Source organism: Lentzea roselyniae (genome assembly GCF_039537795.1).
Classification (GTDB): Bacteria; Actinomycetota; Actinomycetes; order Mycobacteriales; family Pseudonocardiaceae; genus Lentzea; species Lentzea atacamensis.
This window is the reverse complement of sequence record NZ_BAABBE010000001.1, coordinates 170535-227363: the sequence shown is the minus strand read 5'-3', so window position 1 is coordinate 227363 and position 56829 is coordinate 170535. Positions and strand designations below refer to the sequence as shown.

Genomic DNA, 56829 nt, shown 5'->3' with positions numbered 1-56829 from the left:
AACAACGGCCCGGTGTACGCGCCGGTGACGGGGTACCTGTCGGTCACCTACGGCACCTCCGGCATGGAGCGCGCGGAGAACGACCTGCTTAACGGCTCTGACGACCGGCTGTTCGCCCGCAGGGTCTCCGCGCTGATCACCGGCCGCGACCCGGTCGGCGGCAACGTCCAGCTCACGCTGGACTCGAAGGTGCAGCAGGTCGCGTACGACCAGCTGACCGCGAAGGGCTTCACCGGCTCCGTCGTCGCGATCAAGCCGGACACCGGCGAGATCCTCGCGATGGTGAGCACGCCGTCCTACGACCCGAACCGGCTCGCGAGCCACGACGGGACGGAGCAGCAGACGGCGTGGAAGGAGCTCACCGCCAAGGGCAACGGCAACCCGCTGATCAACCGCGCGACGCAGGGCCTCTACCCGCCCGGCTCGACGTACAAGGTGGTCGTGGCGGCCGCGGCGCTCGCCGACGGCAAGACCAAGGACTCCCAGTACACCGCGGCGGGCACGATCAACCTGCCCGGCACGTCGAACGCGCCGTTCCCGAACTTCAACGGCCAGCCGTGCGGCGGTGGCCAGACGGCGTCGATGGAGCTCGCGCTCGCCAAGTCGTGCAACACGGCGTTCGGCGAGATGGCGGCGCAGGTCGGCAAGTCCAAGCTGACGACGCAGTCGAACAAGTTCGGCTTCAACGACTCGGACCTCCAGGTGCCGCTGGCGGTCGAGACCTCGACCCTCGGCGCGATCCAGGACGAGGCGGCGCTCTACCAGAGCGGCATCGGCCAGCGCGACGTGCGCGTCACGCCGCTGCAGAACGCGATGGTCGCGGCGACGATCGCCAACGGCGGCAAGAGGATGCAGCCGTACCTGGTGTCGAAGGTGCTGGGGCCGGACCTGAAGCCGATCGACGAGACCGAGCCTGACCAGGTCGACACCGCCATGAGCACGGCGAACGCGAACGTGCTGCGCGACATGATGATCCAGTCGGAGCTCAACACCGGCGGCGAGGGTCGTCTGTCGAACGTCCAGGTGGCGTCGAAGACCGGTACCGCGGAGCACGGTGAGAAGGCGTCGGAGAACAAGCCGCACGCCTGGTACATCGCGTTCGCGCCGGCGCAGAAGCCGGAGATCGCGATCGCGGTGATCGTGGAGGACGGTGGCGACCGCGGTCTGGGTGCCACCGGTGGCAAGGTCGCCGCCCCGATCGGGCGCGCCGTGATGAACGCGTACCTGGCGGGTCGCTGATGCTGACCACGGGCCAGCTCCTCGCCGACCGCTACCGCCTCACCAGGCGGATCGCGGTCGGTGGCATGGGCGAGGTCTGGGAAGGCGCCGACGAGCGGCTCGACCGCAGGGTGGCCGTGAAGGTCCTCAAGGCCGAGCTGTCCGGCGACCCCGAGTTCCTGCACCGCTTCCGCACCGAGGCGCGGATGACCGCGTCGCTCAACCACCCCGGCATCGCGTCGGTGCACGACTACGGCGAGACGGCGTCCATCACGGACGGACCGGAGGACACGGCGTACCTCGTGATGGAGCTCGTCGAGGGTGAACCGCTCGCGACGATCATCTCCCGCGGCCGGCTGACCGCCGAGGTGACGCTGGATCTGCTGGAGCAGACCGGAAACGCGCTGCAGGCGGCCCATGAGCGCGGACTCGTGCACCGGGACGTGAAGCCGGGCAACATCATGGTCACGCCGTCGGGGAAGGTGAAGATCACCGACTTCGGCATCGCGAAGGCCGTGGACGCGGCACCCGTGACGCGGTCCGGCATGGTCATGGGAACTGCGCACTACATCGCACCGGAGCAAGCTCTTGGCGGTGAGGCCGAACCGGCGAGCGACGTTTACTCGTTGGCTGTGTGTGGTTACGAATGCCTTGCAGGACACCGGCCTTTCCTGTCGGACAACGCGGTGACCGTCGCCATGATGCACATCCGCGACATCGCGCCACCGTTGCCACCGGACGTGCCGCCGGGTGCGCGGGCGTTGATCGAGGCGACGCTGGTGAAGGACCCCCGGCAGCGCTACCGGACAGGTGGCGAGTTCGCCGCCGCCGTGAGCGCGGTGCGGGTGGGCCAGCCGCTGCCGACACCGTCCGGGTTCACGATGCCCCAGCTGGTGCCGCAGCAGATGGCACCGCCGCCGCCTCCGCCTCCACAGGTTTCGCAGCCACTCCCGGTTCCGCCGCAAATGGCACACCATCCGACGGGACCAGGTCGTCCGGGCACCCATCCGGGCATGCGACCAGCGCATCAGACCGGGACGTTCGCACCAATGCCGACGCCACCCGGGAGAAACCGGACCGTCGTCTGGGTTATGGTCGCTCTCCTGGTGACCGTGCTGCTGGTGCTCGGCGTGGTCGTCCTGTGGAAGTGGACCTTGAAGCCGAACGCCGGCAGCGGGCAAGGTGGCCTGCAGATCACCTCGAGCTCGGCGAACCCGCCGGCGAACGGACAGGCGCAGCCCGACTCCGCCGACCGGATACCGGGGAACGCGGCGAAGCGGATCGACGTGGACGACTACATCGGTCGTTCCGGCGACGAGGTCAGGACCGAGCTGATCGACCACGGCTTGGAGCCCAGGGTGCAGAGCCCGCAGGGCACAGCGCCGGGCGACCTGAAGAAGTGCCGGGTCACCGCCATCGCGCCGACAGGCGACGTGGCGGCTGGCTCGCAGGTGAAGGTGACGTGCGCGCCATGAGCAAGACCAGAACCGAGTTGGGAACACCGTCGACGAGGAGCGGGACGAAGCACCGATGAGCACTCCGCGACTGCTCTCAAACCGCTACGAACTGGGTGAGACCCTCGGGTACGGCGGCATGTCCGAGGTCCACAAGGGGCGGGACGTCCGCCTCGGCAGAGACGTGGCGATCAAGGTGCTGCGCGCTGACCTCGCCCGTGACACCCAGTTCCAGGAACGCTTCCGGCGTGAAGCGCAGAACTCCGCCGCCCTGAACCACCCGGCGATCGTCGCCGTCTACGACACCGGCGAGACGCAGACCGAGTACGGCCCGCTGCCGTACATCGTGATGGAGTTCGTCGACGGGCGAACGCTGCGCGACATCGTGAAGACGCAGGGCCCGCTGTCGGGCAAGCGCGCGATGGAGGTCATGGCCGACGTCTCGGCCGCGCTCGACTTCAGCCACCGGCACGGCATCGTCCACCGCGACGTGAAGCCGGCCAACGTGATGATCACCAAGTCCGGCGCCGTGAAGGTGATGGACTTCGGCATCGCCCGTGCGATACACGATGGCCAGGCCGCGGTCACCCAGACCGCCGCGGTGATCGGCACGGCCCAGTACCTGTCGCCCGAGCAGGCGCGCGGTGAGTCCGTCGACGCCCGTTCCGACGTCTACGCGGCCGGCTGCGTGCTGTTCGAGCTGCTGACGGGCGAGCCGCCGTTCACCGGCGACTCCCCCGTCGCCGTCGCGTACCAGCACGTGCGGGAGGACCCGAAGCCGCCGTCGTCGCTGAACCCGAAGGTGTCGCCGCAGCTCGACGCGATCGTGCTGAAGGCGATGTCGAAGGGCCCGGCGAACCGCTACCAGTCAGCGGCGGAGATGCGTGCCGACCTGGTGCGCGTGCTCTCGGGTCAGCGTCCGTCCGCGCCGGCCGTGATGACGGCCGAGGACCGCACCGCCGTGATGAACGAGCAGGCGCGCGCTCCTCGCACCCAGGTGATGTCCGGTGGTGGCAGACACCGCCCGGCGGCGTTGAGGTCGGAGCCGGCAGACGACTACGACCCGATCGCCGACGAGGAAGAGGAACGGCGCGCCAGGCGCAAGAAAGCCATCATGATCACGCTGGTGGTGATCCTGTGCATCGCCGTGCTCGGCCTCGCCGCCTGGATCACCAACAACATCATGAAGGCCGGCAGCCAGAACACCGAGCAGTCCTCCGTACCGTCGATCGTCGGCCGGAGCCCCCTGGAGGCCAAGGAGCTCGTCACGAAGGCCGGCCTCGTGCCGCTGCAGCAGGACGTCGCCTGCGAGCCGGGCGCGAACGGTGCACCGGCCCCGTGCACGACCGACCAGATCTCCAAGGTGATCAGGACGGACCCGCCGGACGGCAGCCGGGTGCAGAGGGGTTCGCAGGTCACGATCTTCGTCGGCGCGCCTCCCGGTGAGGCCACCGTGCCGGACCTGAAGGGCAAGTCCCCGCAGGAGGCTCAGGCGATCATCGACAAGGACCCCGGCGGCTTCAAGCTCGCGCAGAGCGCCGAGTCCGTCGAGGTCGACGACGCCAAGCTGCAGGGCAAGGTCGCGACGCAGAATCCCGAGGCCGGCCTGAAGCTGAAGAAGGGCGGCACGATCAACATCCAGCTCGGCAAGGCACCGGACAAGCAGAACGTGCCGAACGTCGTGGGCAGTGATGTGAACGATGCCCGCCAGACGCTCGAGGGCTCCGGCTTCAAGGTGAACATCGAGCAGGTCGACAGCGCGAAGCAAGAGGGTCAGGTCATCTCGCAGAACCCCGTCGGGAACAGCAAGGTGGCCAAGGACACGACCGTCACGCTGCGGGTGTCGAAGGGCAACCAGATCGAGATGCCGGACCTCTCCGGGATGACCGAGAAGGAAGCCACGGAGAAGCTGAGGTCGCTGGGCTGGAACGGAAACCTGAACGTTCAGCAGCAGCAGGTCAACAGTCCGTCCCAGGACAAGACCGTGCTCTCGCAGAACCCGGCCAAGGGCTCAACGATCACCAAGGGCGCGTCGGTGACGATCACCGTCGGCAAGTTCGGGATCGTGACGACCTAGGTTCGTGCATTGCCGGGGCGGCTTCCCTTCGGGGGAGCCGCCCCTTTTCATCACTGGCGAGCTGCTGCGGCGAGCGTGCGCATGCCGTTCTCGAGCTGCGCGACCGTCGCCTCGGGAACCTCGTAGCCGCAGACCTTGAGCCAGTTGGCGAGCATCCGGTGGCCGCCGTCGGTCAGCACCGACTCGGGGTGGAACTGCACACCCTCGACCGGGAGCTCCTTGTGCCGCATGGCCATGACGATGCCGGTCTCGGTCTTGCCGGTGACCTCGAACTCCGCGGGGATCGTCTCCGGCAGCACCGTGAGCGAGTGGTAGCGGGTCGCGATGAACGGCTTCGGCACGCCGTCGAGCACACCCTTGCCCTCGTGGAAGACGATGCTCGTCTTGCCGTGCAGCAGTTCGGGCGCGCGGTCGACCGTGCCGCCCCACACCACACCGATCGCCTGATGACCGAGACACACGCCGAAGACCGGCTTGCCGGTGTCGGCACACCGCTTGATGACGTCGATGCTCGCGCCTGCCCGCTCCGGCGTACCGGGCCCTGGGCTGACGAGCACCCCGTCGACCTTCGCGATCTCGTCGAGGTCCACCTCGTCGTTGCGCCGCACGACGCACTCGGCCCCGAGCTGGGCGAGGTACTGGACGAGGTTGTAGACGAAGCTGTCGTAGTTGTCGACCACGAGCACGCGCATGTACGAAGCCTAGTCGGTCGCGTCGAGTGAGTTAGCTCTCGTCATCGACGAGGTTAGGCTAACCTAAAATAGGTGTCATGAGTCGCCCCTTGCGCGTCGCGGTCGTCGGCGCTGGACCGGCCGGTGTGTACGCGGCCGACATCCTGACCAAGTCCGACGTCGACGTGCAGATCGACCTGTTCGAGAAGCTGCCGGCGCCCTACGGCCTCGTGCGCTACGGCGTCGCACCCGACCACCCCCGCATCAAGGGCATCGTCGGCGCACTGCAGAAGGTGCTCGACAAGCCGTCGGTCCGCTTCTTCGGCAACGTCGAGTACGGCGTCGACCTCAAGCTCGACGACCTGCGCCAGTTCTACGACGCGGTCATCTTCTCCACGGGCGCGTCCGCCGACCGCCCGCTCGACGTGCCGGGTATCGACCTGCCGGGCAGCTACGGCGCCGCGGACTTCGTGTCCTGGTACGACGGCCACCCGGACGTGCCGCGCACCTGGCCTCTGACCGCCACCTCGGTCGCGGTGCTGGGCGTCGGCAACGTCGCGCTGGACGTCGCGCGCATCCTGGCCAAGACCGCGGACGAGCTCCTGGTCACCGAGATCCCCGCCAACGTGTACGAGGGCCTGGCGTCCTCACCGGTCACCGACGTGCACGTGTTCGGCCGCCGCGGCCCGGCCCAGGCGAAGTTCACGCCGCTCGAACTGCGCGAGCTCGACCACTCGCCGAACGTCGAGGTGATCGTCCACGCCGAGGGCATCGAGTTCGACGAGGCCTCGATGCACGCGATCAGGACCAACAAGCAGGTCGAGATGATCGTGAAGACCCTCCAGGAATGGGCGATCCGCGACGTGGGCTCCCGCCCGCGCCGCCTGCACCTGCACTTCCTGGAAGCCCCGGTCGAGGTCCTCGGCACCGACCACGTCACAGGCCTGCGCACCGAAACCCAGGAGTTGACCGGCGACGGCAACGTCCGCGGCACGGGCGTCTTCACCGACTGGGAGGTCCAGGCCGTCTACCGCGCCGTCGGCTACCTCTCCACCCACCTGGCCGACATCCCGTTCGACCACGTCTCGGGCACGATCCCGCACCTCGCCGGCCGAGTGCTGGACCTCGACGAGGTGCCGATGCCCGGCGTGTACGTCACCGGGTGGATCAAGCGCGGCCCGATCGGCCTCATCGGCCACACCAAGGGCGACGCGCTGGAGACCATCACCAGCCTCCTCGAGGACGCCTCGGCACTCCCCCGCCGCAGCGCGCCCTCCCCGGACGCGGTCGTCCAGTTCCTGGAGCAGCGCGGCGTGCCGTTCGTGACCAACGAGGGCTGGCGCAAGCTCGACCTCCACGAGATGGCGCTGGGTGCCGCCGAGGGCCGTGAGCGCGTGAAGGTCGTGTCGCGCGAGGAGATGACCGCGATCTCGAACGGCCAGAATGGCGATTGACGCAGTGCCGTTCCCGGTCGTTCCCCGATGAAGCCGCCATCGCGTGTGGGCGCGATGGCGGTTTCACCTATTTCGGTGGCTCTCGTGCGGACACTTGGTCCGTGGACCCGTCGCTTCGCTCCCGCCTGGAACGCCTGAACGCGGAGTTCGCCGCCCTCGACATCGAGCCGGACCGGGCGGTGTGGCTCGCGTGCGACCTCCTGCTCGACGGCGTCGACACCCCCGCGCTCTGCGAGCTGGCCGGCGAGTCGCCGACGCGGCTCGACAAGTGGGAAGCCCGAGACCTTCTCCGGCAGGTGCTCGAGGAACTCGGCATCCCGCCGCTGTCCTACGAGGAGGCCGACTGGTTCCTCGGCCGCGAGGCAGCACTGCGAATTCTCGATGGCGCACCAAGCGCCGAGTGGGCTGACGAGACCTGGCGCATCACGCTGAAGCTGGCCGGCGACGGCGACGAGGTCTTCGCGGCGCTGGCGAACCACGACACCGACCCCGAGCCGTTTCGCGGCTTCGTGCGCGAATACCTGCGGCTTGCCGACGAACAGTCTGGAGCGGTCACACCGTGAACCCCGAGCTGCGCTCCCGCCTGCTGCACTTGAACGCGGATCGGCTTCTGCCGTCGCAGGCCGCGTGGCTGGCGTGCGACCTGCTGGTCGCCGGTATCGGGACGCCGGCGGTGGTCGAGCTGGCCGGGGAGTCGCCGGCAGGGCTGCTGGCGGACGACGCCGAGCTGCTCGCCGACCGGGTGCTGGCGGAGCTCGGCATTCCACGGCTCAACCGCGAGCAGGTGGAGCTGGTGGAGTGCCGTGAGCTGGCGCTGGACGTCATCAGCGGCGAGCTCGCGCCCGAGCACTGGGCGTGCTGCATCTGGCCGCTCGGGCGGTTCTGGCGAGGGGACGACCTCGACACGTTTCGGGCGGTGGCTGTGCACGACCCTGCCGAGGTGTCGGAGGACGTCCTCGAGTACGCCCGCGAGTTCGTGCGGATCGCGGATGAGCGGCTCAGGGTGTGGCTGCCCTGCCCCCCTGAACCGGTGTGCTCACTCGGTGGTGACGTTGTTGAACGGCAGCTTCGGCTCCGCCCACGGGAACACCACGAACATCAGCAGCGCCACGATGCCCGCGACCAGCACGACGGCCTGGATGATCCGCAGGAACAGCGGGCCCGGCAGGTGTCGCCAGATCCAGCCGTACATCAGCCCTCCGTCATCTCTGGCGGCACGAAGCCGTCGGCCACCGGGTAGCTCTTGGTCTCGATGGCGTGCACGATCAGGCGCTGCTTGTCGGAGAAGCGCGGGTGGCAGGTCGTCAGGGTGAGCAGGCGGGCCTGCTTGTCGGGCGGCACCGTGGCGTTGACCTGGTGCGGGATCGGGGCGATGACCTCGCCCTGGGTCGGCGCCACGATCTCCTGGCCCACGGTCTTGGCGTAGGCGTCGCCGAGGGTCGTGGACAGCGGTGCCACTCCGGCGCAGGCCGGCTGCTTCGACTTCGGGTTCGAGGCCCAGCCCGCCACCTCGTTGCGCATGGGGAGCACCCGGTAGACGAACCACTGGGTCTGGGTCTGCACGACGATGGCGTTGCAGGACTGGAGCAGGTCGAGGTCGTTGAACGGGGCGCCCTTGCCCACGCGGTGACCCGCGATGGAGAAGTTGCCCGGCTCGCCCGGCTGGGCGGTGTCCTTGTAGTGGCCGGGGCCGATCTCCAGGTGCTTGTCCGTGGTGCCCTCGACCACCGAGAACTTCCAGTCGTTGCCGAAGACCGGGATGTACATCTTCGCGAAGGCCTTGCCTTCGATGAGGTTCAGCTTCGTCTGGCGGTTCGGGTCGGACGGGGGCGGCGTGACGACGTTCGAGCCCCATTCGGAGTCGAGCGCGGCGGTGGCCTCCTGCTGCTTCTCCGCGGAGAGCAGGTCGGTCACGTAGACCTCGTAGACGACGAAGAGCAGCACGACCAGGCCCATCGTGATGAGAGCCTCGCCGAAGCCGCGCACGGCCTTGCGCGCGAAGCTGTCCGGCGGCGGGGCCGGCTTGTCGTCCTCCCCGTCGTAGTACTCGTCATCGTCGTAGTACTCGTCGTCGTAATCGTCCTCGACGCGCGGGATCACCTCGGTGGGCGGATCGACCGGGCGGGGACGAGGCGGACGCGGCATTCCCTGCGGAGGAGTTCCTCTCGGCTGCGTCCCCGGGGGTGGACCGGGAGGCAGGCCGACAGGCGGACCGGGAGGCATGCCGCGCGGCGGCGTTCCCGGTGGCGGTCCTTGCGGCATTCCGCGCGGAGGAGTGCCCGGCGGCGGGACCTGCTGGTGACGCGGCGGGCTGCCCGACGGGGGCAGGCTTCCGGAGAAAGCGCTGGTGAACTGGGTTGCGTCGGGCGGGGGCAGCGGGCGCGGTGAAGGTGCGGCCCGCACGTGCTGCAGGTCGTCACGACGGGGTGCAGGACGCCGTGGAGGCGGCTGCTGCGGACCCGAGTTCACCTGAGAACCTCCGCGCGGACTGTGAACTGAAAACAACTGCGTCTGCCAGGTGGTTCGCTGACCACCTTCGCTACGTTAACGTGTTCCCCGAGTAGTGCACGTAAACTTGCGTCACTCAGGGATATCCACGTCAGGCGAGGACAGCATGCCCAAGTCCAAGGTCCGGAAGAAGGCGGTCTACACCGCACCCACTGACCGCCGCACGCCGGTCAAGGTCAAGGCAGCGGGACCGTCTCACCCGGTCTACGTCGTTGTCATGCTCGGCTTCATGCTGCTGGGCCTCGCGTGGCTGGTCGTCAACTACATCGCGGCCGAGAAGATCCCGTTCATGCTCGAGCTGGGCGCGTGGAACTTCGCCATCGGCTTCGCGCTGATGATCATCGGTCTGTTGATGACGATGCGCTGGCGCTAGCCACTCGTAGCCCTCAGCTCATCACTGTTCGTCGAGGTCGGCCCGGACGTCACACGTCCGGGCCGACCTTTGTTATCACCGGGTTCACCTGGTTCATCTGAGCGTCACCGAAGCACACGGCTGTAAGTCATCCCCATTGGGGACAAGTCCTGTGGACAACTTTGCGAGAAAATGCACAAGCGGCCGTTTCCCCTCACGCGGTGCCGTTCAGCGGTCCACATTTCATGCGGGACACTCGACGGTGTGACTCGCACCTGGTCCACTCCCGCCCCGCTCGTCGCCGGCGCGTGGGTGCTCGCTCTCCTGCTCGCCTTCGCCGCGATCATCGCCGACGACAACGCGGGCCGTCTCCTCGTCGGACTGGCAACGCTGCTGGTCACGTACCTCGCGGCGTTCGCGACGATCGCGCGGCCGCGCCTGTCGGCCGACGCGAACGGGCTCGCTGTGCGCGGGTTCGCGAGCACCACGCACCTGCGGTGGCACGAGGTGAAGGTCAAGCTGCAGACCACCCGCCGGCTCGGCAGGGAACAGCAGACATTGGAACTCGACGCCGACGACCGTCTCGTGGTGCTCACGAAACTGGACCTCGGCGCCGATCCGGAAGAAGTCGCGGGCGTCCTGCACGCGCTGCGCCCGTAATCAGGTCAGCGGCACGTCCTGGCGTACTCGATGGCGTATTCGGCCGCCGTGTCGAGCTCGGAGGCGCGCAACACGAACATGCCGCCGAGCAACACCACCGCCGCCACGACAGCCGCGATTTGGTACAGGTTGCGGTTCTGCCGCGGCGCCCTGACCATCGCGAGCGTCAGCAGGCCGCCGATGACGAACCCGCCGAGGTGCCCGAGCAGTGAGGCGTTGGTGAAGAGGTTCGACACCAGGTTGATGCCGACGACCACGACGATCGTCGAAATGTCCCGCCGCTGCCGCTTCCACAGGATGAGCAACGCGCCCATCAGGCCGAACACGGCACCGGACGCACCGGCGAGCTGCTGGCAGACGGTGCCGAAGTAGAACGCCGCCGCGCTGCCGCCGAACAGCGACAGGAAGTACACGGCGCAGAACCTCAGCCTGCCGAGCTCCCTCTCGACGTGCTGGCCGACGACGTAGAGCACCGCCATGTTGAGTGCCAGGTGAATCAGCCCGAAGTGCATGAAGCCCGACGTGAGGATCCGCCACCACTCACCGTTCGCGGTGGGTCCGGGGATCATCGACGTCAACAGGAAGAGCGGCGACCTGTCGTTGTTCATCGGGCTGCCGGACTGGAAGACCGTGACCACGTACGCGAGCACGTTGAACGCGATCAGCACCGGCGTGATGATCACGCGGTCCGTCACCTCGGCACCCACGAGCGTGCGGGCACTGCGCACCGAGCGCTTGCCCTCGTTCACGCAGTCGACGCACTGCATGCCGACCGCGGCGTCGCGCAGACAGTCCGGACAGGCCGGACGGTCGCACCTGGTGCAGCGCAGCCGGGTGGGCCGATCGGAATGACGTGCGCAGACCGGGGTTTCCGGCTCCGCTCCGATCGGCCCTTCCGGTGGCACGAGTGCGTCGCTCACGCGCGTTCGATCGTGATCCGCTCGATCTTGATGTCGTTGACGGGGCGGTCGCCGGCGCCGGTCGTGGTGTTGCCGATCGCGTCGACGACGTCACGCGACTCCTGGTCGGAGACCTCGCCGAAGATCGTGTGCTTGAAGTTCAGCCACGTCGTCGGCGCCACGGTGATGAAGAACTGCGAGCCGTTGGTGTTGGGCCCGGCGTTCGCCATCGCGAGCAGGTAGGGCTTGTTGAACTGCAGTTCCGAGTGGAACTCGTCCGCGAAGCGGTAGCCGGGGCCGCCGCGCCCGGTGCCGGTCGGGTCACCGGTCTGGAGCATGAAGCCGGCGATGACGCGGTGGAACAGGGTCCCGTCGTAGAACGGGCCCGATTTCGTGCCGCTCGCGTTCGCCTCGGTGTAGTCCTTGGTGCCCTCGGCGAGCCCGACGAAGTTCGCCACCGTCTTGGGGGCGTGGTCGGGGAACAGGTTGAGACGGATGTCGCCCTGCGTGGTGTGCAGGGTCGCCGTCACCTTGGTCCCGACGAAGGATTCGTTGCTGTCAGCCACCACCCCATCGTGCCATCCACGGGCGCTGATGTTCAGGAAGGGGCACCATGGGGTATCTGCATGACATCACCGGACGACAACGTGTGGAGCACAGAATGGACGAGGTGGACGTCATGACCCGTGCCGGCGAGAACGTTGGCAAGGCTGTCGGCACCGGTCTGAAGGCCGCGCGTCAGGGTGTCGTTCGCGCTGGTCACGCCGCTGAGGTGAAGCTTGCGGAGCGTGGCATCACGGCTGACCAGGTGCGCGGCGCGCTCGTCGAGCGAGCCGACCAGCTCATGGGCAAGGCGGAGGACTGGGAGAAGCAGACGCGCCGCTCCCGCAAGCGCCTCGCCAAGAAGAGCGCGAAGACGCGCGCCGACCTCATGAGCAAGGCCGAAGAAGTGCGCAAGGAAGTCAAGAAGGCGGCCAAGCACGCCCGCAAGGACGCCAAGGTGCGCGCCAAGGAAATTCGCAAGGCAGCGGCCAAGATCGGCGCCGATGCCCCGAAGCGTCGCCGCTGGCCGTGGGTGATGGGTCTTCTGATCGCCGCTGCGGTAGCCGGCTACATCGCGTTGACGCGCAGGCCGGAAGAGGTCCACCTGCAGGACGACGAGGAGCAGGCCCCGCTGCCGGAGCCCGTCCTCAACGGACAGGTGCCGACCCAGAAGGAACCCGTCAAGTAAGACGCGGAACAGCAGAACGGGTGGTCTTCCGTCTGGAAGACCACCCGTTCGCGTGAGTTCGGTTGGCTAACCGGTCAGACCGCCAACAGCAGCTGGCCGGTCATCGAACCGAGGTTGTTGAACAGGTTGAACGTCGGCACCTCGGTGGCGCCCATCAGGCCGTCCGCGAACGACAGGTCCAGCGGCAGCGCGCGGGCCTGTGCCTCTTCGCCCTCGCTCGGGTCCAGGTAGGTCACGTCGGTGACCGCCTGGCCCAGCAGCTCGACCGGCAGGTCGTAGATCAGCACGTTGCCCGCGAGCGGGACGTCCATGATCCGGCCCGACAGGCCGCTGCCCGCGGGAGCCGTGGAGTGCTCACCACTGGCGACCGCGGCGGTGAACGTCTCGGCGGTGGCGGTGGCGTTGCCCGCAGCCGCGACCGCGACGCTGACGGTCTTGACGATGGCCGGCACGTGGGCGCCGATGCTGTTGCCCGCGACCGAACCGCCCTCGGAGGTCGTGGTGTCGTCGCCGCCCGCCATCGCGACGGTCTTGTCGTGAGCGCACACCAGCGCCTGGCCGCCCAGCGTGCCCGCGAGGGACACGACCTGCACGACCGGCGCGGCGTCGGCGCGGACGATGTTGCCGGCGACCGAACCACCGTCGCCGTGGGTCTCGCGCGCACCACCGGCACCGGAGAAGGTGTCGACGGCCGCGTGCGACTCGGCGATGCCGGGCGCGGCCGCAGCCACACCGAAGACCTCGGCCACACCGGCCCAGGCGACCGGGACGATGTTGCCGGAGAGCGACCCGTCCGTGCCGTCGGTGGTCTGCTCACCACCGGCGACGTGGTTCACGACGCCCTCGTGCTCGGTGTACGCGTGGCCGCCGACGGTGCCGGCGACACCCGCCGGGTTCACCAGGGGCTGGATCACGGCGCCCTCGACGAGGTTGCCGGAGAGCGAGCCGCGGTTGCCGTTGGAGACGGCGTCGCCACCGGCGACGAAGTTCGCGAGCTGGGTGCCCTCGGCCTCGGCGAGACCAAGGCCGGACAGAGCGTTGTCGGCCATCAGGAACGACGCGATGACCGGCGCGTTGACGACGTTGCTCGCGGCGGTGCTGCCCTCGGGCGTGCCGTCCGGCGTGCCGGCGACGGTGTCTCCACCGACCGTGACGTACTTGATCGAGGTCGGGGCCTTGGCGGTCGCCATGCCGCCCACGGTGTAGGCCTGGCCGACGGCGTTCGCGGCCGCGATGACCGGCGCCTGGGCGATGTTGCCGCCCAGCACCGAGCCCGTGCCCTTGGTCTCCAGCGGTCCACCGGCGGTGATGTGCTGCTCGCTGGAGGCGTTCGAGTACGCCTGGCCGCCCACCGAGAACGCGTTCGAGAACGCCTCGGCGAGCAGCGCGACCGGAGCGGACACGATGTTGCCGCCGAGCGTGCTGTCCTCACCGGTGGTCTGGACGGGGCCGCCCGAGATCATCGTGTTGGTCTCGTCGTACTGGGCAGACGCGTTGCCGAGGCCGGCTGCGGAGGTGCTGGACAGACCGTGCGGCAGCGTGACGGGCACCTGCACGACCTGGCCGGAGCCGGCGCTCTCGGCGCCACCGGTCTTGATCGGGCCGGGGCTCGCGGTCGACAGCTTGGTCTTCGAACCGCTCGCGTCCGCGTTGCCGCCGACGGTGACGGCGTCACCGCACAGCTCGCAGGGCAGGGCCAGCGTCGGCTGCGCGACCAGGCCGGACAGCACGCCGCGACGGCCTTCGGTGAGGACATACTCGCCGCCGGTGCGGGAGGGCAGCGGGGTGCCGACCTCGGCGATGCCGGTGTCGTGCGAGTGCGACGTCGCGTTGCCCGCGGCGCTGTAGGCACCGGTGTTCAGGCCGACCGGGTGGCCGTGCGAGAAGTCGACGATGCTGCCGCCGGCGACGCTCTCCGTGCCGTCGGACTTGAGGCCACCGTCGATGCGGCCGATGTCGGTGCTGCAGCCGTCGGTCTCGGCGATGCCGAGGCCTGCGATGGCGTTGTTGTTGAAGCCGACCGGCAGGGACTGGCGGATCGCGGCGATGATGCCGTTCGCCGTGCCCTTGCGTCCGCTGGTCTCCCAGTCGCCGCCGCCGTGAACCGCCATGAGCGCGCTGTTCTGCGTCTTGGCGTTGGCGCCAACGGCGATGGCGTTGCCGGTGATCTGGGTCGGCACGTACCCGGTGATGCCGGCGATGATGCCGGTCAGGGTGCCGTTGTCGCCGTTGGTGGTCACGGCGTTCGGGCGGTGGTACCAGTACTCGGACTCGTTCGTCGTCTCGACGTCGCCGAGCAGGGCGATCGCGTTGCCCGAGATGTCGATCGGAACCATGCCGTCGACGGGGATCGTGGTGCCGCTCAGCGGGTGGCCGGGCGGGAGCACCTTGACGGCCGGGACCAGCTTGCCCAGCGGACCGGTCTTGATCTGCTCGTTGTGGATCGACGGGAGCGCGATCTCACCGAGCGGGGTGCCGATCTTGTTGTTCGCCGCGTGGATCGGAACGTCCACGCCGGGCCCGCTCAGCAGGCCGGCCGGCGCCGAACCGTCGACGGCACCGTGCGGCTGTGGCGGGCAGGTCGCCTCGCAGCCACCGGCGTTCGCGACGCCGGTACCGAGGGCGATCATTCCTCCGGTAACCAGTGCGGCTTGGATACCGCGCTTGGCCCAGATGCGCATTGCAACTCCTGTTCGGGGATTTTTCTGTGCGAGGGTTCGCAAATGCGCGGTTCGACGGCGCTGGGTACAACGCTGACCGAGGGGGCGGCGAAGCCTCAGCGGGCTTCCGCGAACCGCGCGCTCGGATCAGTCGGGGGTGCGGCCGGGCTGCTTCCCGACCCGCACCGACATGACACGGACGACAGACGTCCAGGTCCGGCACGCCAGCAGACCGGGTTCGGTCGTGCGCATGGCGTGGCAAGTGCCGTTGAGCTCACCCCGGCGAGGAACGACAGGCGAAGTGTCGTTCTGCTGCCCGTTGGTGACGTTCGACGACGGCGGCGTCGAAGCCACCTCCGACACGATGACGTCGGAGGTGGCGGAGGGAGGAACCGGTTCGGTGCTGAACCGCGCCACCGGCGTGCTCGACGCCGGTGATCCCGAGTGGTCCTCGACGAGGCCCAGACGGGAAGAAACGGGTGCGACGACGTCGCCCTGCCGAAGAGCGGCCGGCGACACGAGCGGCAGTTCGGTGGCGAACTCGTGGAGCAGCCCGAGGCCGGTGTCCAGCGAGATCGGCACGACAGGAGCCGGCACTAGGCCACGTCCCGCGTCGAGCACACGGCTCTGCAGTTCGTCGGCCTTCGTCGCGTCGGCGACCGAACTGACCACAGCGGAGGTTGTCGTGGCGGTGACGGTCACGCCGTCCTCGATCACGTCTGCCCACGCTGGCGCAGACGTGATCACCGCTGCGGCGATGGCGCCTCCGACGACCAGCAGCGCACGGCGAAGGAGCCGCGGTAGGCGGCTGTCCTTCCCCAGTTGCCAGTCTTCGGCGTGCACCAAACCCTCACTGCAGATCAGTTGTTGACCTACATCATGCACGCCGAACGGCCCAACGCGTTACCGAAAACGCATTGATCACCACAAAGGGTGACCAAATTTTCAGATCTTGAGGTTGGTGATCGCGGTCTCGGCGATGCGACGAGCCTTGATCGACTGCTTCTGGTTGCTCGTCACGACCACCGCGGCGTCACCTTTCGAGACGGCGTAGACGACACCGGTGTCGTTGCTGACGTAGCCTCCTGTCCACCCGGCGGGTGAGGTCGCGGGCTGTGAACCGTCCGGCGCGGCCTCGTTCACGATCGTCTTGGCGATACGCGCGTCACCGACGTACACCCGAACGGTCAACTGGACTTCCGTCGCATTGGCGTAGAAGAAGCACGCTGGATGAGGCGCGTCCGTTGACAGTTTCACTTTCGGTACGCGCTGCCCGTTCGCCTCGGCAACGAAGCTCGTCGCGAGGTACGGGCAGGCGCCGTCCTTCTCGGGCTGCGGCGCGGGCGGCACTGTCGGAGCCGCGCTGGTAGTGGTCGTGACCTGCTGGGTCTGAGTCGTCGGAACCGGCACGTTCTGGGCGACATCAGGGCCGCACGCGGCGAGGACGCCGAGCAGGGGCAGCAACAGTGCTCGTTTCATAGGAGCAACAGTCAACCAGACCGCGAAAGTGCCTTGAGCGGCAGACTAGGTGATTGATCAACTTCTTCATCCCTGCCCGGAAGGACCACTCGCCATGCAGTTTCTTGAGCAACGACGAGACCAGGCTTTGGCCCTGTTCCGGATCGTGATCGGCGTCTTCTTCCTGATCCACGGCGTGCAGAAGCTCCTCAAGGGTGCGTCGCTGCTCTCCTGGCCGTCAGGCCCCGCCAGCCTCATCGAGCTGATCGGCGGTGCCCTGATCGTGATCGGGTTGTGGACACGCTGGGCGGCGCTGATCAGTTCCGGCGCCATGGCCTACGCCTACTTCGTGGTGCACCAGCCGCGCGGCCTGTTGCCGATCCAGAACGGCGGCGAGCTGGCGGCCGTCTACTCCTGGGCGTTCCTGCTCCTCGTGTTCACAGGCGCCGGCGCCTGGAGCATCGACAAGCTCCGCGAGTCGTCCAAAAAATCCTTGGCCAACGCCTGACCAAGCCACACCCAGAAGCCCTGTTCGCAACCCAGCGAACAGGGCTTCACCTTCAACTGCAGCTCCAACCGCCGCAACCGTCTCGCAGAGAACCGCAGCGATGGAGATCGCCGAGAAGAGCATCCGCTGGCTCAAGCCGGGTCAACGGCAGGCAGCGCTAGCGGTAAGCAGCGGTAGCGGTGAGCATCCAAGAAGGATTCAAGAGCGTCTAGCGCGTTCAGCTCAGATGAGGCCTGCCGAAGCCGAAGGCGAGGCGGCCGGGGGTCTGGGGGCTTGCCCCCGGCTGGGGTCTGGGGGCTCGGCCCCCAGAAAACACGGCGGGTGAGGCATTGGTCGGCGCTTTCTGCCGACATACCTCACCCGACGAGCGTAAAGCCTATGGAGACGAGGGGAATCGAACCCCTAACCCCCGCCTTGCAAAGGCGGTGCTCTGCCAATTGAGCTACGTCCCCGAAGATCCGGGGCGGCAAGCCGCCCGCGAGATCAGTCAGTGGGGGCGGTGGCCTCGCGCCAGAGGTCCGCGTCGGCCTTCGCCGAACGGTTGCGCTTCACGAAGAACAGGACCGCACCGGCAACCACGACGAGTGCGATGATCTTCTTAGCCACTGGAAACCCCTCCAAGACTGTTAATGCCCCGACCTACCGCACCAGCCTACAGGCTTTGCGAGACTTGGGCCGGGGCTCTGGGATGCATCCCAGACAGAACGATGATGATTCGAAAGTAAATCGAGTGGGCCTAGGAGGACTTGAACCTCCGACCTCTTCATTATCAGTGAAGCGCTCTAACCGCCTGAGCTATAGGCCCTCGATCATCACCCCTTGGGGCAACGAGGAAGACCTTACAGGATCGTCCTTCGCTGCCCCAAATCAGGGGGTCACTCCCGCTCGGAGAGCGTCAACTCCAAGCCACCGGCCAAGTCCGCGGACACGTTGTAGACGAACGCGCCGACGGTCGCGAGGGCGGTGAAGAGCACGATGTTGACCGCGCCGATGATCGCCGAGACGCCGAACACGCGGCCGGCACTGATCAGCGGCTCGCCCGGCTCGTTGGCCTGGAGCAGGTCGTTCGCGGTGCTGTTGATCTTGTCCCACACGCCCATGCCGTGCAGCACGCCGTAGAGCACACCGACCGCCACCAGCCAGACGAAGAACAGCGCGACGCCGAGCACCAGGGCGAGCTTGAGCACCGACCACGGGTCGACGCGCTTCACCTGGAGGGAGGCGCGGCGCGGGCCGCGACCGGGGCGGCGGGCCGACGGGGTGGCCGCGGCGGGACGGGCTCCCCCGTTGCCGAGGTTCACCGACGTGCGGCTGCTGCCCAGGCCCGTCGGCACGGCCGAGCCCGTGACCACGGGCTTCTGCACCTTGACGGTGTCCGGGTCGGTCGACGGGAACGCCGGCTCGGAGGACGGAACGGGCGGCGCGGCCGGAGCCACGTACGCCTGGGTCGAGTCCTGCTGGGTGGCTTCCGTGTCGTTCGTCACGCGCTGCCAGGGCGGCGGCGCGGAGACGACGACCGGCTCCTCGGCGACAGGCGCGACCGGCTCGGCGGCAGGCGTCGGAGCAGGCGCGGGAGCAGGCGTCTCGACCGAGACGGTCTTCTCCTCGGCAGGCGTCGGAGCAGGCTTCTCAGCGGGCGCGGCGGCCTCTGCCGCCTTCTCCGCCGACACCGGCTTCGTCTTGTCCTGCGCGTTCCCACCCGAGGAACCGGAGGCCGCCGGCGCGGCCGAGTCCGCCTTCTTCGCGTCGGTCTGCGAAGCCGGCTTGGTGATCACCGCGGTCTTGTCCGCGTCCCGACCTTCGCGGTTCTCGGGTGGAGTCACGAGCTGTCCTTAGCCTCTCGCTAGCAAGTTCCGACTACTCAGCCGAGTCGGTGGGGGTGACTGCCTGGTCGGCGGCAGAGTCCTCCGCGGCAGACGTCTCACCGTTAGTGACGTCGCTGGGCTCGTCCGCGTTGCGTGCGACGGCGATCAAAGTGGTGCTTTCGCCGAGGTTCATCAGCCGCACGCCCTTCGTCTGCCGTCCAGCCTTGCGCACCTGCTCGGCTCGGGTCCTGATGACCCCGCCGCTCGAGGTGATGGCGTAGAGCTCGTCGTCGACGTCGACGATGAGCGCGCCCACCAGCCTGCCACGTCGGCGGTCGTGCTGAATGGTCAGCACACCCTTGCCGCCCCGACCTTGGACCGGGTAGTCCTCGATCGGCGTTCGCTTCGAGTACCCACCGTCGGTTGCGACCAAAACGAAGAGTCCTTCTTGGACGACGCCCACCGAGAGCAGCTCGTCGTCGGCGTTGAACCGCATGCCCTGCACGCCTGACGTGGCTCGCCCCATCGGGCGCAGCACGTCGTCGGTCGCGTGGAAGCGGATCGACTGGCCGTCCGCGGACACCATCAGCAGGTCGTCGTCCGCCGAGCAGAGCACGGCTCCGACCAGCTCGTCGTCCTCGCGCAGGTTGATGCCGATAAGACCACCTGATCGGTTGGAATCGAAGTCGGAAAGCTTCGACTTCTTCACCAGACCCTTGCGGGTGGCGAGCACGAGGTACGGCGACACCTCGTAGTTCTTGATCTGGATGACCTGCGCGATCTCCTCGTCCGGCTGGAACGCGAGGAGGTTCGCGACGTGCTGACCGCGTGCATTCCGGTTGGCTTCCGGCAGCTCGTACGCCTTCGTGCGGTACACGCGGCCCTTGTTCGTGAAGAACAGGATCCAGTCGTGCGTCGAACACACGAAGAAGTGCGCGACGATGTCGTCCTGCTTGAGCTGTGCGCCCTGGACGCCCTTGCCGCCGCGCTTCTGCGCCCGGTAGAGGTCGGTCTTGGTGCGCTTGGCGTAGCCGGTGCGCGTGATCGTGACGACCACGTCCTCGACCGCGATCAGGTCCTCCATGGACACGTCGCCGTCGAACGGGATGATCTTCGTGCGGCGGTCGTCGCCGTGCTTCTCCACGATCGCCAGGAGCTCCTCGCGCACGATGGCGCGCTGCCGCTCCGGCTTTTCGAGGATGTCCTTGAGATCCGCGATCTCCAGCTCGATCTCGGCCAGCTGGTCGATGATCTTCTGGCGCTCCAGGGCGGCCAGGCGGCGGAGCTGCATCTCCAGGATCGCGTTGGCCTGGACCTCGTCGACGTCGAGGAGCTCCATCAGGCCCGTGCGCGCGATGTCCGGCGTCTCCGACCGGCGGATCAACGCGATCACGGCGTCGAGCTGGTCGAGCGCCTTCACCAAGCCGCGCAAGATGTGCGCGCGCTCTTCGGCCTTGCGCAGGCGGAACCTGGTGCGCCGCTGGATGACCTCGATCTGGTGCTTCACGTAGTGGCGGATCATCTGGTCGATCCGCAACGTGCGCGGCACGCCGTCGACCAGCGCCAGCATGTTGACGCCGAACGAGTACTGCAGCTGGGTGTGCTTGTAGAGGTTGTTCAGCACGACCTTGGCCACCGCGTCGCGCTTGAGCGTGATCACGATGCGCATGCCGATGCGGCGGTTCGACTCGTCCGCGATGTTCGCGATGCCGGTGAGCTTGGCGTCGCGGACCAGCGCGGCGATGTTCTCGACCAGGTTGTCCGGGTTGACCTGGTACGGCAGTTCGGTGACGACCAGGATCGTGCGGCCCTTGGCGTCCTCGTCCACCTCGACGACGGCGCGCATGCGGACCGAGCCGCGGCCGGTGCGGTACGCGTCCTCGATGCCGGAGGTGCCGAGAATCTGGCCGTACGTCGGGAAGTCCGGCCCCTTGATCCGCGCGATCGTGGCCTCGAGGGTCTCCTCGTCGGAGGCCTCGTGGTTGTCCAGCGCCCACACCACCGCGTCCGCGACCTCGCGCAGGTTGTGCGGCGGGATGTTGGTCGCCATGCCGACCGCGATGCCCGAGCTGCCGTTGATCAGGAGGTTCGGGATGCGCGACGGGAGGACGACCGGTTCCTGGATGCGGCCGTCGTAGTTGTCGCGGAAGTCGACGGTCTCTTCCTCGATGTCGGCCAGCATGTGCATGGCCAGCGGGGAGAGCCGGCACTCCGTGTACCGCATGGCGGCGGCGGGGTCGTTGCCCGGCGAGCCGAAGTTGCCCTGGCCGTCGATCAACGGGTAGCGCAGCGCCCACGGCTGGGCGAGACGCACCAACGCGTCGTAGATCGCCGAGTCACCGTGCGGGTGGTAGTTGCCCATCACGTCGCCGACGACACGAGCGCACTTGTTGTAGCCGCGGTCGGGACGGAAACCGGAGTCGAACATCGAGTACAGCACCCGCACGTGCACGGGCTTCAACCCGTCGCGCACGTCCGGCAGCGCGCGACCCACGATGACGGACATCGCGTAGTTGATGTACGAGTTCTGCATCTCCTGCTGGATCTCGACCGGCTCGATGCGGTCGTGCTCCGGCGGCAGAGTCGTCTCGGTCACTGTTCTCTTTCCTTCTCGCCAGAAACGCCAGGGTGCCTAGAAGCCAAGACCGGACTCAGATGTCCAGGAACTTGATGCTCTTGGCGTTGCGGGTGATGAACGAACGGCGTGCCTCGACGTCCTCGCCCATGAGCACGCTGAACAGCTCGTCGGCGGTGGCTGCGTCGTCCATGGTGACCTGGCGCAGGATCCGGTTGGCCGGGTCCATCGTGGTCTCCCACAGCTCCTCGGCGTTCATCTCGCCGAGACCCTTGTACCGCTGGATGTTGTCTTCCTTGCCGAGCCTCTTGCCGGACGCGAGGCCGTCCTTGATCACGGCGTCGCGCTCGCGGTCGGAGTAGGCGTACTCGGGCTCTGCCCGCTGCCACTTGATCTTGTAGAGCGGCGGCTGCGCGAGGTAGACGTGGTTGTGCTCGATGAGCGGCTGCATGAAGCGGAACAGCAGCGTGAGCAGCAGCGTGCGGATGTGCTGGCCGTCGACGTCGGCGTCGGCCATCAGCACGATCTTGTGGTAGCGCAGCTTCGACAGGTCGAACTCGTCGTGGATGCCGGTGCCGAGCGCCGTGATCAGCGACTGGACCTCGGTGTTCTTCAGAACACGGTCGATGCGGGCCTTCTCGACGTTGATGATCTTGCCGCGGATCGGCAGGATCGCCTGGTACATCGAGTCCCGCCCCTCCTTGGCTGACCCGCCGGCGGAGTCACCCTCGACGATGTAGAGCTCGCAGCGCTCCGGCTCGGTCGAACGGCAGTCCTTGAGCTTGCCGGGCAGGCCGCCGATGTCGAGCGCGCCCTTGCGGCGCACCAGCTCGCGGGCCTTGCGCGCGGCGATGCGGGCCTGCGCCGACGACACCGACTTGGTGACGATGGCCTTGGCCTCGTTGGGGTGACGCTCGAACCAGTCGGCCAGGTGCTCGTTCGTCGACTTCTGCACGAACGACTTCGCCTCGCTGTTGCCCAGCTTGGTCTTCGTCTGGCCCTCGAACTGGGGCTCCTTGAGCTTCACCGAGATGATCGCCGCGAGACCCTCGCGGATGTCGTCACCGGTGAGGTTCGCGTCCTTCTCCTTGAGGAGCTTCTTCTCGCGCGCGTACTCGTTGACGACTCGCGTCAGCGCGGCGCGGAAGCCCTCCTCGTGCGTGCCGCCCTCGTGCGTGTTGATCGTGTTCGCGAAGGTGTAGACCGAGGCCGTGTAGCCGGTGTTCCACTGCATCGCGACCTCGACCTGGAGGTCCTCGCCCTGCGCCTCGAAGCCGATCACCTTCTGGTGCACGGCCTCGCGCGTGTGGTTGATGTGGCGGACGAAGTCCTCCAGACCACCGGGGTAGTGGAAGACGCGCTCCTTCACAGCGGCCTTGTGGCCCTCGGCGTCGGCTTCCTCGTCCTCGTCCGAGACCCGCTCGTCACGCAGGATGATCGTGATCCCCTTGTTGAGGAACGCCATCTCCTGCAGGCGGCGCGCGATCGTCTCGACGTTGTACTCGGTGGTCTCGAAGATCTCGGGGTCGGCCCAGAACGTGACCGAGGTGCCCGTCTCGGTCGTCGGCGCGCCCTTCTCGAGCGGCGTCGGCTTGGCGTTCTCGTAGCGCTGGGTCCAGGTGAAACCCTTGTGCCTGATCTCCAGGTCGACAGCCGTGGACAGCGCGTTGACCACCGAGATGCCGACGCCGTGCAGACCGCCGGACACCGCGTACGAGTCGCTGTCGAACTTGCCGCCCGCGTGCAGCTTGGTCATGACGACCTCGACGGTCGGGATGCCCTCGACCGGGTGGATGTCGGTCGGGATACCACGACCGTCGTCGATCACCCGGACGCCGCCGTTGGCCAGCAGGGTGACGTCGACTGTCGTCGCGTAACCGGCCATCGCTTCGTCGACCGAGTTGTCCACGACCTCCTGGACCAGGTGGTGCAGACCGCGCTCGCCGGTCGAGCCGATGTACATGCCCGGCCTCTTGCGCACTGCCTCGAGGCCTTCGAGGACGGTGATCGAGGACGCGCCGTACTCATTCTTCTTAGCTGACACGGGCCTGGAGTCTCCTCGCTGATGCGGGCAGAACCCGCACGATGATGGGTGACGCTCCCCGTGATTCTACCGGGGCACCCCGACAGAACGGGGCCAAGGACACCTTTGATTCGGTCACAGACGCCCTCAACTCGCCCCAGATGGGTGCGGACGGCTGAAACGGGGGTTCAAATCCGCAGGTGAACGCTCATTGAGCCGCAGAATCGCCGCTGAGGCCTTGACAGGACCTCACCCGTAGGTGTCACGCGGACCGCGCCCAGGAACGTGCCTGGGGCCGTGTCGCCAGTTCGGAGCGTCCGGACCCTTGATCTTGAGCCGTTTGACGACGCCGTGACCGACCCCTGCGGCGATCCGCTTGAGCAGGTCGCGCTGCAGCAGGCGCAGCTGAGTGGCCCACGCCGTCGACGACGCCTGGACCGTCAGTTCCCCGTCACTGAGCGCGATCGGTTTCGCGTGCTCGGCGACGTCCTCTCCCACTAATTTTGCCCATCGGCCGAAGACCTGGCCACCCTGAAGTTGCTCGACCCAGCCCCGGTCGGCGGCGATCCGCGACGCGATCCGCCCGATCGTCTGGGGGTCGCGGTCGTCGGGGCCCGGACCCGACCAGCGGCGCCGGCGGCGGTTGACCGGGCGGCCCTTCGACTTGCTGCCGGGGGTGCGTCCGCGGGCCTTCGCGCTCGCCTTCGCGGCTTCGAGAGCGGCTCGTGCGAGGTCAGAACCCTTCAGTGGCTCACCCTCAGGTGTGAATGAACCTGTGGACAAGTCCGGATTTGTGACGGAGTTATCCACACCATCCACAGACTTGTCCCCAGATGTGTGGGCGGACACACCCGATCGAGCTACATGTTGGGGATCTGAAGCCTGTGAGTCAGACACGTCGTACCTCCCCGCCGTGCACCTCGAACCGGGCACCGCTCAGCTCCTCGGGAACGTCCTCCGCCACCGCCGCGGTGATCAGCACCTGCTCGGCGGCGGCCGCGACCTTCGCCAGCTGCTGCCGCCGGCCGCGGTCGAGCTCCGCGAAGACATCGTCCAGCACGAGGACCGGTTCGATGCCGTCGACACGCATCAACTCGTACCCGCCGAGCCTCAGCGCGAGCGCGAACGACCATGACTCTCCGTGACTGGCGTACCCCTTCGCGGGAAGTTCGCCGAGCGTGAGGTCGAGGTCGTCGCGGTGCGGGCCGACGAGGCACACGCCGCGTTCGATCTCCTGCCGCCGCACCCTGTCGAGCTCGGCGAGCAACAGGTCCTCGATGCTCTCCTTGTCCTCCGGCAGTTCACCGACGCTCGACCGGTACGAGATGAGCGCCGGCCGTGACTCCGGAGCGACCTCCGCGTACGCCGAGGTCACGTGGTCCGCCATGTCGCGGACCAGCTTCATCCGCGCGGCCAGCAGCTCCGCGCCGTGCTTGGCGAGGTGCCCGTCCCACACGTCGAGCGTCGACAGATCCGCCGATCGTGAATGCTTCACCGTCTTCAACAACGCGCTGCGCTGCTTCAGGACACGGTCGTAGTCGCTGCGAACGCCGGCGAACCGCGGCGCGCGCAACACCAGCATCTCGTCGAGGAACCGCCGCCGGTCACCCGGATCGCCTCGCACAAGAGAGAGGTCCTCCGGTGCGAACAACACAGTGCGCAGAATCCCGAGCACGTCACGCGGACGTGGGACCGGACCGCGGTTGATCCGCGCCCGGTTCGACTTGCCCGCGGTGATCTCGAGCTCGACGAGCAGCTCGCGGTCGTCGTTGACCACGGCCGTCCGCACGACGGCGCGCTGAGCACCGTGCCGGATCAGCGGTGCGTCCGTGGCGACGCGGTGCGAGCCCAGCGTCGCCACGTACCCGATCGCCTCGACCAGGTTCGTCTTGCCCTGGCCGTTGCGCCCGACGAGCACCGAGACGCCGGGCTCGAACGCCAGGTCCGCGAGCTCCCACGACCGGAAGTCGCTGACCTGGAGATGTCTGACGTGCACCCGCTAGCCCTGGGTGCTGCCCGAACCGGACGACGGACCTGCGAGGTGCACCGAGTGGCCACCGAACTGGTTGCGCAGCGCGGCAACGGCACGCATCGCCGGCGAGTCCTCCTGGCGGGAGGTGAACCGGGCGAACAGCGCGGCGGAGATCACCGGGAGCGGCACCGCGTTGTTGATGCCCTCCTCGACGGTCCACCGGCCCTCACCGGAGTCCTCGACGTAACCGCGAAGATCGTCGAGCTCCGGGTCCGACTCGAGCGCGCGCACCAACAGGTCGAGAAGCCACGACCGCACAACGGTTCCGCGCTGCCACGCCGAGATCACCGCGGGCACGTTGTCCACGACGTCGGTCTTGTCGAGCAGTTCGAAGCCCTCGGCGTACGCCTGCATCAGGCCGTACTCGATGCCGTTGTGCACCATCTTCGAGTAGTGGCCGGCGCCGACCTTGCCCGCGTGCGCGAAGCCTTCCTCGCGCGGACCCTCCGGACGCAGCGCGTCGAAGATCGGCATCGCCTGCTCGACGTGCTTCGCGTCGCCACCGACCATCAGCGCGTAGCCGTTGTCGAGACCCCACACGCCACCGGACACGCCGCAGTCGAGGTAGCCGATCTCCTTCTCCGCCAACAGGTCCGCGTGGATGCGGTCGTCGGTGAACTTGGAGTTGCCGCCGTCGATCACCAGGTCGCCGGGCTCCAGCAGCTCGGACAGCTCCTTCACCGTGTTACGGGTGATGTCGCCCGCGGGCACCATGACCCACACCACGCGCGGCGCCTCGAGCTTGGAAACCATGTCCGCCAACGACTCCGAGTCGCTGACCTCCGGGTTGCGGTCGTAGCCGATCACCTCGTGACCGGCTCGACGCACCCGCTCGCGCATGTTGAAACCCATCTTGCCGAGGCCGACGAGTCCGAGCTGCACGGTGTTCTCCCCTAAACGTTTTCTCGTTACCCGGTAAGAGTTTTAGCCGGGCAGGCGAACGGGCATCAGGAGGTACAGGTAGCCCGGCGCCACGTTCCCATCCTCGTCCACCGGCTTGAGGAGTGCCGGTCGGCTGGGTGTGGTGAAGGACAAGTGGACACGGGGAGTGCGGACCGCGCCGAGACCGTCGAGGAGGTACCCGGGGTTGAACGCGATCGTCACCGGGTCGCCGGTGTACTCGACCGGCAGCTCTTCCTCGGCCGAACCCTCGTCGTCGCCACCGGCGGACAGGCGCAGGCCGCCGTCCACGAACTCGAGGCGCACCTGCGTGCCGCGCTCGGCGACGAGCGAGACGCGCTTGATCGCCTGCGTCAGCGCGTCGATGTCGATGATCGCCGCAGCCGAGTGCTCGCTCGGCAGCAGCTGGCGGTACTTCGGGAAGTCCGCGTCGAGCAGGCGGGTCGTGGTGCGCTTGCCGGAACCGGACAGACCCAGCAGACCGTCGTTCGCCGCGAGCGACATCTCGACCTTGCCGCCGGACGAGCCGAGCGTCTTGGCCGCGTCGCCGAGCGTGCGGGCCGGGACGAGCACCGCGACCTCGCCGAGGGTGGCGTCCGGCTCCCACGGGAACTCGCGCATCGCGAGCCGGAACCGGTCGGTGGCGACGAGGGTCAGCTTGCCCTCGCCGATCTCGACGCGCACACCGGTCAGCATCGGGAGCGTGTCGTCCTTGCCGGCCGCGACGGCGACCTGGGAGACGGCCTCACCGAAGACCTCGCCGGGAAGCTCACCGATGAGCTGCGGCATCGACGGCAGCGCCGGGTAGTCCTCGACCGGCATCGTCGGGAGGCTGAACCTCGCGCTGCCACAGCTGATCATCATGCGAGCGCCGTCGACCGCGATCTCGACCGGGTGGTTCGGGAGCGCCTTGGTGATGTCGGCGAGCAGCCGGCCGGAGACCAGCGCGCGGCCACCGTCGGCGATCGTCGCCGGAACACCGACCTGGGCCGAGACCTCGTAGTCGAATCCGGAGACCGTCAGCGAGTCGTCCGACTCCGCGTCGAGCAGCACGCCGCCCAGCACGGGGACCGGCGGGCGGGACGGAAGGCTGCGGGCGACCCAGGCGACAGCGTCGGCGAGGCCGTCGCGTTCGACGCGGATCTTCATGAGGCGTCCTTTCCTCGACAGTCGACAAGCCCAACCACGACAACACGCCAGTGGGGGTTAGGGAGCCTCGCCTCGGCTGACCCGAGGTGCGGAGCAACCACGTTAGAGCGTCCTGGCCCTTCCCGTCACTTCGGGGTTCGGGCACCGATCCCCGGGAGCTGTCCCCCGCTGTTTTGCTTTGAAGTTCTTCTTGGAAGAGATCAAACAGCAGTAACAGTAAGGGCTGTGGATTGTGTGGACTGCCGTTAAACGCGCAGGTCGGGACACCATCGTCCATGTGGACTAAGGGGGGATGGCACCCGGGGACAGATCGGCGCACCCGGGGACAGCTGGTTGTGCACACCTCTCGATCCACAGATCGTCCACAGTTGTCCCCGGGTGCGTCCCCGGGTGCGGGCCAGTTGTACCCGGGTGTTCAACAGGCTTCTGTGGCCAGATCGTGGCCTGGGTCTCAAACTTTTCTGGTTGTCCCCACCCCTTCGAGTGCGGTGGGCGAGCAGTAAGCCCCTCCACGTGTCCGGGCAGGCTCGATTCCACCCGGGTTCGAGCGCGCGCGTACGGGCCGTGCGCCGGTTGCGTGCCGTGGGAACCCGTTGTGCATGAACGAAAAAAGGGGCCCTCCGCGGTGGAGGACCCCTCGTCGTACCCGGGTTGGATCAGGGAGCGTGGCGGGCGCGCTGCTTGATCCGGGACGTCAGCTCCTGGACCTGGTCGTAGATCCGCCGGCGCTCCGCCATCTCCTTGCGGATCTTCTTGTCCGCGTGCATCACCGTCGTGTGGTCGCGGCCGCCGAACGTCTGCCCGATCTTCGGCAGCGACAGGTCGGTCAGCTCGCGGCACAGGTACATGGAGATCTGCCGAGCCTGGGCGAGCGCCTTCGTCTTACCCGGGCCGCAGAGGTCGTCGATCGTGACGCCGAAGAACTCGGCGGTGACCGCCATGATCGTCGGCGCGGTGATCTCCGGTGCGTGCGAGTCGGGGATCAGGTCGCGCAGGACGATCTCGGCGAGCTGGACGTCGACCGGCTGGCGGTTGAGCGACGCGAACGCCGTGACGCGGATGAGCGCGCCCTCGAGCTCGCGGATGTTCCGCTCGATGCGGGCGGCGATGAACTCCAGCACCTCGGCCGGGGCCGCGAGCCGGTCCTGCGCCGCCTTCTTGCGGAGGATCGCGATCCGGGTCTCCAGCTCTGGCGGCTGGATGTCCGTGATCAGGCCCCACTCGAACCGCGTGCGCAGGCGGTCCTCCAGCGTCTCCAGCCGCTTGGGCGGCCGGTCGCTCGACACCACGATCTGCTTGTTCGTGTTGTGGAGCGTGTTGAACGTGTGGAAGAACTCCTCCTGCGTACCTTCCTTGCCCTCCAGGAACTGGATGTCGTCGACGAGCAGCACGTCGATGTCCCGGTAGCGGCGCTGGAAGGCGACCTTGCGGTCGTCGCGCAGCGAGTTGATGAAGTCGTTGGTGAACTCCTCGGTCGACACGTACCGCACGCGCATGCCGGGGAACAGGCGCTGGGCGTAGTGCCCGACGGCGTGCAGCAGGTGCGTCTTGCCGAGGCCGCTCTCACCCCAGATGAAGAGCGGGTTGTAGGCGCGGGCGGGCGCTTCGGCCACCGCGACGGCGGCGGCGTGAGCGAACCGGTTGGAGGCGCCGATGACGAACGTGTCGAAGTTGTACTTCTCGTTCAGCCTGGTCTGCGACGGCGACGGGTTGGCCGGCCTGGTGAACGGGGTGCCCACGTTGGCAGGCGCGCCGGCGGCGGTGTTCGCAGAGTTGAAGGTCGGCCAGATCTCGGTGACGGCGGCGAGCGCGTCGCCGGCTTCGTCGACCTCGTCCGAGTCGCCTTCCGCGGCCTGGTCGGTGGTTTCTTCGGTGAGCACCGGAACGGCCGCGTCACCGTTGGGGATGCCCGGCACCGCCTGCACCGGGATGGGCGTGGTGGGCGGGCTCACCGGTTCCGGCGAGTCGACCTTCACCGCGAGCGAGACCGTGCGGCCGAGCCTGCGGGACAGGGCGTCGGTGATCGGGTCGCGCAGTGCGCGTTCGATCGCCTCTTTCGCGAAGTCGCTCGGAGCCGCGAGCAGGGCGGTCCCGTCCAGCAATCCGATGGGACGGGTGACCCTCATCCACGCGCGTTGCTGAGGGGACAGGTGGCTCGTGGCGAGCTCCTGCACCACTTCGGCCCACACGAGACCAAGGTCGACCTGCTGGTTCGACACCTCCGCGCTCCCCTCCCCTCCGCCGGAGCCCAAGACTCCACATGTGGACACGGAGAATAGAGGCATCCACAGAGTTATCCACAACTGTGCACTAAACGGTGCGTTGTGTTACCGGTACGGTGGCGGCTCCCACGCCAGCTCCGGCATGCGCGAGGGAAGAACGGTAACAAGGCCTGCCACGCCTCACAAGACGTGGCATCGGCCACCCCGATTTGGTCGTGGCACCCGGGCGTGCGTACTCTCGTACGAGTCTCCCGCTTGCGACGGGCGCCTTTCGCGCGCCTACGTCCACTGCCGTCGGGGACAACCACCAGGCTTTGTAAGCAGTGAAGCACCGGGAGAACCGACCGTGAGCAAGGGTAAGCGCACCTTCCAGCCCAACAACCGCCGCCGCGCGAAGACGCACGGCTTCCGGCTGCGCATGCGCACCCGCGCCGGCCGCGCCATTCTGGCGGCGCGCCGTAGCAAGGGCCGTGCCCGCCTGTCCGCCTGATCGCGGCTGGTAAGCGCAGCGTCGTCGTGCTACCACCGGCCGCCCGGCTCACCCGCAGCCAGGACTTCGGCCTGGTGGTCCGCCGAGGCCGCCGCGCCGGACGACCCCGGTTGGTCGTCCACGCCTTGACGCCAGACGTGCCCACCTTGGATTCGTCCAAGGTGGGCTTCGTCGTGAGCAAGACAGTTGGCAACTCGGTGGTCCGCCACCGCGTGTCCCGGCGACTGCGCCACGTCGTGCGCGCTCAGCTCGAATCGCTACCGCCGGGAACTCTCGTCGTCGTACGAGCGTTGGCACCGGCAGCCGAGGCGTCGAGCTCGGAGCTCGCCGCCGACTTCTCCTCCGCTCTGCGCAAGGTGCTGCGATGACCACGTTGCCCGCGAAGGTCGCGCTGCTGCCGGTGCACTTCTACCGGCGCTTCATCTCACCGCTGCTGCCGCCCACGTGCCGCTTCTACCCCAGCTGCAGCGCGTACGCGGTGAAAGCCCTGACCGTCCACGGTGCGCTGCGTGGAACCTGGCTGACGATCCGCCGGTTGCTGCGCTGCGGACCCTGGCACCCTGGAGGCCTGGACCCCGTTCCGCCCAAGCGGCAGGTCCCCGACGTATCCACCGAGGAGTAGCTCCGTGCTCAACTTCATCTACTACCCGGTGTCCTTCATCTTGTGGTGTTGGCACTGGGTGTTCGGCAAGGTCTTCGGTGAGTCGAGCGGCTTCGCCTGGGCACTGGCCGTGATCTTCCTGGTCTTCACCCTCCGCGCCATCCTCTTCAAGCCGTTCGTCGGCCAGGTGCGCTCCATGCGGAAGATGCAGGAGTTCGCGCCGGAGATGCAGAAGATCAAGAAGAAGTTCCCGAACGACCGCCAGCGCCAGGCGCAGGAGATGCAGAAGCTGCAGTCCGAGCACGGCGTAAACCCGCTCGGCGGCTGCCTGCCGATGCTGGTGCAGATCCCGGTGTTCATCGGTCTGTTCCACGTGCTGCGCTCGTTCAAGCCCGGCTGGGGCGAGGTCTACTTCTTCGACAAGCAGGGCGTCGACTCGTTCGTCAACGCCAAGCTCTTCGGCACGAACCTCTCGACGTTCATCACGATGCCCGCCGACCAGCTGGCCCAGTACGGCACGGAGCGCCTGAACGTCATCCTGCTGTCGGTGCCACTGATGATCGTGGCGTCCATCGCGACCCACTTCACGGCCCGCCACTCGGTCGCCCGTCAGAACCAGGCCGCGCTGGACAACCCGCAGACGGCCATCATGAACAAGCTGACGCTCTGGATCTTCCCGGTGGGTGTCCTCGTCGGTGGCTTCTTCTTCCCCGTCGCGATCCTGCTGTACTGGCTTTCCAACAACGCCTGGACGCTCGGCCAGCAGCACATCGTCTACAAGCGCATCGACGCCGAGGAAGAAGAGAAGAAGACGACGACCGCGACCACCCGCCAGGCGCTCGCGCCGAAGCCGGGCGCGAAGCCGGTCAACCCGAAGAAGCCGGCGCCGGGCGCCAAGCCCGCCAACGGAGCCAAGCGCATGCCGACCGCGGGCCCCGGTGGCTCTTCGTCGTCATCGGACGGCGCCAACGGCAGCTCCAACACCGAGATTCCCGGCCTGACCCCAGGCCGATCCACCAGCAAGAAGCCGGGCAGCAAGAAGCGCCGCTGATTTCGGGCGTTTGCCCCGGAGAGGAGACATCGTGTCGGAGACCTTGCAGGCGACCGACGTGGAGGCGTCGTCGTCGGACGAGGCCGAGCCGCAGTCGCAGAGCAAGACCGAGGAACTGCTCGTCCAGGAAGGCGACATCGCGGGTGACTACCTCGAGCGTCTGCTGGACCTGCTCGACTACGACGGCGACATCGACCTGGACGTCGAGGGTGGTCGCGCGATCGTCAGCATCGACGGCGGCGAGGACCTGTCCAAGCTCGTCGGCCCCCGCGGAAACGTCCTCGAATCGCTCCAGGAGCTCACCCGCCTGGCCGTGCAGCAGGAGACGGGCGTTCGCTCCCGCCTGATGCTCGACATCGCGCAGTGGCGTGCGGGCCGTCGCGCGGAGCTGGCCGAGCTCGGGCGCTCGACCGCCGAGAAGGTGCTGGCCTCTGGTGAGCGCGCTCGGCTGCACCCGATGACGCCGTTCGAGCGCAAGGTCGTGCACGACGCCGTCGCCGCGATCGCGGGTGTGCACAGCGAGAGCGAGGGTGAGGAGCCGCAGCGACGGGTCATCATCTTCCCCAAGCCCTGACGGGTTCTGCTTTCTCGAACGGCCCCTGGTTCCGATGGGAACCAGGGGCCGTTCGCTTTGTCCGGGAGTGCCGACAAGTCGACATGACGTCAGGGGGTCACTGTTCCACGTGAAACCGTCCATCCCGGGACGCCCACCACGTAGCCAGCCACGTCTCTTGGTCCCCCGTGTCCGGCACCGGGAACCCGCGAGCCGCTGAGATCAACGCCCAGGCCGACTCCGGCTCGACTCCGTCCATCCCCAGCAGCAGAGCCGCCAGCAACGACGACCGTCCGATCCCGGCCCAGCAGTGGAACACCACGTGCGCCCCGCGCTGGTACTGCGAGTAGAGCGCCGCCACCGGCTCGACCACTTCCAGTCCGAGCGGCGCCGTGCGGTCCTCGATCGGCACGCACACGAACGACAGTCCCGCCGCGGTGACGACAGCCGCCTGTTCCTCCAGCTCACACTCGGCTCGCTCGGGGTCGGTCTGAGCGGACACGAGGACGTCGACCCCGAGCCGACGCAGCCCGCGAACGTAGGGCTCCAGGAGAGCGCCGCCTGGCGGGTGAGACATCGTCGAGACGGTCCCAGGACCCGGATGAGAGACCGTGTAGATGGTCGGACGCAACTTTCCCCCAAGTTTCACGTGAAACGGCGCTCAGGATTTGGCGGAGCGCACGGTCGATCCGTCATGATGGTGCCCTGGCATTCGCCAGCTTTTCCACCCGGCCGCCGGAAAGCCGCCGCCGCGTGGTTTCACGTGAAACGCTCACGGACGGAGAACATGGCCGGGGAGTTGCCCGACAGCGCGAAGCTCGTCTTCGGTGAGCACGTTGACCGTGCCGCCGGGTTCGTCAGGCTCCTGGAGGAGCACGGCGTCGAGCGCGGACTTATCGGTCCCCGCGAAGTCGACAAGATTTGGGATCGGCACGTGCTCAACTCGGCGGTGATCGAGGAGCTGTTCCAGCGGAACGAGCGCGTGGTCGACGTGGGTTCGGGAGCGGGGCTTCCGGGTGTGCCGCTGGCGATCGCGCGGCCCGACCTGAGGATCACCCTCCTGGAGCCGATGGCGCGCCGCGTCGCGTGGCTGGAGGAGGTCACAGACCGCCTCGAGTTCGACAACGTGACAGTGGTCCGCGGGCGAGCCGAGGAAGGGCCGATCCGCGCACAGCTGAAGAACTGCGACGTGGTGACCGCCCGGGCGGTGGCTCCGTTGGAGAAGCTCGCGAGGTGGTGCCTTCCGCTCCTCAAGGGTGGTGGGCGGATGGTGGCGCTCAAGGGTGAGCGCGCGCAGGAGGAACTGGACCGCGACGGTGTCGCCGTGGAACGCGCTGGGGGCGTCAACGGCAGGGTCGTCGTCGTGGGAGCGGACGTACTTGAGGTGCCGACGACGGTGCTGATCGTCGAGCGCCAGACGAGAAGGGATCGGTGAGCGTGTACCCGGAGTTTCAAGCAGCCGATGTTCCACGTGAAACCGAACCCCAGCAGAAGCCGAAGCCGACCAACAACGGAGATGACAGCGCCGTGGTGTGGACCCCGATTGCAGAAGAGGCGGCTCGTGCGGCAAGCGTGCTGCACCCCGACGAGTCACTGCTCCCCCGACCTACACACCGCCGGGTGATCACGGTCGCGAACCAGAAGGGCGGCGTGGGCAAGACGACGAGCACGGTGAACCTCGCTGCGGCCCTCGCGATCCACGGGCTCAAGACCCTGGTGATCGACCTCGACCCGCAGGGCAACGCCAGCACGGCGCTCGCCGTTGAGCACCGCTCCGGCACGCCGTCGGTCTACGAGGTGCTCATCGGCGAGATCTCCATCGCCGAGGCGGCTCAGGTCAGCCCGACGTCTCCGAACCTCTTCTGCGTGCCCGCGACGATCGACCTCGCCGGCGCCGAGATCGAACTCGTTTCGATGGTGGCCCGCGAGTCGCGGCTCAAGGAGGCGCTCTCCCCCGAGGCGCTCGACCAGCTGCAGCCCGACTACGTCTTCATCGACTGTCCGCCCAGCCTCGGCCTGCTGACCGTCAACGCGATGGTCGCGGCCCAGGAGGTGCTGATCCCGATCCAGTGCGAGTACTACGCGCTGGAGGGTCTGAGCCAGCTGCTGCGCAACATCGAGCTCGTGCAGCAGCACCTCAATCCGGACCTCGGCATCTCGACGATCCTCCTCACGATGTACGACGGCCGCACCAAGCTCGCCGACCAGGTGACCAGCGAGGTGCGCAGTCACTTCGGCGACACGGTCCTGAAGACCGTCATTCCACGCAGCGTGAAGGTCTCCGAGGCGCCAGGATTCGGTCAGACGGTGCTGACGTACGACCCGGGCTCGCGCGGGTCGATGAGCTACCTCGACGCCGCCAAGGAGATCGCCGTGCGTGGGGCCAAGGAGGAGGGCGCATGACGGAGCAGCGCAAGGGCGGACTCGGGCGCGGCCTGGCCGCATTGATCCCGCAGGGTCCTCCGCCCGGTGCGCCCAGCACCATCCGGCCCGCCGCGGCCGGCAACGGCTCGGGCGCCAAGCCGCAGCCGGTGGGTGAGGTCGCGGGGGCGGTCTACCGGGAGATCGCGGTCACCGCGATCAAGACCAACCCCAAGCAGCCGCGCCAGGTGTTCGACCAGGACGCGATCGACGAGCTGTCGTTCTCCATCAAGGAGTTCGGGCTCATGCAGCCGATCGTGGTCCGGGAGCTCGGCGGCGACGCCTACGAGCTCGTCATGGGCGAGCGGCGGTGGCGGGCAACCCAGCAGGCCGGGCTCAAGACCATCCCGGCGATCGTGCGGCAGACCGGCGACGACGTGATGCTGCGCGACGCGTTGCTGGAGAACATCCACCGCGTCCAGCTCAACCCGCTTGAAGAAGCGGCGGCGTACCAGCAGCTGCTGGAGGAGTTCGGCGTCACGCACGAGCAGCTCGCGGACCGCATCGGACGCAGCCGCCCGGTCGTCACGAACACCATCCGGCTGCTGAAGCTCCCTCTCCCCGTGCAGCGACGGGTGGCGGCGGGCGTGCTGAGTGCCGGCCATGCTCGTGCGCTGCTCGGCTTGGACGACGCCGGCATGCAGGAGGACCTCGCGGCGAAGATCGTCGCTGAGGGCATGTCGGTCCGGGCGACAGAGGAAGCGGTGACGCTCGCCAAGAACGAGAAGCCCAAGAAGGAGAAGGCCGCTCCCCGCAAGCAGATGCACGCACCCGGTCTGCAGGAGCTCGCCGAGCGTCTCTCCGACAACTTCGACACCCGCGTGAAGGTCGAACTCGGGCAGCGAAAGGGCCGGATCGTCGTCGAATTCGGGTCAGTTGACGATCTTGAACGGATCATCGGACTGATGAGCCCAGAAGCGACAATTCGGACATCGGAGTAGGTCCATAGGATCACCCACGGGCCTTATGTCACGGTGACGATGACGCCCCGCAACATCAAGGTTGCGGGGCGTAACCATGTTCTGGATCAGTCGATGCACAAAAAAGCGCGGCACCGAGACGTCCGATGCCGCGCTTCTTCGTCGTGAGTCAGCGAGCGACAGCCCGCTCGATCAAGCCCGCGTAGATCTCACCCAACGACTGCCCGGCCGCCTCGACCGCCATCGGCAGAAGCGACGTCTCGGTCAGTCCCGGCGACACGTTCACTTCAAGGAAGTAGACGGTGCCGTCCTCGGCCACCACCGCGTCGGTGCGCGACACGTCCCGCAGCCCGAGCAACCGGTGTGCCGCCACCGCGAGCTCTCCGACCGCCTTGGCCGCCACCGCGTCCAACCGAGCCGGCGCGTGGAAGTCGGTCAGCCCCGCGGTGTACCGAGCGGTGTAGTCGTACACGCCGGTCTCCGGAACGATCTCGACAGCGGGCAGCGCCGTCGGGCCGTCCGGACCGTCGACCACGGTGACCGCCACCTCGACGCCCGAGATGAACTGCTCGGCCAGCACGGTGTCGCCGTACGCGAGACAGCCCACCATCGCGGCCGGGAGTTCGGCGGCGTCCCGCACCACCTGAGCGCCGAGTGCCGAGCCGCCCTGGTCCGGCTTCAGCATCAACGGCAGCCCCAGCGTCGAGACCATCGCGTCGAGCACCGGCTGGGCACCCAGCTCCCGGAACGTGGCGTGCGGCAGCACGACCCATTCCGGCGTCGTCAGCCCGGCACGAGCCAGCTCGGCCTTCGCGGTCGGCTTGTCCCACGCGCGACGGCACGCGCGCGAGTCGGTGCCCACGTACGGCACGCCGAGCATCTCCAGGATCGCCTGCACCGAACCGTTCTCACCCTCGCCGCCGTGCAGAGCGACGACGACGGCGTCCGGACGGTGGTCGCGAAGACGCGTCAGCAGCGAGGCGTCGGCGTCCCACTCCTCCACGGTCACGCCCGACGACCGCAGGGCAGCCGACAGCCGGCGACCGGAGCGGATCGAGACCTCGCGTTCGTGGGAGAGCCCACCGGACAGCACAGCGACCATGCGGTCAGCCACAGCAAAACTCCAAGGATCAGGCGGTGTCGGGCGACGGGGTCTGCGGGCCGGACAGCTGACGGCCGGGCGTCGCCCCGAACGTCGCGTGCAGCTGCATCTCATCCTCGATGACGTTCGCCAGGCGGCGGACGCCCTCCCGGATGCGCTCCGGCGTCGGGTAGCAGTACGAGATTCGCAGCTGGCGAGAACCGAAGCCGTCCGCGTAGAAACCGGTGCCGGACGCGTACGCCACACGGGCCGTCACGGCGCGGGGCAGCATCGCCTTCGTGTCGATGCCCTCGGGCACCGTCACCCAGACGTAGAAGCCGCCGTCGGGAATGTTCCACGTGGAACCTTGCGGCATGTGCTGCTCCAGGGCGGACACAGCCGCGTCCCGGCGCTCCCGGTACGCCTCGCGGTACGTCTTGATCTGACCCTTCCAGTCCTGGGTGGCCAGGTAGCGAGACACGATCATCTGGTTCAGCGTCGGCGGGCACAGCGTGGCCGACTCGGCCGCCAGCACCAGCTTCTCGCGCACCGCGTGGGGCGCCAGCACCCAGCCGACCCGCAGGCCGGCGGCGAACGTCTTGGAGAACGACCCGAGGTACACCACGTTGTCCGGGTCCATCGACCGCAGCGCCGGGTACGTCTGCCCGTCGAAGCCGAGCAGGCCGTACGGGTTGTCCTCCACGACCAGCACGCCGTACGACCGGCAGATCTCCAGGATCTCGGCGCGCCGCGACACCGCCAGCGTCACGCCGGCCGGGTTGTGGAAGTTCGGGATCGTGTAGAGGAACTTGACCCGCTGGCCTGCTCGTTTGCAGGCCTCGAGGGCTTCTCGCAGCAACGACGGCACGAGCCCCTCTGCGTCCATCGCCACGTGCACGACGTGCGCCTGGTACGCAGTGAAGGACCCGAGAGCGCCCACGTAGGACGGACCTTCGGCGATCACCACGTCACCGGGGTCGCAGAAGATCCGGGTGACCATGTCGAGGCCCATCTGCGAGCCGACGGTCACCACCACGTCGTCCGGGTGGCCGTTGATGCCCTCCATCGCCATCACGTCGCAGATCTGCTCGCGCAGCAACGGAACACCGTGCGCCGAGCCGTACTGCAGAGCGACGAGACCCTCGGTGGCGACGAGCTGACCGATCTCCGCGGACAGCGACTCCAGCGGCAGCGCGGCCAGGTGCGGCATGCCCCCGGCCAGCGACACGACCTCAGGACGCGATGCGACTGCGAAAAGCGCCCGGATCTCCGATGCCGTCATCCCTGCCGTGCGCGCTGCGTAGCGGCGGAGGTGGGGGTCAAGGCTTCTGGGGCCCTGCTTGGCCGGCTGTCCGGGCATCGTCATGGGGGACTCCTGAATGGGAAATGTCCCGAGCGAGTGTAACCGTCGTCCCGTTCAGGGCACGTACCTTCCGGGTTCCGTCACATTCGCCTACCCTCGTACGGGTTGAACTGTGCGTGCCGAGGGGTGGAGGTCGGGGTGTCGCGACGCGTTGTGGGCGTCACGCTGGACAACCTGGAGCATCTCTCCAAGCACAGCAGGACGTGCGTCTTTTGGGAGTTGGCCCCTCACCTGCGTGAACAGGCCGAGGAATACGGCGACACCGAATTCGAGAAGGAAGCCTGGGTCTCCAGCGTCCTGCTCGAATGGGGTTCGTGCGGTCGTCTCATCTACTGCGACGGCATTCCCGCCGGTTCGGTGTTCTACGCACCACCTGCCGCTGTTCCGCGCAGTGCCGCCTTCCCCACGTCCCCGGTCAGCCCGGACGCCGTCCTCATGACGTCGCTGGAGGTCCTTCCGGAGTTCCGAGGGGGAGGACTCGGGCGAGTGCTCGTCCAGGCCGTGGCGAAGGATCTGACGCGTCGTGGCGTGAAGGCCGTCGAGGCGTTCGGCGACATGCGTCCGGACGAGGAAGAGCGCAGTTGCGTCACGCCTGCGGAGTTCCTCACGAGCGTCGGTTTCAAAACCGTGCGGCCGCACCCGCGCTGGCCCCGGTTGCGCCTGGAGCTGCGCAGCGCCATCACGTGGAAGGAAGACGTCGAGGCCGCCCTCGAACGCCTCCTCAACAGCGTCACCGTCTCGACGGCGGAACCCAGCTTCCGTCCCGTCTGACCACACGAAAAAGGGCCCCTCGAAGGGGCCCTTTTTGTCATGCGGGAAATCAGCCCTTGGCCATCTCGTAGCGCAGCAGGTCGTTGAACGTGAACGTGCCCGTCGGCTGGTCGTCCTTGCCGAGCAGGTAGAGACGCTTCACGGCCACGAGGATGCCCTCGGCCACGATGTCGCGGAAACCAGGCGTCGCCAGGCGTCCGCGGTCCTCCGCGTTCGTCAGGTAGCCGACCTCGACGCGGACGGCCGTGCAGCGGGTGAGCCGCAGCAGATCCCACGTCTTCGGGTGCGTGCCGCAGTTCCGCATCGACGTGCGGGCGCTGACCTCGCGCTGAATGAACCCGGCGAGCGCCTCACCCACGGTCGACGACGTGCCGTTGCCGGTGCCGTAGTGGAACGTGGCCACGCCCTGCGCGTTCGGCGACGAGTTGCCGTCGCTGTGCAGCGACAGGATCAGGTCGGCGCCTGCCTCGTTGGCGAACCGGGCGCGCTCCGCCTCGTCCGGGCAGTTGTTCGGCCCGCGGGTGAGCAACGCCTCCATGCCGGTGGCGGCCATCTTGCCCTCCAGCCGGCGGGCCAGGTCCAGCATCAGGTCGGCCTCGGAGACACCGTCCACGATCACGCCGCGGTCCTGGCCGCCGTGACCGGGGTCGATGACGATCCGCTTGCCGGACAGCCGCGAACCGGCGTTGCGGACCCGTTCCTGCTCACGCAGCAGCACGGGACGGCCACCGCGGACCTTCGGCTGGAGCTGACGCAGTGCGCGCACGGTGTCCGGGCCGCACATGCCGTCCACGATCAGGCCGTAGTCCCGCTGGAAGTTCTTCAGCGCCTGCTCGGTCTGCTGGCCGAACACGCCGTTCGCGCGGCCGGCGTCGTAGCCGAGCTCCAGCAGGCGTTCCTGCAGCATCAGCACGTCGTCGCCGGTGGTCGGCTGCGACATCAGGTACGCGAGCGGCCGGTCCCCCAACCGGAACGTCGCGTCACGCAGCGCACGGTAGGTCGCCGGGCCGACGATGCCGTCGATGATCAGCCCCCGCTGCTGTTGGAACGCGCGCACGGCGTGCTCGACCTGCTGGTCGAACACCGGCGGCGCCTGGGGGTCGGTCGGCGGAAGCAGTCCGAGCCTGGTCAGGGTCGACCGGATCTCGGCAACATCACTTCCGACGTCCCCGCGGCGGAGCAGCTGCATGCACCCTCGCTCGACTAGGGCGCCGATCGTCGTCGGCGCGGTAGGTGGGAAGTCCTTATTGTGCCCTGCTCCGCAAAGTGATCGATGCAGGGCTACTCACAGTCGTTCCGAGATCACGTCCCGGTACGAAACGAACGTGACCCGCCCGTCTTATCGGTAGACGGGCGGGTCACGTTGCGCGTTGCAAGCGACTTGTTTAGCCGATGCAAGTTTTTTGCTCAGCCGATGACATCCTGCAGGTCGTTGAGCAGCGCGGCCTTGGGCTTCGCGCCGACGATCTGCTTCACCGGACGGCCGCCCTGGAACAGGATCAGCGTCGGCACGGACATGATCTGGTAGTCACGAGCGATCGACGGGTTGGCGTCGATGTCGACCTTGGCGATGGTGAGCTTCTCGCCGTGCTCGGCTGCGATCTCCTCCAGCACCGGCGCAACCATCTTGCACGGTCCGCACCAGGTCGCCCAGAAGTCGACCAGCACGGGCTTCTCGCTGGTCAGCACGTCGTCCGCGAACGACTTGTCGGTCACCGTGACGGTGGCGCCTGCCATGTTCTCTCCCTAAAGCCGTGAAGAAACTTCAGTTGCTCTTGCCGTAGCCGCCACCGACCGCCTCCGCGGCGATCTCGGCGTGCTCTTCGCCGTGCTCGGCGAGCCACCGTTCCGCGTCGATCGCGGCACTGCAACCGGAGCCGGCGGCGGTGATGGCCTGGCGGTACTCGTGGTCAACCAGGTCGCCGGCCGCGAACACGCCGTCCAGGTTGGTGTAGGAGCTCTTGCCCCTGGTCACGACGTAGCCCTCCTCGTCCAGGTCGACCTGGCCCTTGACCAGCGCCGAGCGCGGGTCGTGGCCGATCGCCAGGAAGAAGCCGGTGACGGGCAGCTCGGACTCGGCGCCGGTGACGGTGTCCTTGACCTTGATGCTCGACACGGTGCCGTCACCCAGCACGTCGGTGACCTGCGTGTTCAGCTGCCACTTGATCTTCTCGTTGGCGCGGGCGCGCTCGAGCATGACCTTGGAGGCACGGAACTCCTCGCGGCGGTGGATGACCGTCACGGACTTGGCGAAGCGCGTGAGGAACGTCGCCTCCTCCATCGCCGTGTCGCCACCGCCGACGACCGCGATGTCGTGGTCGCGGAAGAAGAACCCGTCGCACGTCGCGCACGCCGACACACCGCGGCCGAGCAGCTCCTGCTCACCGGGGATGTTCAGGTAACGGGCAGCAGCGCCCATGGCGAGGATGACCGCCCTGGCGTGGTACTCGACACCGTTGGCGACGACCTTCTTGATCTCGCCGGTCAGCTCGACGGACTCGACGTCCTCCGCCCGCAGCTCGGCACCGAAGCGCTGAGCCTGCTCCCGCATCTGCTCCATGAGCTCAGGGCCCATGATGCCGTCGCGGAAGCCGGGGTAGTTCTCCACCTCGGTGGTCGTCATCAGGGCGCCGCCGTACTGCGAACCCTCGAAGACCAGGGGCTCGAGCTGCGCGCGGGCGGCGTAGACCGCCGCGGTGTAACCCGCAGGCCCCGATCCGATGATGATCACGTTGCGCACGCTCACGGCCCCAGCAACTCCTCGATCTCGTCGTCTGACTGGCTCAACGGATCGTAGGTGTCGGTAATTCCGTGACTTGAGCGACTACCTCGGCTTGATGGTGGTGTCCGCCAGGACACCCTCCGGCTTGTCCGGTCCGCAGGTCTCCGGATCCAGCACGACCAGCCGGTACTGTCCGAGACCGGCGGGCAGGATCGCCATCACCGCGTCCTTGCCGTCCAGGGTGATCGGGCTGATGCCGAGCGGGTTGCCCGAGCTGGTGATGCCACCACCCCTGAGGCATCCGGCGAGGCGGTCCGGGGTCTCCAGCGGGCCGAAGTTCTGCGCCTTGAGCACGTCACCGACCGCGGAGCCCAGCTCGTCACGCTTCAGCGCGAGCGGCGTGGCGGCGTTCGCGCTGGACGTCGTCGGTGCGGGCTTGGCGTCGTTCGAGGGCTGCTGCGTGCCGGGCGACACGGCGAGCACGATGCCGAACGCGGCCGCGGCGGCCACCAGCACGCCTCCACCGAGGCCCAGCCTGCGGTTGCGACGCTTGCGGGCCTCGTCCAGCGACACGACCGGTGCGGCGGGACGGGCCTCGGCGGCGAGAGCCGCGTCGATCCGCGCCGCGACGTGGTCGGGCATGGGGATCGGCGGCAACGCGTGCAGGTCCTCCAGCGTGGCGTCCAGCGCCTGGAGGATCTCCCTGGCCTCAGGGTCCGCCTCCACCCTCGGGCGCAGCTGTGCGGCGACCTCAGGGGGCAGCACGCCCGCGTGCAGATCCGCGATGAGGTCTACCGACCACGGCGGACCCATCGGCACGCGCTCCATGCCGGTCATCGGCCCTCCCACTGACGTTGCTCTTGCACATTCACACCGTCAGCTGGGACGTTCGCATCTGCGATTCGGTTCCTGAGGTGCCCGAGAACTTTGGCGAGCTTGGCGCGACCCCGCGCACACCGGCTCTTGACAGTGCCTTCCGCGATGCCCAGGAGCTGCGCCGTTTCGGCAACGGAATAGCCCTCGACGTCGACGAGCACGATGGGCGCCCGCTGCTCCTCCGGCAGCGCCATCAACGCTTCCTGCACCATCAGGCTGGTCTCGCGGTCGCTCATCGCGTCACGGGGCGCGGCGGGCTCGCCGGGACCGGCCTCGGGCAGCGGCACTGTCGGTCTTGTTTGTCGTCGCCTCATCCGGTCGAGGCACGCGTTCACCACGATCCGGTGAAGCCAGGTGGTGACCTGTGACTCAGCGCGGAACGACGACGCGGCGCGGAAGGCCGAGATGAACGCCTCCTGCAGCGCGTCCGCGGCCTCCTCCGGGTCCCGCAGCGTCCGCAACGCCACCGCCCACATCCGGTCGCGGTGCCGTTTGACCAGCTCCGAAAACGCGTAGGGGTCACCTGCGGCGTGGGCCGAGATGAGATCGGCGTCCGAGCTGGCTGCGGCGGTCACGAACGGAGGATAGCGAGGCTGATCACTGCGTTGTCTGCCGCTCCTCCGGAGACGACCTCGCGTCATCCGGACAGGGCTACTGCGCCCTGGTGTACAGGATCTCCCTGATCTCCGACTGGTTCTTGCCCCCGCCGGCGTTGGTCAGCTGCGTGATCCAGATCAGCACGTGACCGGTCGGTTCGTGCTCGCCCAGCTGGATCTGCGTCTGCCCGTTGGACAGGTCGCCCTCACCGATGATCTTCGTCTCCTCGAGCGGCGCGTCCAGTGACGACGCCACCCGGATCTGCACGTGCGTCTTCTCACTCGGCGAGGTGATCGTGATCGAGGCCAGCCGCACCGGCTCGGCGAACGACGCCATCAGCCCGATGCCCGGCTTCAGCGCCGGGAACTGCTGGAAGTAGTTGTCGGTCCGCCAGAACGTGTTCGCGTTGTTGTCGACCGCCCGGCTCGCCTGGTTGGCGTTGTCCGGCTGGTTCGTCACGTCGTAGACGCCGATCTGGCCCGGCTGCACCGGTCCGGCCGGCGTGGGTGCCGGCGCGGTCTGGCCGTTCGATCCCGGCTGGCCGACCACCACGGTCGGACCGCCGCCGCGCGAGGGCTCGTCGCTGAAGAACCCGACGATCTGCACGCTCAGCCACACGATCACGGCCAGCGTGGCGATGGCGAGCACCGCGACACTGATCCACAGCTTCTTCTTCTGCTGCTTGTCCTGCACCGGACGTTGCGTCGTCCACACGACCTGGTCGTCATTGCGGGACGACGACGCCACTGCGGGGATCAGCGCGGTCTCGGCCTCTTCCGCCGCGATCTGGTCGAGGACCTGCAGGATCGCCGCGGACGTGCGGATGCCTCCGACGCTCGTGTCCTCCAAGGACCGCACGGCGACGGACGACAGTTCGTGCGGCAGGTACGGGTGCAACGCGCTCGGTGCCACGACGGTGCCGTCCGGCCCGGTCGGGGCGACCGGTACGCCGCTGGGACCGCCAGGCAGCGCCCACCGGCCGGTGAGCAGCAGGTACAGGATCGCGCCGAGGCCCTTGACGTCGTCGCGCGCGATCGCGTCCGGCCGCGGGCCGGGGAACGCGAGGCGCAGGCGGCCGTCCGAGGTGACCCGGATGCGCTGCGGGTGGTCGGCGCCCAGCACGAGTCCGGCGTGGTGCGCGCCCTCGATGGCGGCGCCCAGCGGTTCGAGCAGGCGGGTCGCGGCGCCCGCCGGCAGCGGGCCCTCCGCGATGAGGTCCATCAGGTCGGTGCCCTGGGTCCACTCGGCCACGACCATGCCGAGGATGCCCTCGTCCGGCCGGATGCCGGTGCCCGGCGTGAGCACGTCGATGACCCTGGAGACACCGGGGTGCGTGAACGACGCCGCGTGCATCGCTCGTTCGACGGTCCGGCGGGCACGGGCGGCGGCGTCGTTGTCGGCCAGGTCGCCCAGCAGCACCGTCAGTGCGACGTCGCGGTTGAGCTGACCGTCCCGCGCGCGCCACAGTTCCGCGTTCGACCTGTCGTCCGCTCCGGATTTCGCGAGCAGGCGGTAGCGGCCGTTGCCGATGACGCCGCCGGGAACCAGGGCGGCGTGAACTCCGCTACTCACGGGTACGAGGGTACGGGACGACGCTCACCCTCAGGGGTCACCGTCGCCGCACCAAACGGTTGATCTTGTCGATCGCGGGCTTCATCTCGGGTACCCGGAACGCCGCCAAAAGGCCGAACGCGAGCGGCAAACCGATCAACGTCACCAGAATGACCTCGACCCATGCGGCTACAACGGGATTCCCGATCCCGATCAAGCTCTGGACCAGCGCGTTCGCACCCTTGGCCACCGCGAACGCGAGCGACGACGCCACCACGGTCAGGCAGACGGTCCAGATGGTGAAGCCCGTGCGGAGGCGGCCGAGCCGGACCCGCAGCCACACCTGACCGACGATCGCGCCGAAGACGAAGCTGAGCGACATCGCGAGCGACACGCCGACGGCGAGCTGCCCGGCGTTGCCCGGCTCCGACACCGCGAGGAACAGGTAGAGCAGGCCGATGCGGACGGCCACGATCAACGCCTGGATCAACGTCGGCGTGCGGGCGTCCTTCATCGCGTAGAAGACCCGCAGCTGCAGCAGCGTGACGGCATAGGGCACGAGACCGAACGCGGACAGCGCGAGCGCGAGACCGATCCTCGTGCCGCCCTCGATGCCCGAGTTGCCCCACGCGAACGCTGCGAGACCGATCGCCAGACCGGACACCGTCATCAGCGCGCTGAACGGCATCAGCAGGATCGCCGACATGCGGTTGCCGAACAGCAGGTCGCGCACGATCGCGTCGTTGTCGTTGTGCGCGGCAGCCCGGCTCATCTTCGGCATCAGCGCGGTGAGCAGAGAGACGCCGAGCACGCCGTAGGGCACCTGGGCGATCAGCCACTGGTAGTTGAACGCCGTGAGCGTGCCCGTGGCGCTCGTCGCGACGTTGGTCAGGACCGTCATGCTGGCCAGGCCGAGGCCCACGTAGAGCAGCACCCAGAACGCGAGGCTGCCGAACTCCGACAGGCGCGAGTCCCAGCCGAACCGCCACTTGAACTGGAAGCCCGTCTTCTTCAGCGCCGGAACCAGCACGGACGCCTGCACCGCCACGCCGAGCGCGGTGCCCAGACCGAGCACCAGCAGGTGCGTGTCGGTCATGCGAACCGGGTTGAGCGTGAGCTCACCCGGCAGCATCGCGTAGACGACCAGCACGACGATCACGACGAGGTTGTTCAGAACCGGCGCCCACGTGGGCAGGCCGAACACGTGTCGTGCGTTCAGCACCGCGCTGAGCAGCGCGGTCAGGCCGTAGAAGACGATGCCCGGCAGCACCAGGTACGCGAACGCCGTGACCAGTTCGGGGTTGGCGTCCTGGGAATCCGAGATGTAGACGTCGGTGAGCAACGGCGCGCAGGCCATCGCGACGACCGTGCCGACACCGAGGATCAGCGTGCCCATGGTGATCAGCCACTGGGCGTACGACTCACCGCCATCGCTGTCCTCCTTCTCGGCACGGACCAGCAGCGGGATCGCCACGCTGGTCAGCACGCCGCCGAGGAGCAGCTCGTTGATCATGGTCGGCAGCGTCGAGGCCGCCTGGTACGAGTCGCCGAGCGTCTCGGCGCCGATCACCGCGATCAGCAAGACCTTCGACAACAGGCCCGTGACCCGGCTGACGATCGTCGCGATCGCCATCGAGCCACTGGCTCTGGCTACCGATGGTGCCTGCTTCTGCTGCTCTGGTTCGGTGGTCGTGGCTGACTCGCTCACGCGCTCGACTTCTCCGGTGTCACGTTCTCGATGGACGGTGCATCGCCGCCGCCCTCGCCGTTGCGAGCGCGGACCCGCTTGTAGATGCGTCGTCCGGAAAGCAGGACGAGCGCGATCGCGGCGATCACGGTGACGATCACCGTGATGGTGCCGTAGGCGGACGACGACACCTCCAGCTTGACAGTGTCGCCGAGAGCGACGCCCTCCGGAGTGGTCAGCCGGACGTTGACCGGGAACCGGCCGGAGCGAAGCACCTCGACCGGCACCCGCACGACGCGTTCGCCGCGGGCGGGAAGCACCTGGTCAGCGAGGTCGAGCTTGCGGATGCCCGGCGTGTCGGCCAGCACGATCCGCACGGTGACGCGGACGTCGAGCTTGTTCGTGATCGTGACCGGGATCGGGCTGTCGCCGGAGCCCAGCAGGATCGGGCTGGCCGGCGGTGTGACGCCGACCATGCCGGTCAGCGAGTTCAGCTCGGCCTGGCTGATGTTGGCGGCGGACCGCGCGCCGTCCGCGTTCGACCGCCACGCGCCGGACATCGCCCGCAGGAGGCCGAGCCACAGCGGGTCGGCGAGGTCGGCGGGTGCCGCGTGCTCGCTGTCCTCCTGCTGCATGGACGCGACCAGGCCGTTCAGCTGGGCGCTCTGCCTGGTCACCTCGTCGGCGACGGTGGAGGAGATCTCGCGCGCACCGGCCTCCGGCGGGTACGCGATCTTGGCGGTCGCCACCGGAGGCGTGGCCTTGGTCAGCTCCTCCAGGCCGGTCTGCGTCACGTAGCCGCTGGCGAGCAACCGCTGGGCGGCGCTCAGGAACTCGGTCATCTCCGTCAGCGGCGCGTTCCACCGGCGCGGCGGCGTGACCAGCACGTTGCGGCCGTCGCCCTGCCAACCGGCGCGGAAGACCAGCACCGACAGCGCGTTCTGCACCGACACCGGCTGGTTCTCGACCGGCGTGGTCACCCCGGACAGGGTGCGCGGCCGGGACGCACTGCCCTGCAGCGCGTCCGAGACCATCGAGTCGATCTTCACGGCGGTCACCGGGTGCTGGCCGGCGATGCCGACAGGTCCGGTGCCCGGCGCGTCGGCGAGGCCCGCCGGGTCGAGCAGGACCGACTTCATGCCGGTGTACTTCTGCTCGGGCAGCGGCGTGACCAGCTCGTCGAACGTCTGCTGGTCCAGCACGCCGTCCTCCGGCCAGACGAAGTCAGGCAGCGGCTGCACGCCGAGGATCTGCTGGATGAGCTTGGGGCCGTCGGTCAGCGCGAGGGTGCGCATGTTGGTGAGCTTCGCCCTGTTCAGCGCCACGAGGTCGGCGTCGGCGTACGGCAGCGCGACGACGCAACGGCCCCTCACGGCGAGCTTGAGCCGGTCCAGCCAGAGCTTGGCCTCCGCCTTGCCCCTGCCCTCGATGCCGCCCCGGATCTTGTAGCCGGTGCTCATGGCCTGGACCGTGCGCAGCAGGTCGGGGTCGATCGCCAGGCACATGGAGGTGCTCATGGACGCGATGAACTGCTCGTAGGCCTGCAGCAGGCCGTACAGCCGCCCGGTGGTGGCGAGCGAGGAGGCCAGCTCGTCGTCGACCAGCTCGGACTGGCCCTCGCCACCGGCCCTGACCAGCCTGGGCTGGTCCGCGATGGGCCACAGGACGGTGAGCTTGGCGGGAGCGTCCGGCTTGCCCTTGGTCTCCCCGCCGGGCACGCCCAGCACGGGGAGCAGCGTCGAGAGCGCCGCTAGCCGCGCCTGGCCGCCGTAGTCCGGCTTGCCGTTGATGTTGGCGAGGATCGGGTAGATGCCGGGCTGGTCGATCGCGAGCGAGGTGGGCGCGGACCCGCGCAACGGCACCTCGAGCGTGAAGTCCTGCTGCTGGCCGGGCTGCAGCTCGCGGGCGACCTCGGTGAACTTCGGCTGGATGAACTCCGCGGCCGCGGGCTCCCGCAGCGCCTTGCGCAGGTCGTCTTCCGAGTCGAGCGGCTCGCCGCGCTCCAGGCGCAGCACGATGTCGGAGACCTTGCGGTCGCCGACGTTGACGATCTTGCCGGTGATCTTGACGGTGGCCGGGGAGTCACCCGTCACGAACCGGGGGGTCAGCTGGCCGATGTCGAGCCGCAGGAACTGCTGCTGCTGTTGGCCGGGCTGCGCGGAGAGGGATCTGGTCGCCCACACCTGGGTGGCGGCGGGGGCCGGCATGAACGGCAGCGCGTCGACGTCGTCGGGCTGTGCCTGCTCCACGGCGCCTGCGGGCGGCGCGAGCACCGCCAGGAACGCGGCGACCGCGGCTGTGCAGAAGAGCTTCCTCGCGCTCACGCCGACTCCGCCCCGTTCCGGCAGCGGTCGGCGAGCAGTTCGGCGGCTCGGCGGACCAGACGGCGCTCATCGGCATACGCGAGTCGCTCGTCCAGCTCGCCGAGTGGCACCCACGCCACCTCGGTGACCTCCACGTCTTCGTCGGAAAGCTCTCCCCCCAGCGCTTCGAGGAGGAAGTGGTGAACCGTCTTGTGCACCCGGCGGTCGTCAGCGACGAACCAGTAGTCGATCGACCCCAACGGGCGCAGCACCCTGCTATGAATACCGGTCTCCTCGGCGACCTCGCGCACCGCGGTCTGTTCCGCGGTCTCGCCGGCCTCGATGTGACCCTTCGGCAAAGACCACAGCAACCGGCCCCGCCGGTCAAGTCTGCCGATCACCGCGGCCCGTTGCTCACCGTCGAGCACCAGGCCACCAGCCGACGTCTCGTCGACAGTCTTCAGCCTCCGGCCCCGGCGTCGCTTCCGGCGTCCCGGCTTGGGACCACCTCCGGATCGTGCGGCTGACGGGGGCATACGGCCGATCGTACTTAGGAACCTTAAGTACGCTGGTTTCTCGTGTCTCGATCGCTCCAGCAGAATGCGGTGGTGGAACAGCCCGCCATCACACCAGTCGTCGCAGAGCTCGCCGCTCGGTTCGCAGCCGAGGGAAAGCACCTCTACCTCGTGGGTGGGAGCGTGCGCGACGCCGTGCTGGGGCGCCCGACGAACGACTTCGACTTCACCACGGACGCGCGCCCTGCCGAGATCCAGCAAATTTTGACCGGCTGGGCGGAGGCCCAGTGGGACACCGGGATCGCGTTCGGCACGGTCGGCGCCTCGAAGAAGGGCGAGATCCTCGAGATCACGACCTTCCGCGCGGACGTCTACGACGGCGTCACCCGCAACCCCGAGGTGACCTTCGGCGACAGCATCGACGGCGACCTGGCCCGCCGCGACTTCACGGTCAACGCCATGGCGTTCGACGTGGCGTCCAGGACGTTCGTGGACCCGACCGGAGGTCTTCAGGCGGCCCGCGACGGCGTGCTGGACACACCGGCGACCCCGCAGGAGTCGTTCGGTGACGACCCGTTGCGGATGCTGCGGGCGGCTCGGTTCGTCTCCCAGCTGGGCTTCACCGCCGCCCCGCGGGTGATCGAGGCGATGCGTTCGATGGCAGGCGAGATCGCCCGCATCACGCCGGAGCGCGTGCAGGTGGAGCTCTCGAAGCTCCTGTGCGGCGCGCATCCGCGCCGCGGCATCGAGCTCATGGTCGAGACCGGCCTGGCGGACATCGTGTTGCCAGAGCTCACGGCCATGAAGCTGGAAATCGACGAACACCATCAGCACAAGGACGTCTTCGACCACTCGCTGGTTGTGCTGGAACAGGCGATTGATCTTGAAGATGTTGATCAATCGCCCGATCTGGTGTTGAGGATCGCGGCGCTGCTGCACGACATCGGCAAGCCGGCCACGCGCAAGTTCGAGCCAGGCGGCGGTGTCTCGTTCCACCACCACGAGGTCGTGGGCGCGAAGATGGTCCGCAAGCGCTTGCGGGCGTTGCGGTACTCGAAGGAGATCACCGAGGACGTCGCCAAGCTCGTCTACCTGCACCTGCGCTTCCACGGCTACGGCAACGGCGAGTGGACCGACTCGGCCGTGCGCCGGTACGTGACCGACGCCGGGCACCTGCTGACGCGGCTGCACAAGCTCGTCCGCGCGGACTGCACGACCCGCAACAAGCGCAAGGCGAACCTGCTGCGTCGCACCTACGACTCTCTCGAGGAGCGCATCGCCCGCATCGCGGCCGAGGAAGATCTCGCGCGCGTGCGGCCGGACCTCGACGGCAACGAGATCATGAAGCTGCTCGGGCTGCCGCCGGGCCCGCAGGTGGGTGCTGCCTGGAAGTTCCTCAAGGAGCTGCGGCTCGACCGGGGACCGATGGACCGCGACGAGGCAGAGGCGGCGCTGCTCGACTGGGCGCGCGAACAGGGCATCACTCCGCCATCTGCGTGACTCATAGTGAGCGCATGAAATCCCCGCGTTAGTGAACCGACAGCGCGGGGTTGCACCATGGAAGTGCGCTAGGGGTGCGCATGGGGGGTGGTGCAGATGTTCACTTGGGGACTTTCCGCAGGTCCGGCGGTACACGACCTGGAAGTGCTGACCGACGACCAACGAGCGGTGCTGCGGTGTCTCGCGCGTGGTCACGCGGACCACGAGATCGCGCGCGTGCTCGGCATCGGGCAACGGCGGGTGGCCGACGAGGTGGCCGAGATCCTGCGGCGCCTGGACCTACCCGATCGGGTGGCTGCCGTCGTCTTCGCGCACGAGGCCGGGATGTTGCACCTGCCGTTTCCGCGCTAGCAGGAGCAGGTAGGCGGCCAGACCGACCAGGTAGAGGCTCGCGGCGGTGATGATGAGACCGGGCGAACGCCCGTCCAGGGGGACCACCGTCGCGGCGATGGACACCGCGGTGACCTGTGTGACGTTGAAGAGCGTGTCGTACAGGGCGAACACCCGGCCACGCACTTCGTCACCGACGTCGTGCTGCACCGCGGTGTCCACGCAGAGCTTGACGATCTGACCGGCGAAGATGATCACGAAGCTGGCCGCGAGGATGGTCACCAGCGTCATCGGCAGCCCGAGACCGATCTGGGCGGCGCCGGTGAGGAGCAGCGCGCCGCAGATCGTGCGCTTGGTGCCGAACCTGTCGACGATCCGGTCGGTGAGCACGCCGGCGAGCAGAATGCCGGCGCCGCCCGCGACGGCGACCTCACCGAGCCCGCCGATGCCCGCCTTGAGGATGCCGGCGTCCTCCAGGCTGTAGCGCATCAGCAGCAGCGTGACCATGAGGCTCACGCCGAACGCGGCCCGGTGCGCGAGCAGAGCGGCCAGCGCTGCCGTGACGTTGGGGGTGTGCCAGGTGGCCTTGGCGCCGTCCAGCAGACCGCGGGCGACGGCCTTGAACGCGTTGTGCGGCTCGTCGACCTCGTCCGGCCCGAGCACGCCCGCCCGGAACCTGCTGGCGATGAACGCGCTGGTCAGCATGCCGACGACGGCGATGCTGGTGGTCCACGCCGAACCGCCGTCACCGGCGCCGAGGAACGTGCGGAAGCCGATCGCACAAGCCGCGCCGACCACAGCGGTGATCGCACCCGCCGTCGTGGCCAGTGCGTTCGCCTCGACCAGGTGATCTTCGTCGACGACGTGCGGCAGCGAGGCCGACAGCCCGGAGCCGACGAACCGGCCGATGCCCATCACGATGAGCGCGGAGATGTAGAGCGGCAGCCCGCTCAGCCCCGCACCGACCGCCAGGGCGGTGAGCAGGACGAACACCGCGCGCGTGATGTTCGCCACGACGATGACCTTCTTGCGGTCCCACCGGTCGAGCAACGCGCCCGTGAACGGCCCGACGATCGAGTAGGGCAGCAGGAGCACGGCGAACCCGGCCGCGATGGCCGCGGGATCGGCGTGCCGCTCGGGGTTGAAGAGCACAGCGCCGGCGAGCCCGGCTTGGAAGAGACCGTCACCCCACTGCGAGGCGAGCCGAGTGGCGAGGAGCCTGCGGAACTCCGGGATGCCGAGGAACCGGCGTGATCCCCAGTGGTGCTTCTCCACCGCAAGCGTTGTCACCGTTGCACTCTATGCGCGTACGGGTGAAAACCACGAAAGCCGGACCTCTCGGTCCGGCTCCCCTGGATCGGATGCCAGGTCGCCTCACGGCGCGATGCACTACGCGGCTCCAGCCGTACGGTATTCCGCGAAGGCGGTTGTCTGTTGAGCCCGGGGGACACAAAGACATCCGACACCTGAGTCTAACGGGGCGCGGCCCTGAGTTGTTCCGGCGATCACGGATGATTTCATGGTGACGTGCGTCCCGATGCCGAGGTCGAGCCAGGCTCCCTGTTGGTTGCCGCCCCGAGCCTGAACGACCCGAACTTCACGCGCACCGTCGTCTACATCATCGATCAACGTCCAGAGGGGACCCTCGGCGTCGTGCTGAACCGCCCCTCCGAGGTGGCAGTGCACGACGTCCTACCGCCGTGGGGCCCGCACGTCACCAAGCCGCAGTGCATCTACATCGGTGGCCCGGTCGAGCAGAAGACGGCGCTGTGCCTGGCGGCGCTGAAGGCGGGCACCGATCCGTCCAAGGTGGAGGGCCTGGTCGGCGTGCAGGGCCCGGTGGCGTTGATCGACCTCGACGCCGAGCCGGACGACCTGATGCCGCTGGTGCGCGGCCTGCGCGTGTTCGCGGGCTACGCGGGCTGGGGCGAGGGACAGCTCGCGAACGAGATAGATCGCGGCGACTGGATCGTGGTGACCGGCCTCGCTGACGACGTGCTGGTCGGCGCGAACGTCGACCTGTGGGGCCGGGTGCTGCGCCGCCAGGGCATGCCGCTGGCGCTGCTGTCGACCTATCCGACCGACGTCCGCAACAACTGATTCACGTGAAACTTCGGGTTACAGCCCGGCGAGCGGCGAGCAACCGCCACCACCGCAGGCGCAGCCACCGCAGCCCTTGGGCTTGACCGGCTCCGGCAGCGCTTCGGCCGCGCGGTGCCCCATCAGTCCACCGGCCACAGCGATGGCGAGCGCGCCCACCAGTCCGATGATCCCAGCGGTGACAGCGAGCTCGGCCATGACGAACGCCATAGCGCCCGACACGATCGCCACGACACCGGCCGCGACGTTCGGCACCCCGGCAATGCGGTTGGCCAGCACGAACGCCTCGTCGTCACGCAGCGCCGCCGCCGTGCGCACCCCGACGAACCGGTTGCGCCGCAGCTTGCCCTGCAGACCCAGCAGACCGACCGCGCCGAGAGCGACGCCGAGCACACCCAGGACGACCGACAGCACGATGTTCACGTCCATGAGGGTAGGCCCGAACAACGGTTCACCTGAAAGTCACCCCGGTCGGGTGTGCTGCACGCCATGTTGAGACGACTGTTGCTCGTCCCCGTGCTCCTCGGCCTGTGCGCGGCTCCAGCGCAGGCGCACAACCCCGAAGTTCGCTTCATCGCCGCACACGTCGTGCCGAAAGGACTGGTCGTGGGCGGTACGACGGTCGGCGGCCTCTCCGGCCTGGACTACGACCGGCGCACCGGCAGGTGGGTTCTGATCAGCGACGACCGGGTGGCGCCCCGGTTCTACGAGGGCAAGCTCTCGCGCAAGGGCGTCGAGTTCACCGACGTGCACTCTCTCGTCGGTCCCAACGGTCCGTACGCGCCCGGCACCGTCGATCCCGAGGACGTCCGGGTGGATCGCTGGGCCGGTGACCTGCTGTGGAGCCAGGAGGGTGACCGCACGCCCACGACGCTCATCGACCCGTCCGTGCAGTTCAGCAAGCGTGACGGAGCGTTCCACCGGGCGTTGCCCACGCCTGAGGACGTCAAGATGAAGCCGGAGTCCGGCCCGAGGCGCAACGAGGCGCTGGAAGGACTGACCTTCGCGCTCGGCGGCACCCTGGTCGTCACCGCCGTCGAAGGACCGCTCCTGCAGGACGGCCCGCCGGCCGACGAGACCAGGGGCGCCGTCAGCAGGATGATCGTCCAGACGCGGCAGGGGCAGGTCGTCGCCCAGTACCGCTACCAGCAGGAACCGCTGTTAGCCGCGGGTGCGAGCACCGGCGTCACGGCGATGCTGGAGAAGTCCCCCGGCGTCTACCTGGTGCTGGAACGGTCCTTCCACCAGCAGCTGGGCAACAAGGTCCGGCTGTTCGAGGCCAGGCCGCAGGGCACGACGCTGAAGAAGCGGTTCCTGGCCGACATCGGCGCCTTCCCGGTGGGCAGGGTCGACAACCTCGAAGGCATGGCCTGGGGCCCGGACGGCACGTTGTGGCTGGTCTCCGACGACAACTTCTCCTCCTCGCAGGTCACCCAGTTCATCGGCCTTGCGGTCCGCTGATACCGTTGACGACATGAGCACGGCCCGCCTGCTCCTTAGTTAGCCGCGACGACCTGATCGAAAGACGGTCGGCGCGGCAGCCCTCCATGCCCATCTGGGCTGGGGGGTTTCGTCATGTCAGGGGCAGGATCGATGGAGAGGGACTCATCAACATGAGCACGGACGCGGCGGAGATCCCCGCCTACCGCTACACCGCCGAGCTGGCGAACCAGATCGAGAAGCGGTGGCAGCAGTACTGGGAAGAGCACGGCACCTACCACGCGCCGAACCCGGTTGGCGCGCTCAAGGGTGACGTGCCCGCGGACAAGCTGTTCGTGCAGGACATGTTCCCGTACCCGAGCGGCGCCGGCCTGCACGTCGGGCACCCGCTGGGTTTCATCGGCACGGACGTGTTCGCGCGCTACCACCGCATGAACGGTCGCAACGTCCTGCACACCATGGGCTTCGACGCGTTCGGCCTGCCCGCCGAGCAGTACGCCGTGAAGACCGGTCAGCACCCGCGCAAGACCACCGAAGAGAACATCAACACGTACCTGCGCCAGATCCGCAGGCTGGGGCTGGGCCACGACGAGCGGCGTCGCATCTCGACGATCGACCCGGAGTACTACAAGTGGACCCAGTGGATCTTCTTGCAGATCTTCAACTCCTGGTACGACCCGGACGCCCGCAAGGCGCGTCCGATCGCCGAGCTGATCTCCCAGTTCGAGTCTGGTGAGCGGGACGTTCCGGGCGGTCGCAAGTGGTCTGAGCTGTCTTTTGCCGACCAGCAAAGGATCTTGGGCGAATTCCGGCTGGCCTACTTGTCGGAGGCGCCCGTCAACTGGTGTCCCGGACTGGGTACTGTGCTGGCGAACGAAGAGGTCACCGCGGACGGTCGCAGTGAGCGTGGCAACTTCCCGGTGTTCAGGAAAAACCTGCGCCAGTGGATGATGCGCATCACCGCGTACTCGGACCGGCTGATCGATGATTTGGACCGGCTGGACTGGCCGGACAAGGTCAAGGCCATGCAGCGCAACTGGATCGGGCGCTCGCATGGTGCCCGTGTCCGATTTGCGGTGGGAGACGAGAACATTGAGGTCTTCACGACCCGCCCGGACACGTTGTTCGGCGCGACCTACATGGTCCTGGCACCGGAACACGAGCTGGTGGACCAGATTGCGACGCCCGATCGCGTGGCAGACATCGCGGCGTACCGGCGGCAAGCGTCCCTGAAGTCCGAACTGGACCGTCAGGAGAACAAGGAGAAGACCGGCGTCTTCACCGGCGCGTACGCGACGAACCCGGTGAACGGCCAGCAGATCCCCGTCTACATCGCCGACTACGTGCTGATGGGCTACGGCACCGGCGCGATCATGGCCGTCCCCGGCCAGGACCAGCGCGACTGGGACTTCGCGAAGAAGTTCGACCTGCCGATCATCCGCACCGTCCAGCCGTCGGAGGGCTTCGAGGGCGAGGCGTACACCGGCGAGGGACCCGCGATCAACTCCGGGTTCTTGGACGGAATGCTGATCGACGACGCCAAGAAGACGATCATCGGGTGGCTGGAGGAGAACGGCCACGGCCACGGCACCGTCCAGTTCAAGCTGCGCGACTGGCTGTTCAGCCGCCAGCGCTACTGGGGCGAGCCGTTCCCGGTCGTCTACGACGAGAACGGCACCGCGATCGCGCTGCCGGAGTCGATGCTGCCGGTCGAGCTGCCCGACGTCGACGACTACTCGCCGCGCACCTTCGACCCGGAGGACGCGGACACCGAGCCGTCGCCGCCGCTGTCGCGCGCCACCGAGTGGATGACGGTCGAGCTGGACCTGGGCGACGGCGTCCGCACCTACCGCCGCGACACGAACACCATGCCGAACTGGGCGGGTTCGTGCTGGTACCAGCTGCGCTACGTCGACCCGGTCGAGACCGAGCGGTTCGTCAACCCGGAGAACGAGAAGTACTGGCTGGGCCCGCGCACGGCCGAGCACGGCCCGACCGACCCCGGCGGCGTCGACCTGTACATCGGCGGCGTCGAACATGCGGTGCTGCACCTGCTGTACTCGCGCTTCTGGCAGAAGGTCCTGTTCGACCTGGGCCACCT

General features: G+C 68.1%; 53 protein-coding genes, 2 tRNA genes and 1 pseudogene (2 of these 56 running past the window's edge). 24 read left to right on the top strand and 32 right to left on the bottom strand.

Annotated features, from left to right (window positions below; genetic code table 11):
- The 3 genes in view from ABFX45_RS01115 to pknB are tightly spaced (at most 55 nt apart) and all read left to right on the top strand, a layout consistent with a single transcriptional unit that may run on beyond the window.
- Positions 1–1239 carry the 3' portion of a peptidoglycan D,D-transpeptidase FtsI family protein gene (locus tag ABFX45_RS01115; RefSeq protein WP_109630211.1) on the top strand. The gene continues 237 nt to the left of window position 1, outside the view, so 1239 of the gene's 1476 nt are visible here — the last part of the coding sequence; its start codon lies off the left edge, out of view; it ends in the stop codon at positions 1237–1239.
- A complete protein-coding gene (locus tag ABFX45_RS01110) occupies positions 1239–2693 on the top strand; it encodes a serine/threonine-protein kinase (protein WP_346126928.1) in 1455 nt (484 codons plus the stop codon). The genes ABFX45_RS01115 and ABFX45_RS01110 overlap by 1 nt, the downstream gene beginning before the upstream one ends.
- Before the next feature lie 55 nt (positions 2694–2748).
- The gene (gene pknB / locus ABFX45_RS01105) at positions 2749–4749 is read left to right on the top strand and encodes a Stk1 family PASTA domain-containing Ser/Thr kinase (protein WP_109630203.1); all 2001 of its coding nucleotides are present in this window, start codon (positions 2749–2751) and stop codon (positions 4747–4749) included.
- 50 nt (positions 4750–4799) lie between these two features.
- On the opposite strand, the gene ABFX45_RS01100 is transcribed toward pknB, so the two are convergent.
- Positions 4800–5441: an aminodeoxychorismate/anthranilate synthase component II gene (locus ABFX45_RS01100; protein WP_109630200.1), complete on the bottom strand. Its 642-nt coding sequence runs from the start codon at positions 5439–5441 to the stop codon at positions 4800–4802.
- Positions 5442–5518: 77 nt separating this feature from the next.
- Here ABFX45_RS01100 and ABFX45_RS01095 point away from each other — a divergent pair, with 77 nt between their 5' ends.
- The 3 genes from ABFX45_RS01095 to ABFX45_RS01085 all read left to right on the top strand — a co-directional run bounded on the left by ABFX45_RS01095 (position 5519) and on the right by ABFX45_RS01085 (position 8114).
- Complete coding sequence (locus tag ABFX45_RS01095; RefSeq protein WP_346126925.1) at positions 5519–6874, top strand: FAD-dependent oxidoreductase; 1356 nt, start codon at positions 5519–5521, stop codon at positions 6872–6874.
- Positions 6875–6975: 101 nt separating this feature from the next.
- Positions 6976–7437 carry a hypothetical protein gene (locus tag ABFX45_RS01090; protein ID WP_109630193.1) on the top strand — a complete coding sequence of 154 codons (462 nt, stop codon included), beginning with the start codon at positions 6976–6978 and terminating at the stop codon, positions 7435–7437.
- Positions 7434–8114, top strand: a complete 681-nt coding sequence (locus ABFX45_RS01085; RefSeq protein ID WP_346127330.1) for a hypothetical protein — start codon at positions 7434–7436, stop codon at positions 8112–8114. Before ABFX45_RS01090 ends, ABFX45_RS01085 begins: the two co-directional genes overlap by 4 nt.
- Here the strand turns inward: ABFX45_RS01085 and ABFX45_RS01080 are convergent.
- Complete coding sequence (locus tag ABFX45_RS01080) at positions 8066–9019, bottom strand: class E sortase (RefSeq protein ID WP_346126923.1); 954 nt, start codon at positions 9017–9019, stop codon at positions 8066–8068. The genes ABFX45_RS01085 and ABFX45_RS01080 overlap by 49 nt on opposite strands.
- A gap of 469 nt (positions 9020–9488) precedes the next feature.
- Here ABFX45_RS01080 and crgA point away from each other — a divergent pair, with 469 nt between their 5' ends.
- Positions 9489–9755 carry a cell division protein CrgA gene (gene crgA / locus ABFX45_RS01075; RefSeq protein ID WP_030465604.1) on the top strand — a complete coding sequence of 89 codons (267 nt, stop codon included), beginning with the start codon at positions 9489–9491 and terminating at the stop codon, positions 9753–9755.
- A gap of 243 nt (positions 9756–9998) precedes the next feature.
- Positions 9999–10394 carry a PH domain-containing protein gene (locus ABFX45_RS01070; RefSeq protein ID WP_346126920.1) on the top strand — a complete coding sequence of 132 codons (396 nt, stop codon included), beginning with the start codon at positions 9999–10001 and terminating at the stop codon, positions 10392–10394.
- 5 nt (positions 10395–10399) lie between these two features.
- Here ABFX45_RS01070 and ABFX45_RS01065 read toward each other — a convergent pair whose 3' ends face one another.
- Together ABFX45_RS01065 and ABFX45_RS01060 are read right to left on the bottom strand one after the other, a co-directional pair.
- On the bottom strand, positions 10400–11314 hold the full coding sequence (locus tag ABFX45_RS01065; RefSeq protein WP_346126918.1) for a rhomboid family intramembrane serine protease: 915 nt from the start codon (positions 11312–11314) through the stop codon (positions 10400–10402).
- Positions 11311–11859 (bottom strand): peptidylprolyl isomerase, encoded by a 549-nt coding sequence (locus ABFX45_RS01060; RefSeq protein WP_109632974.1) that lies wholly within the window; start codon positions 11857–11859, stop codon positions 11311–11313. Before ABFX45_RS01060 ends, ABFX45_RS01065 begins: the two co-directional genes overlap by 4 nt.
- A gap of 95 nt (positions 11860–11954) precedes the next feature.
- On the opposite strand from ABFX45_RS01060, the gene ABFX45_RS01055 reads away from it, so the two are divergent.
- On the top strand, positions 11955–12524 hold the full coding sequence (locus tag ABFX45_RS01055; RefSeq protein ID WP_346126916.1) for a hypothetical protein: 570 nt from the start codon (positions 11955–11957) through the stop codon (positions 12522–12524).
- A gap of 74 nt (positions 12525–12598) precedes the next feature.
- On the opposite strand, the gene ABFX45_RS01050 is transcribed toward ABFX45_RS01055, so the two are convergent.
- The 3 genes from ABFX45_RS01050 to ABFX45_RS01040 form a co-directional block, all read right to left on the bottom strand.
- Positions 12599–15205, bottom strand: coding sequence for a hypothetical protein (locus tag ABFX45_RS01050; RefSeq protein WP_346126914.1), 2607 nt, complete (start codon positions 15203–15205; stop codon positions 12599–12601).
- A gap of 126 nt (positions 15206–15331) precedes the next feature.
- The gene (locus tag ABFX45_RS01045; RefSeq protein WP_346126912.1) at positions 15332–16027 is read right to left on the bottom strand and encodes a hypothetical protein; all 696 of its coding nucleotides are present in this window, start codon (positions 16025–16027) and stop codon (positions 15332–15334) included.
- A 102-nt stretch (positions 16028–16129) separates the two neighbouring features.
- The gene (locus tag ABFX45_RS01040) at positions 16130–16663 is read right to left on the bottom strand and encodes a DUF2020 domain-containing protein (protein ID WP_109630171.1); all 534 of its coding nucleotides are present in this window, start codon (positions 16661–16663) and stop codon (positions 16130–16132) included.
- 94 nt (positions 16664–16757) lie between these two features.
- Between ABFX45_RS01040 and ABFX45_RS01035 the strand changes: the two genes are divergently transcribed.
- Positions 16758–17150: a DoxX family protein gene (locus ABFX45_RS01035; protein WP_109630168.1), complete on the top strand. Its 393-nt coding sequence runs from the start codon at positions 16758–16760 to the stop codon at positions 17148–17150.
- Between the two features lie 379 nt (positions 17151–17529).
- On the opposite strand, the gene ABFX45_RS01030 is transcribed toward ABFX45_RS01035, so the two are convergent.
- From ABFX45_RS01030 to dnaA, 11 genes and pseudogenes are all read right to left on the bottom strand, one after another.
- Positions 17530–17602: transfer RNA gene (locus tag ABFX45_RS01030), tRNA-Ala, on the bottom strand.
- A 34-nt stretch (positions 17603–17636) separates the two neighbouring features.
- Positions 17637–17756 (bottom strand): annotated as a pseudogene (locus tag ABFX45_RS01025) (DLW-39 family protein); the annotation flags it as partial.
- Between the two features lie 125 nt (positions 17757–17881).
- A tRNA-Ile gene (locus ABFX45_RS01020) sits at positions 17882–17955 on the bottom strand.
- A gap of 70 nt (positions 17956–18025) precedes the next feature.
- Positions 18026–18820, bottom strand: a complete 795-nt coding sequence (locus ABFX45_RS01015) for a DUF3566 domain-containing protein (RefSeq protein WP_428834066.1) — start codon at positions 18818–18820, stop codon at positions 18026–18028.
- A gap of 187 nt (positions 18821–19007) precedes the next feature.
- Entirely contained in the window at positions 19008–21551 is a 2544-nt protein-coding gene (gyrA, locus tag ABFX45_RS01010; RefSeq protein WP_109630162.1) for a DNA gyrase subunit A, read from the bottom strand.
- Between the two features lie 55 nt (positions 21552–21606).
- On the bottom strand, positions 21607–23574 hold the full coding sequence (gene gyrB, locus ABFX45_RS01005) for a DNA topoisomerase (ATP-hydrolyzing) subunit B (RefSeq protein WP_109630158.1): 1968 nt from the start codon (positions 23572–23574) through the stop codon (positions 21607–21609).
- Between the two features lie 228 nt (positions 23575–23802).
- The gene (locus ABFX45_RS01000) at positions 23803–24336 is read right to left on the bottom strand and encodes a DciA family protein (RefSeq protein WP_109630154.1); all 534 of its coding nucleotides are present in this window, start codon (positions 24334–24336) and stop codon (positions 23803–23805) included.
- Between the two features lie 106 nt (positions 24337–24442).
- Complete coding sequence (gene recF, locus ABFX45_RS00995) at positions 24443–25549, bottom strand: DNA replication/repair protein RecF (RefSeq protein ID WP_109630150.1); 1107 nt, start codon at positions 25547–25549, stop codon at positions 24443–24445.
- A gap of 3 nt (positions 25550–25552) precedes the next feature.
- A complete protein-coding gene (gene gnd, locus ABFX45_RS00990; RefSeq protein ID WP_346126908.1) occupies positions 25553–26467 on the bottom strand; it encodes a phosphogluconate dehydrogenase (NAD(+)-dependent, decarboxylating) in 915 nt (304 codons plus the stop codon).
- A gap of 42 nt (positions 26468–26509) precedes the next feature.
- Positions 26510–27634, bottom strand: coding sequence for a DNA polymerase III subunit beta (dnaN, locus tag ABFX45_RS00985; RefSeq protein WP_109630142.1), 1125 nt, complete (start codon positions 27632–27634; stop codon positions 26510–26512).
- Between the two features lie 656 nt (positions 27635–28290).
- Complete coding sequence (gene dnaA, locus ABFX45_RS00980; RefSeq protein ID WP_109630139.1) at positions 28291–29853, bottom strand: chromosomal replication initiator protein DnaA; 1563 nt, start codon at positions 29851–29853, stop codon at positions 28291–28293.
- A 349-nt stretch (positions 29854–30202) separates the two neighbouring features.
- Between dnaA and rpmH the strand changes: the two genes are divergently transcribed.
- From rpmH to ABFX45_RS00955, 5 genes are read left to right on the top strand one after another with little or no spacing between them, the layout of a single operon-like run.
- Positions 30203–30346 carry a 50S ribosomal protein L34 gene (gene rpmH, locus ABFX45_RS00975; RefSeq protein ID WP_090060594.1) on the top strand — a complete coding sequence of 48 codons (144 nt, stop codon included), beginning with the start codon at positions 30203–30205 and terminating at the stop codon, positions 30344–30346.
- Positions 30347–30372: 26 nt separating this feature from the next.
- On the top strand, positions 30373–30714 hold the full coding sequence (gene rnpA / locus ABFX45_RS00970) for a ribonuclease P protein component (protein ID WP_109630135.1): 342 nt from the start codon (positions 30373–30375) through the stop codon (positions 30712–30714).
- A complete protein-coding gene (gene yidD, locus ABFX45_RS00965; protein ID WP_346126904.1) occupies positions 30711–30968 on the top strand; it encodes a membrane protein insertion efficiency factor YidD in 258 nt (85 codons plus the stop codon). The genes rnpA and yidD overlap by 4 nt, the downstream gene beginning before the upstream one ends.
- A gap of 4 nt (positions 30969–30972) precedes the next feature.
- The gene (gene yidC / locus ABFX45_RS00960; RefSeq protein WP_109630128.1) at positions 30973–31998 is read left to right on the top strand and encodes a membrane protein insertase YidC; all 1026 of its coding nucleotides are present in this window, start codon (positions 30973–30975) and stop codon (positions 31996–31998) included.
- Positions 31999–32056: 58 nt separating this feature from the next.
- Positions 32057–32572: a Jag family protein gene (locus tag ABFX45_RS00955; RefSeq protein WP_428834065.1), complete on the top strand. Its 516-nt coding sequence runs from the start codon at positions 32057–32059 to the stop codon at positions 32570–32572.
- 97 nt (positions 32573–32669) lie between these two features.
- Here ABFX45_RS00955 and ABFX45_RS00950 read toward each other — a convergent pair whose 3' ends face one another.
- Positions 32670–33128, bottom strand: a complete 459-nt coding sequence (locus ABFX45_RS00950) for a protein-tyrosine phosphatase family protein (protein ID WP_346126899.1) — start codon at positions 33126–33128, stop codon at positions 32670–32672.
- Between the two features lie 210 nt (positions 33129–33338).
- Between ABFX45_RS00950 and rsmG the strand changes: the two genes are divergently transcribed.
- The 3 genes from rsmG (at position 33339) to ABFX45_RS00935 (ending at position 35913) form a co-directional block, all read left to right on the top strand.
- Positions 33339–33986, top strand: a complete 648-nt coding sequence (rsmG, locus tag ABFX45_RS00945) for a 16S rRNA (guanine(527)-N(7))-methyltransferase RsmG (protein WP_346126897.1) — start codon at positions 33339–33341, stop codon at positions 33984–33986.
- A gap of 92 nt (positions 33987–34078) precedes the next feature.
- Positions 34079–34954, top strand: a complete 876-nt coding sequence (locus tag ABFX45_RS00940) for a ParA family protein (protein ID WP_233439242.1) — start codon at positions 34079–34081, stop codon at positions 34952–34954.
- Complete coding sequence (locus tag ABFX45_RS00935; RefSeq protein WP_346126895.1) at positions 34951–35913, top strand: ParB/RepB/Spo0J family partition protein; 963 nt, start codon at positions 34951–34953, stop codon at positions 35911–35913. Before ABFX45_RS00940 ends, ABFX45_RS00935 begins: the two co-directional genes overlap by 4 nt.
- A 148-nt stretch (positions 35914–36061) precedes the next feature.
- Here the strand turns inward: ABFX45_RS00935 and ABFX45_RS00930 are convergent, their stop codons facing one another.
- Complete coding sequence (locus ABFX45_RS00930) at positions 36062–37006, bottom strand: D-alanine--D-alanine ligase family protein (protein ID WP_109630108.1); 945 nt, start codon at positions 37004–37006, stop codon at positions 36062–36064.
- 16 nt (positions 37007–37022) lie between these two features.
- Positions 37023–38339: an aminotransferase-like domain-containing protein gene (locus ABFX45_RS00925; RefSeq protein ID WP_112226421.1), complete on the bottom strand. Its 1317-nt coding sequence runs from the start codon at positions 38337–38339 to the stop codon at positions 37023–37025.
- Positions 38340–38474: 135 nt separating this feature from the next.
- Here ABFX45_RS00925 and ABFX45_RS00920 point away from each other — a divergent pair, with 135 nt between their 5' ends.
- Positions 38475–39107: a GNAT family N-acetyltransferase gene (locus ABFX45_RS00920; protein WP_109632971.1), complete on the top strand. Its 633-nt coding sequence runs from the start codon at positions 38475–38477 to the stop codon at positions 39105–39107.
- A 49-nt stretch (positions 39108–39156) separates the two neighbouring features.
- Here the strand turns inward: ABFX45_RS00920 and ABFX45_RS00915 are convergent, their stop codons facing one another.
- The 9 genes from ABFX45_RS00915 to ABFX45_RS00875 all read right to left on the bottom strand — a co-directional run bounded on the left by ABFX45_RS00915 (position 39157) and on the right by ABFX45_RS00875 (position 49379).
- Positions 39157–40296 carry an N-acetylmuramoyl-L-alanine amidase gene (locus tag ABFX45_RS00915; protein ID WP_109630101.1) on the bottom strand — a complete coding sequence of 380 codons (1140 nt, stop codon included), beginning with the start codon at positions 40294–40296 and terminating at the stop codon, positions 39157–39159.
- A gap of 218 nt (positions 40297–40514) precedes the next feature.
- Entirely contained in the window at positions 40515–40844 is a 330-nt protein-coding gene (gene trxA / locus ABFX45_RS00910) for a thioredoxin (protein ID WP_030465632.1), read from the bottom strand.
- Between the two features lie 28 nt (positions 40845–40872).
- On the bottom strand, positions 40873–41853 hold the full coding sequence (trxB, locus tag ABFX45_RS00905) for a thioredoxin-disulfide reductase (RefSeq protein WP_109630096.1): 981 nt from the start codon (positions 41851–41853) through the stop codon (positions 40873–40875).
- A gap of 78 nt (positions 41854–41931) precedes the next feature.
- Positions 41932–42666, bottom strand: a complete 735-nt coding sequence (locus tag ABFX45_RS00900; RefSeq protein WP_346126890.1) for a hypothetical protein — start codon at positions 42664–42666, stop codon at positions 41932–41934.
- Positions 42663–43280 (bottom strand): RNA polymerase sigma factor SigM, encoded by a 618-nt coding sequence (sigM, locus tag ABFX45_RS00895; protein ID WP_112226423.1) that lies wholly within the window; start codon positions 43278–43280, stop codon positions 42663–42665. Before sigM ends, ABFX45_RS00900 begins: the two co-directional genes overlap by 4 nt.
- Before the next feature lie 76 nt (positions 43281–43356).
- Entirely contained in the window at positions 43357–44874 is a 1518-nt protein-coding gene (locus ABFX45_RS00890) for a protein kinase family protein (RefSeq protein ID WP_346126888.1), read from the bottom strand.
- Between the two features lie 37 nt (positions 44875–44911).
- Complete coding sequence (gene murJ / locus ABFX45_RS00885) at positions 44912–46561, bottom strand: murein biosynthesis integral membrane protein MurJ (RefSeq protein ID WP_233439124.1); 1650 nt, start codon at positions 46559–46561, stop codon at positions 44912–44914.
- Positions 46558–48864, bottom strand: coding sequence for a DUF6049 family protein (locus ABFX45_RS00880; protein WP_346126886.1), 2307 nt, complete (start codon positions 48862–48864; stop codon positions 46558–46560). The genes murJ and ABFX45_RS00880 overlap by 4 nt, the downstream gene beginning before the upstream one ends.
- The gene (locus tag ABFX45_RS00875; protein ID WP_109630078.1) at positions 48861–49379 is read right to left on the bottom strand and encodes an NUDIX hydrolase; all 519 of its coding nucleotides are present in this window, start codon (positions 49377–49379) and stop codon (positions 48861–48863) included. Before ABFX45_RS00875 ends, ABFX45_RS00880 begins: the two co-directional genes overlap by 4 nt.
- 42 nt (positions 49380–49421) lie before the next feature.
- On the opposite strand from ABFX45_RS00875, the gene ABFX45_RS00870 reads away from it, so the two are divergent.
- Positions 49422–50858, top strand: a complete 1437-nt coding sequence (locus ABFX45_RS00870; protein WP_346126883.1) for a CCA tRNA nucleotidyltransferase — start codon at positions 49422–49424, stop codon at positions 50856–50858.
- A gap of 96 nt (positions 50859–50954) precedes the next feature.
- A complete protein-coding gene (locus ABFX45_RS00865) occupies positions 50955–51209 on the top strand; it encodes a response regulator transcription factor (protein WP_346126881.1) in 255 nt (84 codons plus the stop codon).
- Here ABFX45_RS00865 and ABFX45_RS00860 read toward each other — a convergent pair.
- Positions 51138–52478 (bottom strand): MFS transporter, encoded by a 1341-nt coding sequence (locus tag ABFX45_RS00860; protein ID WP_346126879.1) that lies wholly within the window; start codon positions 52476–52478, stop codon positions 51138–51140. The two genes, ABFX45_RS00865 and ABFX45_RS00860, sit on opposite strands and share 72 nt — an antisense overlap.
- 237 nt (positions 52479–52715) lie before the next feature.
- Between ABFX45_RS00860 and ABFX45_RS00855 the strand changes: the two genes are divergently transcribed.
- Positions 52716–53288 carry a YqgE/AlgH family protein gene (locus ABFX45_RS00855; protein ID WP_109630066.1) on the top strand — a complete coding sequence of 191 codons (573 nt, stop codon included), beginning with the start codon at positions 52716–52718 and terminating at the stop codon, positions 53286–53288.
- Positions 53289–53306: 18 nt separating this feature from the next.
- Here the strand turns inward: ABFX45_RS00855 and ABFX45_RS00850 are convergent, their stop codons facing one another.
- The gene (locus ABFX45_RS00850) at positions 53307–53717 is read right to left on the bottom strand and encodes an SdpI family protein (protein ID WP_109630063.1); all 411 of its coding nucleotides are present in this window, start codon (positions 53715–53717) and stop codon (positions 53307–53309) included.
- A 60-nt stretch (positions 53718–53777) separates the two neighbouring features.
- On the opposite strand from ABFX45_RS00850, the gene ABFX45_RS00845 reads away from it, so the two are divergent.
- Positions 53778–54749, top strand: a complete 972-nt coding sequence (locus ABFX45_RS00845; RefSeq protein ID WP_346126877.1) for an esterase-like activity of phytase family protein — start codon at positions 53778–53780, stop codon at positions 54747–54749.
- Positions 54750–54901: 152 nt separating this feature from the next.
- A protein-coding gene (gene leuS, locus ABFX45_RS00840) for a leucine--tRNA ligase (protein ID WP_346126875.1) crosses the window boundary here: on the top strand, positions 54902–56829 show its 5' portion. Its footprint extends 850 nt past the window's final position; 1928 of the gene's 2778 nt are visible here — the first part of the coding sequence; it begins with the start codon at positions 54902–54904; its stop codon lies off the right edge, out of view.

What these genes read in the sequence shown, in the direction of transcription:
- ABFX45_RS01110 (WP_346126928.1), top strand. Translation starts at nt 1,239, where the DNA reads ATGCTGACCACGGGCCAGCTCCTCGCCGACCGCTACCGCCTCACCAGG.
- pknB (WP_109630203.1), top strand. Translation starts at nt 2,749, where the DNA reads ATGAGCACTCCGCGACTGCTCTCAAACCGCTACGAACTGGGTGAGACC.
- ABFX45_RS01100 (WP_109630200.1), bottom strand. Translation starts at nt 5,441, where the DNA reads ATGCGCGTGCTCGTGGTCGACAACTACGACAGCTTCGTCTACAACCTC.
- ABFX45_RS01095 (WP_346126925.1), top strand. Translation starts at nt 5,519, where the DNA reads ATGAGTCGCCCCTTGCGCGTCGCGGTCGTCGGCGCTGGACCGGCCGGT.
- ABFX45_RS01080 (WP_346126923.1), bottom strand. Translation starts at nt 9,019, where the DNA reads ATGCCGCGTCCGCCTCGTCCCCGCCCGGTCGATCCGCCCACCGAGGTG.
- crgA (WP_030465604.1), top strand. Translation starts at nt 9,489, where the DNA reads ATGCCCAAGTCCAAGGTCCGGAAGAAGGCGGTCTACACCGCACCCACT.
- ABFX45_RS01055 (WP_346126916.1), top strand. Translation starts at nt 11,955, where the DNA reads ATGGACGAGGTGGACGTCATGACCCGTGCCGGCGAGAACGTTGGCAAG.
- ABFX45_RS01050 (WP_346126914.1), bottom strand. Translation starts at nt 15,205, where the DNA reads ATGCGCATCTGGGCCAAGCGCGGTATCCAAGCCGCACTGGTTACCGGA.
- ABFX45_RS01040 (WP_109630171.1), bottom strand. Translation starts at nt 16,663, where the DNA reads ATGAAACGAGCACTGTTGCTGCCCCTGCTCGGCGTCCTCGCCGCGTGC.
- ABFX45_RS01035 (WP_109630168.1), top strand. Translation starts at nt 16,758, where the DNA reads ATGCAGTTTCTTGAGCAACGACGAGACCAGGCTTTGGCCCTGTTCCGG.
- dnaN (WP_109630142.1), bottom strand. Translation starts at nt 27,634, where the DNA reads ATGAAGATCCGCGTCGAACGCGACGGCCTCGCCGACGCTGTCGCCTGG.
- yidD (WP_346126904.1), top strand. Translation starts at nt 30,711, where the DNA reads ATGACCACGTTGCCCGCGAAGGTCGCGCTGCTGCCGGTGCACTTCTAC.
- ABFX45_RS00950 (WP_346126899.1), bottom strand. Translation starts at nt 33,128, where the DNA reads ATGTCTCACCCGCCAGGCGGCGCTCTCCTGGAGCCCTACGTTCGCGGG.
- rsmG (WP_346126897.1), top strand. Translation starts at nt 33,339, where the DNA reads ATGGCCGGGGAGTTGCCCGACAGCGCGAAGCTCGTCTTCGGTGAGCAC.
- ABFX45_RS00935 (WP_346126895.1), top strand. Translation starts at nt 34,951, where the DNA reads ATGACGGAGCAGCGCAAGGGCGGACTCGGGCGCGGCCTGGCCGCATTG.
- ABFX45_RS00925 (WP_112226421.1), bottom strand. Translation starts at nt 38,339, where the DNA reads ATGACGATGCCCGGACAGCCGGCCAAGCAGGGCCCCAGAAGCCTTGAC.
- ABFX45_RS00915 (WP_109630101.1), bottom strand. Translation starts at nt 40,296, where the DNA reads ATGCAGCTGCTCCGCCGCGGGGACGTCGGAAGTGATGTTGCCGAGATC.
- trxA (WP_030465632.1), bottom strand. Translation starts at nt 40,844, where the DNA reads ATGGCAGGCGCCACCGTCACGGTGACCGACAAGTCGTTCGCGGACGAC.
- ABFX45_RS00900 (WP_346126890.1), bottom strand. Translation starts at nt 42,666, where the DNA reads ATGACCGGCATGGAGCGCGTGCCGATGGGTCCGCCGTGGTCGGTAGAC.
- ABFX45_RS00875 (WP_109630078.1), bottom strand. Translation starts at nt 49,379, where the DNA reads ATGCCCCCGTCAGCCGCACGATCCGGAGGTGGTCCCAAGCCGGGACGC.
- ABFX45_RS00865 (WP_346126881.1), top strand. Translation starts at nt 50,955, where the DNA reads ATGTTCACTTGGGGACTTTCCGCAGGTCCGGCGGTACACGACCTGGAA.
- ABFX45_RS00850 (WP_109630063.1), bottom strand. Translation starts at nt 53,717, where the DNA reads ATGGACGTGAACATCGTGCTGTCGGTCGTCCTGGGTGTGCTCGGCGTC.
- ABFX45_RS00845 (WP_346126877.1), top strand. Translation starts at nt 53,778, where the DNA reads ATGTTGAGACGACTGTTGCTCGTCCCCGTGCTCCTCGGCCTGTGCGCG.